Raw genomic sequence first — 55554 nt, forward strand, 5'->3', positions numbered from 1 at the left:
AGAGCACGAAGAGCTGCGGAGTCCGATTTGGCGAAGACGATCCATTCCATGATCAGGGTTCTCGACGAGGCGCGGTCCGTCGATTTCTACAACAAGGCCTTTGGCCTCGAGATCGCGCAGCGGCTCGATTTCGAGACCTTCACGCTGATCTATCTCAGCAATGCCAGTTCGCCTTTCGAGGTGGAGCTGACCGTGAACAAGGGGCGCACCGAACCCTATGCGCTCGGCGACGGCTACGGCCATCTCGCCGTCTCGGTCGCCGATCTCGACAGCGAGCACGACCGTATCGGCGCGCTCGGTCTCAACCCGAAGAAGATCGTCGAGTTCAACCGCGACGGGGCGCAGATCGCCCGCTTCTTCTTCATCGAGGATCCCGACGGCTACAAGATCGAGGTCCTGCAGCGGGGAGGGCGCTTCCAATAGGGGACATCTGCCGCGGAGAGGCGCGGCGCCAGCAACGGCACTCCCACGGGGGTGCGAACAGCAAGCAGGGAGGAAATCATGGTCACAGTCTACGAGAAGACACCGGATTACGAGCAGAAAGCCGGGCTTTCGCGGCGCGAGCTTCTCAAGCGCGGCGGCGCGGGCGCGCTGCTCATCATCTCCGGCAGCGCCATCAACAGCCCGGAACACGCCTGGGGTCTCGAAACCTCGGCGCTGAAGCCCGAGACGATGGCGACGCTGATCCAGGTGGCGCGCGACATCTATCCGCACGACCAGGTGCCGGACAAATATTACGCCATTGCCGTCAAGGGTCATGACGAGACGGCGGCCAAGGACCCGGCGCACAAGGAGCTGATCGAGAAGGGCATCGCCGAGCTCGACAAGAAGGCCGGCAAGGGCGGCTATCGCGGGCTTGGCTGGGAGGAGCAGCGGGTGGCGCTTCTCACCGGCATCGAGAAGACGCCCTTCTTCCAGGCGGTTCGCGGCGGGCTTGTCGTCAGCCTCTACAATCAGAAGGAGGTGTGGCCGATCTTCGGCTACGAGGGCGAGTCCTATTCCAAGGGCGGCTACATCGCGCGCGGCTTCAACGACATCGAGTGGCTGTAGGCCGCTCTGTCACGAACCGCTTTTCGACGGATTTCATGGGAGGAAACCATGGCAGCTTCATTTGATCTCAACAATGACGGCGTGGTCGTCATCATCGGCTCCGGCGCGGGCGGCGGCACGCTCGGCAACGAGCTCGCGCAGAAGGGGATAGACGTCGTCATCCTCGAGGCGGGCGCCCGCCACGAATATGAGGACTTCATCAACGACGAGTGGGACTCCTTCGCCCAGCTCGCCTGGAAGGACAAGCGCACCACCTCGGGCGACTGGCGCGTCGCCAGGGATTTCCCGAACCTGCCGGCCTGGATCGTCAAATCGGTCGGCGGCTCGACCACGCACTGGGCAGGCGCCTCGCTGCGCTTCCAGGAGCACGAGTTCAAGACGGCCACGACCTACGGCAAGGTCAAGGGCGCGAACCTTTTGGACTGGCCGGTGACGCTGGCCGAGATGGAGCCCTATTACGCCAAGGCCGAAGCCAAGATGGGCGTGACCGGCACCAACAACTGGCCGCGGCTGCCGGGCAACAACAACTTCAAGGTGCTCAAGGCCGGCGCCGACAAGCTCGGCTACAAGGAGTGCCACACCGGCAACATGGCCATCAATTCGGTGGAGCGCGACGACCGCAATTCCTGCCAGCAGACCGGCTTCTGCTTCCAGGGCTGCAAATGGGGCGCCAAATGGTCGACGCTCTACACCGAAATCCCGAAGGGCGAGGCGACCGGACATCTGGAGGTTCGGCCGAACTCGATGGCGATCAAGATCAACCATGACGCTTCAGGCAAGGTGACCGGCGTCGTCTACGCCGACAAGGACGGCAAGCTGCAGGAGCAGAAGGCCCGCATCGTCGCCGTCGCCGGCAATTCGATCGAGAGCCCGCGGCTGCTGCTCAATTCGGAGTCGAGCAAGTTCCCGCACGGGCTCGCCAACTCGTCGGGGCAGGTGGGCAAGAATTACATGCGCCACACCACCGGCTCGGTCTACGCCATCTTCGACAAGCCGGTGCATATGTATCGCGGCACCACCATGGCCGGCATCATCCGCGACGAGGCGCGCCACGATCCTTCGCGCGGCTTCGTCGGCGGTTATGAGATGGAGACCTTGTCGCTCGGCCTGCCGTTCATGGCGGCCTTCCTCAATCCGGGCGGCTGGGGCCGTTCCTTCACCACGGCTCTCGACCATTACGACCATATGGCGGGCCTGTGGATCGTCGGCGAGGACATGCCGCGCGAGGAGAACCGCATCACGCTGCACAAGGACGAAAAGGACGAGCACGGCATGCCGATCGCCGACGTCCATTTCGACGATCATCCCAACGACGAGGCCATGCGCAACCATGCCTATAAGCAGGGTCAGGCGCTCTATGCCGCAGTCGGCGCGACCAGGACCTTCCCGACGCCGCCTTATCCCTCGACCCACAATCTCGGCACCAACCGGATGAGCGAGAAGGCGGAGGACGGCGTCGTCAACAAGCACGGCCAGTCGCACGACATCAAGAACCTGTTCGTTTCCGACGGCAGCCAGTTCACCAGCGGCGCGGCGGAAAATCCGACGCTGACCATCGTGACGCTGGCGATCCGGCAGGCCGACTACATCGCAGCCCAGATGTCGGCCAAGACCATCTGACCTCCCGACTGCCTGCTGGCGCGGGACCCGCGAGGGTTCCGCGCCTTTTTTATGCGGGCTATCTTCTGGTGCAGGTCGAGGCCGTGAAGGCGCCGTCCTGCTGCTTCATGATGATGTCGAAAGAGGGGCCGCTTGGGTCGTCCAGCGTCGCCTGGGTCATTGAGATCGAATTGCCGCCGCTGGTGTAGCCGCCGAGCGGACCAAGCCAGGTGATCTCGCCATTGGGGTTCATCTGGTAATTGTAAGGCGGCGGCGCGGCGCCGAAGGTCACAGGGCCGCTGTAGAGGCTGCCCTTGATGGTGATCTCGCCGAGGTTGAGGAACAGGCCGAGCAGGTAGACCTCGCAGTGATAGACGCCGTCCGGCAGCTTGCCGTCGGCGAAATCGGCGCGGGCGCCGCCGGCGACGGATATGAGAAGCAGGAAAGTCAGGATCGTTCGCAGGGCCATGACGTCGCTCGTTTGCACGGCGACCTTGCCCCATTTCGCCATGCGCCTGCAACAGGGCCAACTGGACTGGTTTTGACTGCGTGATGAAAGCTTGAGCATTTTTATCATTTGGGCAAAATCTAGGCGGCATTGCGTAAACTTTTCTCAGCTCACCGCATTGCAGCGAAGGCGAAAAGTTTTCCGGCTACCCGATAACCGACTGTAATCTCTTCGTTATCCGGAAATTACGATGGGTGCATTCCTATCTGGCACGTCGCTTGCACCGCTAATATTGCGATGCAAACAACCATGCTTGGGAGTGTGTCATATGAGGGGTAACTTCGCGAAGATAACAAAAACCTTGTCGGCGGGGGTCGTCGCGGCTGGCCTGCTGGCGTCGGCTTCCGCCCGGGCGGCGGAAGACACGATCAAGGTCGGCATCCTCCATTCGCTGTCGGGGACCATGGCGATTTCGGAGACGACGCTGAAAGACGTCATGCTGATGCTGATCGACGAGCAGAACGCAAAGGGCGGACTGCTCGGCAAGAAACTGGAAGCCGTGGTCGTCGATCCGGCGTCCAACTGGCCGCTCTTTGCCGAAAAAGCGCGGGAGCTGATTTCCAAGGACAAGGTCGCGGCCGTGTTCGGCTGCTGGACCTCGGTGTCGCGCAAGTCGGTGCTGCCGGTGTTCTCGGAGCTCGACAACATCCTGTTTTATCCCGTCCAGTATGAGGGCGAGGAGAGCGAGCGCAACGTCTTCTACACCGGCGCTGCGCCGAACCAGCAGGCCATTCCGGCCGTCGATTACCTGATGGGCGCCGATGGGGGTTCGGTGAAGCGCTGGGTGCTCGAAGGCACCGACTATGTCTATCCGCGCACCACCAACAAGATCCTCGAAGCCTATCTCAAGTCGAAGGGCGTGCCGGCCGAGGACATCATGGTCAACTATACGCCGTTCGGCTTCTCCGACTGGCAGACCGAGGTCTCCGCAATTAAGAAATTCGGCTCGGCCGGCAAGAAGACGGCGGTGGTTTCGACCGTCAATGGCGACGCCAACGTGCCGTTCTACAAGGAACTCGGCAACCAGGGCATCAAGGCCGAGGACATCCCAGTCATGGCCTTCTCCGTTGGCGAGGAAGAGCTCGCCGGTCTCGACACCAAGCCGCTGGTCGGCCATCTCGCCGCCTGGAACTATTTCGAGAGCGTCAACACGCCCGAGAACAAGAAGTTCATCGCCGACTGGCACAAGTTCATCAAGAACAACAAGCGCACCACCAACGACCCGATGGAAGCTCACTATATCGGCTTCAACATGTGGGTGAAGGCGGTCGAGAAGGCCGGCACCACCGATCCGGACAAGGTCATCGACGCCATGGTCGGCGTTTCGGTGCCGAACCTGACCGGCGGCTATTCGACGATGATGCCGAACCACCACATCACGAAGCCGGTGCTGATCGGTGAAATCCAGGCCAATGGCCAGTTCCAGACGGTCTCGAAGACGCCCGGCTTGGTGATGGGCGACGAATGGTCCGATTACCTGCCCGATTCCAAGGACCTGATTTCCGATTGGCGCGCGCCGCTCAGCTGCGGCAACTTCAATGTCAAGACCGGCAAGTGCGGCGGCAAGGGCACCAACTGATCCTCCCCGGGCTGGACCATCAGGTCCATGCCCAAGACTGCGCGCGTCCGGACGGGTTCCTCCACCGTCCGGACGCCCATTAAACCCTCAAGGGCCACCAAAGACCGATGAAGATCTTCCGTGCGATTGGCCTCACGCTGTTGTTCCTGCTGACGACGCTGTCGTCCTCGGGCGCTGCGGAAGCCGATCTGCGTGCCATCATCGCCAAATTCGCGACAGCTGCGGACTTTTCCGAGACTGGAGTTATCGTTCGCGAGTTGACAGCCACAGGCGATCCGGCTGTCGAACGGCCGCTTGCTGCATTGGCGGAAGGCAGTCTTTACATTCGCGCCGCCGACTCGATGGTGTTTGTCGGCAAGGAAGGGAGCGACAGCATCCAGCTTTTCGATCCTCTGAGCGGCGAGGCAGCGGGCGAAGCTTCCGCAGATGACTTAACCCAGATCGGCGTCAACAACACTTTGCGCCGCACCATCCGCGATGCATTGGGCACGTTGACGCTCGGTTCCAAGGATCCGACTGTCCGCATCGCCGCCGCCAACACTATGTTCAAGACACCAGATGCCGCCAACATCGAGCCGCTCGACGCAGCGATCGCCGGTGAAACCGTGGCGAGCGTCAAGGCTTTGCTGGAGCAGGCGCGTGGGGCTTCCATACTGGTTTCGGACAAGCCCGATACGGACAAGCTCGCCGCAATTGCCTTGATCGGGTCCCGCAGCGACCGCGACGCGATCTCGCTCCTCACCTCCGTCGAGGCCAACGCCTCCGGAGCGGTCAAGGAAGCGGCGACGGCAGCAATCGCGAGTATCAATTCGACGCTAGCATTTTGGGATGCCGGCCAGAACATCTGGTACGGCATCTCGCTGGGATCGGTGCTGCTGCTCGCCGCGATCGGGCTCGCGATCACCTTCGGCGTCATGGGTGTCATCAACATGGCGCATGGCGAGATGGTGATGCTCGGCGCCTACACCACCTTCGTCGTCCAGCAGGTGATCCGCACCTCGTTCCCCGGCCTGTTCGACTGGTCGCTGGTCATCGCGCTGCCGCTCGCCTTTCTGGTCGCTGCACTTGTCGGCCTCGCAATCGAGCGCGGCATCATCCGCTTTCTCTATGGACGCCCACTGGAGACGCTCCTGGCCACCTGGGGCGTTTCGCTGATCCTGCAGCAAGCGGTGCGCACCATTTTCGGGCCGACCAACCAGGAGGTCGGCAATCCGTCCTGGATGTCCGGCTCGTTCGACGTCGGCCAACTGGCCATCACCTGGAACCGGCTCTGGATCCTGGTTTTCGCCCTGCTGGTCTTCGCGGTGCTGCTCTATGTCATGAAGCGGACGCCATGGGGCCTGCAGATGCGCGCCGTCACCGCCAATCGCCGCATGGCCGCGTCGATGGGCATCAAGACGCCGTGGGTCGACGCGCTGACCTTCGCGCTTGGATCCGGCATCGCCGGCATTGCCGGCGTGGCGCTCAGCCAGATCGACAATGTCTCGCCCAATCTCGGCCACGGCTATATCATCGACAGTTTCATGGTCGTGGTCTTCGGCGGCGTCGGCAATCTGTGGGGCACGCTGGTCGGCGCCTTCTCGCTCGGCATCGTCAACAAGTTCCTCGAGCCCTATGCCGGCGCGGTGCTGGGCAAGATCGTCGTGCTTGTGCTGATCATCCTGTTCATCCAGAAACGCCCGCGCGGCCTGTTCGCGCTGAAGGGCAGGGCGGTGGAAGCATGATCGCGCACCGCTTCTTTGCCGCCGACCGCCGGATTGGCGTTACGATCGTCGCGCTGCTCGCGGCAGCCATCGTCGTGCCGCTGCTCAACCTAGCGGTGTCGCCGCAAAGCGCCTTCTACATCCCGCCCTACATCGTGGCGCTGGTCGGCAAATATCTGTGCTACGCGCTGCTGGCGCTCGCGCTCGACCTGGTCTGGGGCTATTGCGGCATACTTTCGCTCGGCCATGGCGCCTTCTTCGCGCTCGGCGGCTATGCGATGGGCATGTATCTAATGCGCCAGATCGGTTCGCGCGGCGTCTACGGCAATCCGATCCTGCCCGATTTCATGGTGTTCCTGAACTACAAGGAACTGCCCTGGTTCTGGTACGGCTTCGACCATTTCTGGTTTGCGGCGCTGATGGTGCTGGCCGTGCCCGGCCTGCTCGCTTTCGTCTTCGGCTGGTTTGCCTTCCGCAGCCGCGTCACCGGCGTCTATCTGTCGATCATCACGCAGGCGATGACCTATGCGCTGCTGCTCGCCTTCTTCCGCAACGACATGGGCTTTGGCGGTAACAACGGCCTGACCGATTTCAAGGACATTCTCGGCTTCAGCGTGCAGGCAGACGCGACGCGCTCGGCGCTGTTTGCGGCGAGCGCCGTCACGTTGGCGCTTGCCGTGTTTGTCACGGCGGCGATCGTGCGCTCCAAATACGGCAAGCTGCTGATGGCGGTGCGCGATGCCGAGAGCCGCACCCGCTTCCTCGGCTGGCGGGCGGAGAACGTCAAGCTGTTCGCCTTCACCGTGTCGGCCATCATGGCCGGCATCGCCGGCGCGCTCTACGTGCCGCAGGTCGGCATCATCAATCCCGGCGAATTCGATCCGGCCAACTCGATCGAGGTGGTGATCTGGACCGCCGTCGGCGGGCGCGGCACCATCGTCGGGCCGATCATCGGCGCGCTGCTCGTCAACGCCGGCAAATCCTGGTTCACCGGCGTGCTGCCGGAATTCTGGCTCTTCGCGCTGGGCGGGCTGTTCGTCGCCGTCACGCTGCTTTTGCCCAAGGGCATCGTCGGCATGTGGGACAGCTGGCGCGGCAAGGCAAAAGCGCTGCGCGCGGCCTCGCTTGCTGCCGAAGCTGGCGCCGATCCAGAGATGCCGCAGCCGAAGATCGTTCGCTCTGCGGCGAGGACGCCGGGCGCCTGGTCGGCCACCGGCCCCGAACCGCAGCCGGCGGAGTGAGCGATCATGAACAAGTCGAACACCATCCTTTATCTCGACGGCGTCTCGGCTTCCTTCGACGGCTTTCGCGCCATCAACAACCTGTCACTGGTGCTCGACAAGGGCGAGATGCGGGCGATCATCGGACCGAACGGCGCCGGCAAGACGACGATGATGGACATCGTCACCGGCAAGACGCGGCCGGACGAAGGCGAGGTGTTCTTCGACGGCCAGGTCGACCTCACCCGGCATGACGAGGCCGAGATCGCCATGATGGGCATCGGCCGCAAATTCCAGAAGCCGACCGTCTTCGAGAGCCACAGCGTCGAGGATAACCTGATGCTGGCGCTGAAAGGCCCGCGCTCGATCTTCCCGGCGCTGTTCCATCGCCGCTCGCCGGCCGAGACGCGGCGCATCGACGATATCCTTGGCATCATCCGGCTCGGCGACAAGCGCGACGAGCTCGCCGCCAATCTCAGCCACGGCCAGAAGCAATGGCTGGAGATCGGCATGCTGCTCGCGCAGGACCCGAAGCTTTTGCTCGTCGACGAGCCGGTCGCCGGCATGACCGATGCCGAGACCGAGGAGACCGCGCGGCTGCTCAAGGACATCGCGCGCGATCATTCGGTCGTCGTCGTCGAGCATGACATGCATTTCGTGCGCGAGCTCGGCGTCAAGGTCACCTGCCTGCATGAAGGCTCGGTGCTGTCGGAGGGCACGCTCGATTTCGTTTCGGCCGACGAGCGCGTCGTCGAAGTCTATCTGGGGCGGTGAAGCATGGTCTGGCGCGTTCCGTTCTATCGTTTCGATTTCGCGTTCCAGAAGCGCTGGAGAAAGGGCTGACCATGCTCGAAGTCTCCAATGCCACGCTTCACTATGGCGCCGCCCAGGCGTTGCGCGGCGTTTCGCTGAAGGCAGGCGCCGGCAAGATCACCTGCGTGCTCGGCCGCAACGGCGTCGGCAAGACAAGTTTGATGAGATCGATCGTCGGCCACCACCGGCTGACGAGCGGAAGCGTTGCCTTCGAGGGGAAGGCGCTCGACCGGAGCGCGGCGTATGATCGCGCCCGGTCGGGCATCGCATTCGTGGCGCAGGGCAGGGAGGTTTTTCCGCTGCTCACGGTACGCGAGAACCTGGAATCCGGTTTTGCGCCGCTGCGGCGCGCAGACCGCACCATTCCGGCCCATGTCTTCGAGCTGTTTCCGGTGCTGAAGCAGATGCTGTCACGGCGCGGCGGAGACCTTTCCGGCGGCCAGCAGCAGCAGCTTGCCATCGGCCGTGCGCTGGTGATGCGGCCGAAGCTCCTGGTGCTCGACGAACCGACCGAAGGCATCCAGCCCTCGATCATCAAGGATATCGGCCGCGCCATCCGCTATCTGCGTGACCAGGCAGGGATTGCCGTGCTTCTGGTCGAGCAATATCTCGACTTCTGCCGGGAACTTGCCGACGAGGTCAACATCATGGATCGCGGCCAGATCGTGCATACCGGTCCCGCCGAGGACCTCGACCGGGCTGATGTGCGGAAGTTTTTGACAGTCTAGAATCGTTTGCTCGACTTCGGTTGACATCGCGAGGCGACAGCAGGCCCAATATTTCTCTCCGCCGGCCTTCCCCAACTCTGGCGCGTCGAATACCGCATGCTAGTCTTTTCTTGGCCTTGGTGAGTCGGCCGCTTTCCGTACCAGTCGCGAATAAGGGGGAAGGCGCGCGGCCACCGCCCGCAAGTTCCACGCAAGCGAGCCTGCCTAGCTTTCCCCGCAGTGATTGTCGGTCAACGCGTCCAAAAAGATTCGTGCCAGGGGACGGCGATGGAACGTTTTGTCGAGGACTATCAGAAGCGGCGGCTCACCGATCGCGTCGATATCATGACGGCGATCAACATCCTGATGTCGCAAGGCTATGACGAGGATGATCTGCTGGGTGAAATGACCAAGGTCTTCTATGTCGATCTCGACGCATTCAACGAAGTGATCGCCCACCACTGAGACTTCTTACGCGGTCCTCCGGAGCTCACCCGGCGCGTCGGAAATCCAGCACGCGGTTGCGGCCGCCGCGCTTGGCGGCATAGAGCGCCTTATCGGCGGCACTGAGCACCTTGTCGAAGCTCATGCCATCGCTGCTGCCGAAGGCGAAGCCAGCGCTGACCGTGCAGCGCAATGGTCCGGTCTCGGTCTCAATCGTGCGCGCAGCGAACGCGGCCCTGACACGTTCGGCCGTGGCTTCGGCCGTCTCGGGCAAGGTGCGCCTCAACACCATTGCGAATTCCTCGCCGCCCATGCGGGCGACGGAGTCGTTCGGGCGCAGGTCGGCGGACAGCACCTGGGCAAAAACCTTCAGCACCTCGTCGCCGGCGGCATGGCCGAACTGGTCATTGATCGCCTTGAAGCCGTCAAGGTCGAACACCACCACAGCCGTGAAGGCGCTGACCGGCGTCCTGCCGTGCAGGTCGAACAGAGCGCGGCGGTTGAGCAAGCCGGTCAAAGCATCTGTCTGCGCCTCGCGCTGGTGGTGGCGGGCGAGCCGCCCCTGGTTGAGCGCCAGCGACAACGCGCCGATGCCGGTCATGGAGGCGATGACGATGACGAGGCTCAGATCCTCCGCCCAGTTGCTCGGCGCATGGCCGAGGACGAGCTTGCCGTCCCACGCCAGCACAGCCGCGCACGCGACGAAAGACGCCGCGGTCAGCGAGTAGAGCAGCGCCACGCCGATGAGGTGGACGGGCGCCTCCGCACGGCTCCGCCAATATTGATACGCGGTGCCGAACAGGAGCAGCGCGGCCAGCGCGTTTTCGAGCATGAAGCCCAGGCCGTCATAGCCGAGCGCCATCGGCGGCAGCGCGATGGCATAGGAAATGCCGACGCCAAGCGCGATAAGCGGTAACGGCGAACGCCTGGTCCTGAATTGGTGGGCAGCACCCAGCATGACCGAGAAGCCGAGCAAGAGCAGCGCCAGCGTCAGCACGCCAAGGGCCGTTCCGGGCCTCTCGATGTAGGCGTCGTAGACAAAGACCTCGACCACCACGATAAGCACGCTGATTGCCCAGGTCAGCAGAAACGTGTCCGAGCGCGCAGCCAGCCAGGTGCCGAACAGCGTGAGGCTGAGGCAAGCGGCGGAGAAGCCGACGGCCAGAAGCAATGAGTTGTAGTCGAGCAGCATCCACGCGTCCTTGCCGGCGCCGGGCTTCTGCAACCTGACGTAGGTTCATTAGTGCCGCAAGGAAGTATCGATTGCGTTACGATCGCCGCGAAGATTGCTGGATTTGCCTTGTCAGTCTGCCACCCGCTTCATCAGCGCCATGGCGCCGAAAGGCGCGCGCACCTTGCCCTCGGTGATGAAGTAGGCGAACACGTCGCGCGGCTTGACCGGCGCATCGGTCTTGGGATCGGCGCGCGGCAGGTCGGCCGGCTGTTTGCCTTCGGCCCAAGTCTTCACCCGGGCCGCCCAATCGTCGAGCCCTTTCGGCGTGTAGCAGTCGGGATTATCGTCGCTGCCGGTCTGCAATCGCGCATAGACGAAATCGCCGGTGACGTCGGCGATCGCCGGATATTTGGCGTGGTCGGCATAGACGATTGCCGCCTTGTATTTTCGCGCCAGCGCCGGGAATTCCGGCACGATGAAGCTATCGTGGCGGACCTCCAGCGCGTGGCGCAAAGGCACGCCATCCTGCTTTTCAGGCAGGAGTTTCAGAAAAGCTTCGAAATCGTCGGCGTCGAATTTCTTGGTCGGCGCGAATTGCCACAGGATCGGGCCGAGCTTCTCGCCGAGCGCGGCGACGCCGGAGCCGAGGAAACGCATCATGGATTCGCCGGCTTCGCCGAGCACGCGGCGGTTGGTGACGAAGCGGTTGCCCTTCAGCGAGAAGACGAAGCCCTCCGGCGTGTCGTTGGCCCATTTGACGAAGGTCGGTTCCTTGAAGCTGGAATAATAGGTGCCGTTGACCTCGATGCTCGGCACCTGCCGGCTGGCGTAATGCAGCTGCTTGGCCTTGGCGAGCTTCTCCGGATAGAAGGAGGTGTCCCAGGGCTCGAAAGTCCAGCCGCCCATGCCGGAGCGGATTTTTCCTTGGGCAGTCATCGTCTTCCTCCTCCGTGTTTTTGAAATACGATCAGGCGGCCCTGCCGACCGGCTTCACCATGTCGACCAGCGTCCATCCTGGCCGGTACGGGTTGGCCCGGCGACCCGTTTCGCGATAGCCATAAGCCGAATAGAGCGCGATGTTCCGCTCCATGCGCGCATTGGTGTAGAGCCGCACCTCCGGCACGCCCCATGACCGCGCCTGCCCGTCGGCGAAGTCGAGCAATTTGATGCCGAGCTTCCTGCCTTGGAAAGCCGGCGCGACGGCGACACTGAAGATCATGGCGTGGCCTGAATGGCGCTCAAGCACGATCAATCCGGCGAGCTTTGAGTCTTCTTCCAACAGCCAGACCTCGCCGCGCTCGATGCGCGGCGCGTAATCCTCGGTGACCGGGATCGGCGGCGCGTCGAACACGGCGGTGTAAGGCGCGTAAGCTTCGGTGGTCAGCTCGACGACGGCGAGAAGGTCCTGGGGGGTGGCAATTCTAGGCTTCATGGCAGGCTCCCTGTTCGCGGAGCCGGAGCCAATTCGAAAATTGCGACCGTCTCCTGACGACGATCGTGTTAGGAACCGTCATGATCGGTGGGAAGGGCCACTTGCGGATCACCAGATCGCCAGCTTTGCCGTATTTGCCCAGCCAACTCCGGAAGGCCGTCGCGGCAGCGCTCTGATCCAGCACGATAACCATCAGCCATATGTTACTGGCGCCGACTTTCCGCCCCTCCCAGCGCAGGATGGCTTCGCTCCAATGCTTGCGCAGGTAGCGAAAACGAACTCTGGATCGTCGGCGTAAAATCGAAAGATCTCGTCGGTCATGATCCGTGGCTCTCACAACGTGGCCGGCGCAGCGCCCGCGGCCGCGGAGATGACCTTGTGCACGCCGAAGCCAATCGCCGCGACGGCTTCGCGGCTGGCGTTGCCGAGGCCATGGCGCTCGGCCAGCCAAAGCGCATCGTTGTAGGATAGCCAGACCTTGCCTTGCTCATCCTCCCAGGCCAGCGCCTTGATCGGCAGATCGATGCCGGCAAGCTGCCGGTCCTGCATCAAGGGTGTGCCGCCCTTCGGGTGGCCAAAGATCAGCAATTCGGTCGGGCGCAACGGCGCGCCGATCTCACGCGCGCCGGCGGCATGGTCGATGCGCGCGAAGACGCGCAATCCCGCGCTGGTGACCGTCTCGACCAGCCGGTCGATGGTTTCACCGACGCGGAAGCGGCTTTCGACGGAGATCAGGCCGTTGTCCGCCATCACTCCGCCGCTTCGCGTTTGCCTCCGGGGCGGCGTTCCAGAAGCTCCTTCAGGAACTGGCCGGTATAGCTGCGCTTCTCGCGCACAATGGCTTCCGGCGTGCCCGACGCCACCAGCTCGCCGCCGCCATCGCCGCCCTCGGGGCCGAGATCGAGGACCCAGTCGGCGGTCTTGATGACTTCGAGATTGTGCTCGATGACCACCACCGTGTTGCCCTGGTCGACCAGCTCGTGCAGCACTTCCAGAAGCTTGGCGACGTCGTGGAAATGCAGGCCGGTGGTCGGCTCGTCGAGGATGTAGAGCGTCTTGCCGGTCGCCTTGCGCGACAGTTCCTTGGCGAGCTTGATGCGCTGCGCCTCGCCGCCGGATAGCGTCGTCGCCTGCTGGCCGATATGGATGTAGCCGAGGCCGACCTGCTTCAGCGTCTCCAGCTTGTCGCGCACGCCGGGTACCGCGGAGAAGAAGTCGACGCCTTCCTCGACCGTCATGTCGAGCACGTCGGCGATCGACTTGCCCTTGAACAGCACATCGAGCGTCTCGCGGTTGTAGCGCTTGCCGTGGCAGACGTCGCAGGTGACGTAGACGTCGGGCAGGAAGTGCATCTCGATTTTTATCACGCCGTCGCCCTGGCAGGCCTCGCAGCGGCCGCCCTTGACGTTGAAGGAGAAGCGGCCCGGCTGGTAGCCGCGCGCCTTCGCTTCAGGGAGGCCCGCGAACCAGTCGCGGATCGGCGTGAACGCGCCGGTATAGGTGGCCGGGTTGGAGCGCGGCGTGCGGCCGATCGGCGATTGGTCGATGTCGATGACCTTGTCGAGGAACTCGAGCCCCTCGATGCGGTCGTGCTCGGCCGGATGCTCGCGCGAGCCCATGATGCGGCGCGAGGCCGCCTTGAACAGCGTTTCGATCAGGAAGGTCGACTTGCCGCCGCCGGACACGCCGGTGACCGCCGTGAAGGTGCCGAGCGGGATCTCCGCCGTCACGTTCTTCAGGTTGTTGCCGCGCGCGCCGACCACCTTGATGCGCCGGTTCTTCTTGGCTTCGCGGCGTACAGCGGGCGTCGTCACCTCGAGCTCACCCGACAGGTACTTGCCGGTGATCGAGGCAGGTGTCGCCATGATCTGCTGCGGTGTGCCTTGCGCGATGATGCGGCCGCCGTGGATGCCGGCGGCCGGACCGATGTCGACGACATAGTCGGCATGCAGGATGGCGTCCTCGTCGTGCTCGACGACGATCACGGTGTTGCCGATGTCGCGCAGGTGCTTCAGCGTATCGAGCAGCCGCGCATTGTCGCGCTGGTGCAGGCCGATCGACGGCTCGTCCAGCACATAGAGCACGCCGGTGAGGCCCGAGCCGATCTGCGAGGCAAGGCGGATGCGCTGGCTCTCGCCGCCCGACAGCGTGCCGGAGCTGCGCGACAGCGTCAGATAGTCGAGGCCGACATCGTTGAGGAAGCGCAGCCGCTCGCGGATTTCCTTGAGCACGCGGACCGCGATCTCGTTCTGCTTCTCGTTGAGCTTGGCCGGCAGGTCGGTGAACCACTGGTCGGCCTTGCGGATCGACAGCTCGGTGACCTCGCCGATATGCTTGCCGCCGATCTTCACGGCGAGTGCTTCCGGCTTCAGGCGGTAGCCGTTGCAGGCGGGGCAGGGCGTGGCCGACATGAAGCGCTCGATCTCCTCGCGCATCCAGGCCGATTCCGTTTCCTTCCAGCGCCGGTCGAGATTGGGGATGACGCCCTCGAAAGTCTTGGTGGTCTTGTAGGAGCGCAGGCCGTCATCATACTGGAAGGTGATCTCGCGCTCGCCGGTGCCGTGCAGCACCGCTTCTTTAGCCTCCGCGCTCAAATCCTTGAACTTGTCGCCGAGCTTGAAGCCATAGGCTTTGCCCAGCGCTTCAAGCGTCTGCGCGTAATAGGGCGAGGTCGATTTCGCCCACGGGCTTATGGCGCCGTCGCGCAGCGAGACGTTCTCGTCCGGCACGACAAGGTTGGGATCGATGGCGCGCTGGCTGCCGAGGCCATCGCAGGTCGGGCAGGCGCCGAACGGGTTGTTGAAGGAGAACAGCCTGGGCTCGATCTCGGGAATGGTGAAGCCGGACACCGGACAGGCGAATTTCTCCGAGAACAGGATGCGTTCATGCGTCTCGTTCTTCGACTTGTTGACCGAGTCCTCGCCGGTCAGGCTGGCGTCGAGCGGCCGGTCCGCGAACTCGGCCACGGCAAGGCCCTCGGCGAGCTTCAGCGCCGTCTCCATCGAGTCCGCCAGCCGGGTCGCCAGATCACTGCGCACGACGATGCGGTCGACGACCACGTCGATGTCGTGCTTGTACTTCTTGTCGAGCGCCGGCACGTCGGCGATCTCATAGAAGACGCCATCGACCTTGACGCGCTGGAAACCCTTCTTCTGCAGCTCCAGCAGTTCCTTGCGGTACTCACCCTTGCGGCCGCGCACGATCGGCGCAAGCAGGAACAGGCGCGTTCCTTCGTCCAGCGCGAGCACGCGGTCGACCATCTGGCTGACCGTCTGGCTCTCGATCGGCAGGCCGGTGGCCGGCGAATAGGGGATGCCGACACGCGCGAACAAGAGGCGCATGTAGTCGTAGATCTCGGTGACGGTGCCGACCGTCGAGCGCGGGTTGCGCGAGGTGGTCTTCTGCTCGATCGAGATGGCGGGCGACAGGCCGTCGATCTGGTCTACGTCCGGCTTCTGCATCATCTCCAGGAACTGCCGGGCATAGGCCGACAGGCTTTCGACATAGCGGCGCTGGCCCTCGGCATAGATGGTGTCGAAGGCGAGCGACGACTTGCCGGACCCTGACAGTCCGGTCATGACGATCAGGCTGTCGCGCGGCAGGTCGAGATCGACGTTCTTGAGATTGTGTTCGCGCGCCCCGCGAATGGAAAGGTATTTATGGTCGGCCATCGCCGGTCGCCGCCTCAGATCTGGAATTTGCTGGATTGGGCGGGATCGTCCCGGCCATCCCTTATGTAGGTTGTTTTGCCGCCGCGTCGAGAGACGCCACAAATCTCGACGGAGGTGGCCGATGATGGGTTTAACCGTCTTTCGCGCGAGCGGGCAAGCGGAAAGAACAAAGGTCGAACATGCTCCTGACAAAGCGCTGTGGAAACAGTCGCGTTAAGCGCTGTGGAAACAATCGCGCCAAGCGGTGTGGAGACAATCGCCGCATGCGCTGCGGAAACAGGTGCCACAGGTGCCCGCCGCCTTGATCCACAGAGACGCTGACTTACCTTCACGTAACCTCCTTGCGATCACATTTTTCGGTAACCGGCTATCGACGGTTGACGCCAGCGACCCACGGGAGCAGTCTCAAAAGCGTCAGCGAAGCCGGTCGTCTTTCGATGGCCTCGCCGCCCAACTGGCGGCCTGCGAGACGCCGCAGGTGATAGCGATTAGCGCTTCGAACGACATTGTCGCAACGGACCCAGGAGCGGAGCATGACGCCACCGGACAGTCCCTTGAGGCTCCACACGGAGATGGAGCCGCGGCGGGTATAAGTGCCAGGGCAGACTTGAAACGCCAGCCCGACAAACCGTGACTTGCCGATTCCTTACAATTAGAGACCATAGTCGGATCGTCGGCTGAACGCCGCGTTGCATCCGAAACAGAACGCTGGCAGTCCACTCCCGGCTAAAGTTGGATTTCAAATCCATGAAGCCCCATCCATCTGCAAAGCAGGGATGGGGCTTTCATTTGTGGGTGCTTCGGCTTGCGAACAAGCGATGCAAGCGTCCTCAGTGGTTCGGCAGCTTCATGCCGCCCGTCGCCATGTCGATGCTGATGCTGCCGCCGATCCTGACATCGGTGTTGCCGATCTTGAACGAGCCGTCGCTGCCCGCCGGCAGCGCGTCATCGGGCTCCGGCTGCGGCGCCGGTTTGGCTATGCGGTAGTCGCCGCTGACGCCGGGCAGCTTCTGCGCCGTGTTGTCGTCGGCGAGCGCGTTGCCGGCCATCAGCACACCGGCAAGCGCGGCCAAGGCGGCGCATAAATATCTGGACTGAACGGACCTGATCATGCGCGGACTATAGGGGCGCGGCCGGAGCGATGCCAGACGCGAGGCAATCAAATTGCCGCGCGCCGTCAGCTTGGCTCGCACCGCTTTCCCTCGGGCAGCTTTTGAAGATATTTTTCAACTTATTCTAATATAGTTGAGCAAACAACCGAGATATTACCGGCAATTTGTTTTATTACGGCGCAAGGTTATTCTGAATTAGACGATCGCCGACTCGCGCCGTGCGCCAAAGCATCGTTTTCCGCGGCAATTTCGGCAGCGTGAAAATTCGTTCAGCTCAGCACGCGGCGACAGGCACTTCTCGACGAGCCGGGACAATGTGTCAAAACCTTCCCGGTCACTGTGCATTTTGGCATGACCGTCATATCGGGGCGCCTGGAACCGGAATGGCGGTTCGCCGACCTGACGGAGGAGACATCGCGATGGGCCTGAACAATCTCCTTGCGAGCTTCGACTGGCGGTCCGAGGCCGCCTGATATGGACGGCGCGCCTGTAAGCCATGATGTCTTTGTACATGTGCGCATCATTCTCGGCATGGTGCTTGGCCTCAGCATGACGCCTCTCGTCACGGGTTTGACCCGCTTCGTGCAGCACCCGAAACGCGAGCAGATCTACCCGATCCATATCGCTTGGGCCGTATTCATGCTGCTGGCGATCACGCATTTCTGGTGGTTCGAATTCGGCCTGTCGTCGCTACAGGGTTGGACTTTCGAGGTTTATTTCTTCCTCATCCTTTACACGATCCTGTTCGCCGTCCTGTCGGCTCTGCTGTTTCCCGACCGGATGGACGAGTACAAGGGATTCGAAGACTACTTTCAGTCGCGACGCCAATGGTTCTATGGCTCGCTGACGCTGATCTTTCTTTTCGATTTCGTCGATACGCTGATCAAGGGTGTCGAGCATTTTCGCTCGTTGGGGATGGAATATCCTGTCAGGCAGGTGGTCTTCGCACTCTGCTCGGCCGTCGCCGTAATCATCCCGAGCAAGCGCTACCAGGGGGCTTTCGTGACCATAGGACTGATCTATCAGGTTTCCTGGATCCTCCGCCAATTCGAGGTGCTGAAATAACCCGTCGTGCCATGAGGAAACTGCACGGTCTCTGCCCTCTTGGATTCTCTCGTCATGACCCTGTCGTATCGCCAGGGATTGCCGGCAGACTTGTGCCTACGCCGCCTTCTTGCGCGTGTCGTAGACGTGGTCGACGAGGCCCCAGTCCTTGGCTTCCGCCGCGCTCATGAAATAGTCGCGGTCGAGCGTGCGCTCCACCTCCTCGTAGGTCCGGCCGCAATGCTTGGCGTAAAGCTCGGTCATGTGCTGCTTGGTGCGCACGATGTCCTCGGCATGGCGCTGGATGTCGGAAGCCTGGCCCTGGAAGCCGCCGAGCGGCTGATGCAGCACGATCCTCGTGTTGGGCAAGGCGATGCGGCGTCCTGGGGAGCCTGCCATCAACAGGAAGGAGCCCATCGAGGCGGCAAAGCCCATGCATACCGTCGACACCGGGCAGGAGATGTACTGCATCGTGTCGTAGATGGCGAAGCCGCTGGTCACCATGCCGCCCGGCGAGTTGATGTAGAGCGAGATCTCCTTGTCGGGATGGTCGGATTCAAGCGACAGAAGCTGGGCACAGACCAGCGCCGAAACATTGTCGTTGATCTCGCCATTGATGAAGACGATGCGCTCGCGCAGCAGCCGCGAAAAGATATCGAAGGAGCGCTCGCCGCGGCTCGACTGCTCGATGACCATCGGCACCAGATTGGCAATGCTCATGACGGGTTTCCTCTGTTTCTATCGATCAGGCCGCGCGCAGCATCATTGAGGGCGCGTTGGCGGCGGTCGGGATCTTGCGCGCGTCGAGCGAGAGCCCGCAGCCGGCGCCGGCAATGGCGACAACAGGCTCAGCCACCGGCACGAAGCCGTCATGGACGATGCGGAGATGCGTGCCGCCCGAGGCGGTGCCGGCGAGCGTGAAGGTGACGATGCTGTCGAAGGCGGGGAACTGGTCCGCGTCTTTCGCGCCGGGCCGCTCGCGCCAGGAATAGCGCAGCAGCCTGCCGGGCTCGGCCTCGAGCACCTCGCATTCGATCGGCGCATCCGGTCCGGCAAAGGCGAAGCGGCTGCCGGCTTCAGCCTTCATGTCGTTCGGCATCATCCAGGCGGCGAGCAGCTCCGGCTCGGTCAGTGCCCGCCAGACTTTTTCCGGCGGATCGGGAAGGTCGCATTCGAAGCTGAGCGGCGCTTCATTGACCGTCGGGGTTTCGGTTGCAGTCATTGGTCCATTCCCTTCAGAACCGTCTTCAACTTCTCGATGCGTTCCGGCCAGAAGGCGCGGTAGCGCTCGATCCAGCCGAGCAGGGGGTCGAGCCCTTGCGGATCGGCGCGGTAATAGGCGTTGCGGCCGGCGCGCCGCTCGACCACCAGGCCGGCGCTGCGCAGCACGGCAAGGTGCTGCGAGACCGCCGGCTGCGACACGCTCATCCCGGCGCGCAGCTCGGTCACGCTCATCTCGCTGGCGGTCAGGCGCTCGTAGACGGCGCGACGGGTAGGGTCGGCGAGCGCCCGGAAAATCTCTGCTTCGATCATGGATAAAGCATAAGTCTACACTTATTGATTTGGCAAGCGCTTATTTGATCGCCATATGGAGATGCATGTTCAAACCCTGCCTTTGCTGACATTCCTTGACAGAACAGGCCGCCGGGATTAGAACGAAAAGAGAACAAAAACCTTGTGGGAAAAGCCAGCCTTTGTGGGCATAGGCAGCCCGCAGGCTGTAAGGTGAGCGACTTAAAATTTGTTTCGGATGAGCGCGGAGAAGTAAGATGGCGGGTAGCGTCAACAAGGTCATTCTGGTCGGCAATCTCGGGGCGGACCCTGAAATCCGCCGCCTGAATTCCGGCGATCCGGTCGTCAACATCCGCGTCGCCACCTCGGAAAGCTGGCGCGACAAGAACTCGGGCGAGCGTAAGGAAAAGACCGAGTGGCATAATGTCGTGATCTTCAACGACCAGCTCGCAAAGGTGGCCGAGCAGTATCTGAAGAAGGGCATGAAGGTCTATGTCGAGGGCCAGCTACAGACCCGCAAATGGCAGGACCAGACCGGCAACGACCGCTACACGACCGAGATCGTGCTGCAGAAATTCCGCGGCGAATTGCAGATGCTCGACGCGCGCGGCGAGGGTGGCGGCGGCCAGGTCGGCAACTATTCCGGCGGCGGCAGCAGCCGCGGCTCGGATTTCGGCCAGTCCGGCCCGAACGAAGGTTTCAGCCGTGGTGGCGGCGGTGGTTCCAGAGGCGGCGGTGGCGGCGGCTCGTCGCGCGAGCTGGACGACGAGATCCCGTTCTAAGAGTTGTTTTTTGCGCAATTCCGGGCGGAAAACCGCTATGCTCTTTTCCTGGAATTGCTCAAAGCGTCCCGAAACGGGCATTTGAAGGGAGGCGCGATGTCGCTCGGACCGCTTCTGTCGGCGCCTCCTCCCATCCCATGGCATGCCTTCGCGGCCTTCGCCGCTTTAGCCATCGGTGGTGCCCAGTTGGCGTTGCCGAAAGGCACGATGCGTCATCGCGTGCTGGGCTATACCTGGGTGGCGCTGATGCTGATCATCGTCATATCCAGCTTCTGGATCCAGCAGATCCGCCTCATCGGGCCGTTCAGCCCGATCCATCTGTTGTCGATCCTGGTGCTGATCACGGTGCCGCTCGCGGTCTGGCACGCGCACAACCATCGGGTGGCAAAGCATCGCAAGGTGATGATCTCGCTCTATGTTTTTGCACTGATTGGGGCAGGCGTCTTCACGTTGCTACCTGGCCGGATCATGCACGCCGTGGTGTTCGGCCAATAGGGCGGCCAGTTCAGTAAGGAAGGCTACAGTGAAAGCACGCGTCAAATGGGTTGAGGAACGCACCTTTGTCGGCGAGTCCGGCAGCGGCCACAAGGTCGTGCTGGGCACCACGCACGGGCCGGATGGCAAGACGCCGGGACCAAGCCCGATGGAGCTGGTGCTGATCGGCACCGGCGGCTGCTCCGCCTTTGACGTCGTCCACATCCTCGAAAAGGGCCGTGAGGCGGTCGAGGACTGCGTGGTCGAGCTCGACGCCGACCGGGCAGAAACCGATCCCAAAGTGTTCACCCGCATCCACATGCATTTCATCGTCAAGGGCCGAGCCCTGTCGCACGACAAGGTGAAACGGGCGATCGACCTGTCGATCGAAAAATACTGCTCGGCCAGCGCCATGATGGCCAAGACAGCGACGATCACCCATGATTTCGAAGTGGTGGATACGGCGGCGAAGTAGGGCAGTAGGGCAGTAGGGCAGTAGGTCAGGCCGCCATCAGCGCCCTCACGCCGTCGGCCACGAACTGGACAGCCAACGCCGCCAGGATCACGCCGAGCAATCGCGTCAGGATCGAGCGGCCGGTCTGGCCGAGGATGCGGTCGATGCGTTCCGACAGCACGAACACCAGATAGGTGATGACGAGGCAGAGGAAGATGATGCCGACCAGCGCGGTCTGCGCGGCGAAGCCCTCGAAATGTCCTGACAAGAGCACCGTCGCCGAGATCGCGCCCGGGCCGGCGATCAGCGGGATCGCCAGCGGGAAGGCGGCGATGTTGTGGATCATGTCCTTGGTGATGGCGACGTCGCCAATCTTCTCCTTGCGGTCCTGGCGGCGCTCGAACACCATTTCGAAGGCGATGAAGAACAAGAGGAAACCGCCGGCAACGCGAAAGGCCGGCAGCGTGATGCCGAACACCGACAGGATCGAGGCGCCGGCAAGGGCGAACAGGGCCATGACCAGGAAGCCGATCACCGAGGCGCGCACAGAAACCTGCTGTCGCTCCTCGCGGTTCATGCCGCGTGTCACGGCGAGGAAGAGCGGCGCCAGCCCCGGCGGGTCGATGGTCACCAGTATGGTGACGAAGGCGTTGAACAGGCTGTCGAAACTCGGCATCGCTGGTCCCCTCCCGCCGGGCGAAGCCCAAGCTCCGCAATTGGTAGAGCAAAGCCCGAGCGCTGGAAACAGGAAGATGGTCTCGCGAGCCTCGTAAGGCCGGCGGGACAGCGCCCCTCTCTGTCCTGCCGGACATCTCCCCCACGAGGGGGGAGATCAGATGTCTCCCGGGCTTTCGCCAATCTCCAGCGTTGCAGGAAGAGCGCCGGCGCCAAAGCTGCCAATCTCCCCCCAAGTGGGGGAGATGCCCGGCAGGGCAGAGGGGGGCGCGAAGGATCGCGACGTTTCGATCGTCATCGAGGTTCATTCGCGCGGCGCGCCAAAAATTCGACCTCCATGCGCCAAGTCGCGCCGCCGTCATGCGAACGCTCGCCCAGCCAGTGGAACGAGTTTTCGGTGATGCGCGAAAAGCTCCAGCGCACCGAGGCGCCGGTGCCGTCGGCGCCGATCTGGACGATCGTGTCGTCCTCGGCGCGACCGAGCTGGCGGCTGTAATACTGGCTGCGCGGATCGCTCCAGAAGATGTGCCAGGCATCGGCGCCGGGATCGTAGACGCGCAATGTCGTGCCGTAGAAGGTCCATGGCCCGAGCGACGGGGAGGGACCTGCGTCGCGAGCGGGCAGGATCCAGACGTCCTGGACGGCCCTGCCTTCGAGAACCCAGCCGAAATGCACCTCGCCGCGCCCCGTGAGCCTGGTGCCATCCTCGAGAGTGCGGGTGGCGTCGAATGTCCAGGCGCCGATGAAGCGGCCATAGAGCTCCAGCTTTTCGGCGAGGTCCGGTTTGGGCCCGTCGCTGTGCAGGGCCTCGGCAAAGGAATCGGTCATTGTTGCTGCCTCGTTTGTCAGGAGAGGGCAAGCAATAGGGGCACGGCAGGGTTTGTCGCTTGGGAAAAATTGCTATCTTTCACGCATGACGACAGCGCAGAGAACTCTGGCTTCCGGATCAGGCTGGCACGTGTCCGACGTGGTATGCACGGCCGCCGCCGGCGACAGGCCATTCGAGGAAGAGCATCGCGGCTTCTGCGTTGCCGCGGTGACCAGAGGGGCGTTCCGCTATCGTACGCGCCAGGGCACGGCGATGCTGGCGCCGGGCGCCATCCTGCTCGGCAATCCCGGCGCCTGCTACGAATGCGGACACGAGCATGGCGCCGGCGACCGCTGCATCTCGTTCCATTTTTCGCCGGCCTATATGGAGCGCGTGATGGCCGACTTGCCCGGCGCGAAACGGCTCGGCTTTGCCGATCCGCGCCTGCCGCCCTCGCCGGCGCTGGCGCCTTTGCTCGCCGAGGCGGAGGCGGCGCGGGAAACGGGCGACGGCGGCGCGTTCGAGGAACTCGGCCTGCGCATGGCCGGCGCGGTGGTTGCAGCCGCGGCCGGTTCTTCCAGAACGACACGGACACCCAGCCCTCGCGACCAGAAACGCGTTGCCGAGGCGGTGCGACTTATCGAACTCAACGCCGATCGACCCTTGTCACTGACCGAAATCGCCGACACGACGGCGACCAGCCCGTTTCACTTCTTGCGCACGTTCCGGCGCGTCGCCGGCATGACGCCGTATCAGTTACTGTTGAGGACCAGGCTGCACCGCGCCGCTGTGCGCCTGCGCAGCTCGGACGCGACGATCTCGACGATCGCTTTCGACGCCGGCTTCAACGACCTGTCGACCTTCAACCGCCGGTTCCGGCGCGAGATGGGGGAGGCGCCTGGCGCATACCGAGCCAGGATATCCCAGATGCGATAGGGCCGGAGGTGTTTGATTTGGACCCGCAACTTCGCCAATAACCGGGCGTCTCTGGTGCCCGATCGTCATTGCTTGAAAACGTAGATCGCGCCTCCGGCATCGTCGGATACGAGGACGGAACCATCCGGCGCTTCCTTGACATCCACGGGGCGACCGACGCCTCTGACGAATGTCGCTACCGAAACAGGGCGTCCGCCCCGGAAGCGCACGCGCACGACCTCGCGGCCGACCGGGACCGTCCTGTTCCAACTTCCGTGCTCGGCGACCAAAGCGTCGCCGCCGAGACTGCGGAAGAAATGGATTCCTAGCGTTGCGACATGCGCCTGGAAGTCGAAGACGGGCGGAATCTGCTGCGCGGGTGGCTGCAGGCCCTCGAATCCCTTGAGCCGGATTCGGCCACCGAAATAGGGAAAGCCGTAGAAGCCGTCGGGCCGAAGCTCGTTCAGCTCGTCGGGTGGAATGTTGTCGCCCATCCGGTCAGCGCCGTTGTCGGTGAAGAACATAGTGCCGCCGTTCCAGTCGAAGCCGACCGAATTGCGCACGCCCCAGGCGACGCGCCGAAAATCGGACCCGTCCTGCTTCATGCTGACGATCGTGCCTTGCAGTCCGTGCGTCCGGCAAATGTTGCAAGGTGAACCCAACGAGACATAAAGCCGGGAATCAGGGCCGACGCCGATATAGCGATAACTGTGGACCCCCGAATTCGCTAACCCCTGGCGTATGTCGCGCCTGCCGCTCAGGGCGCCGCCAGCGCCGATATCGAAGGCGGTCACGCTGTTCCTCGAGGCTACAAACAGACGATTGCCAGAGCATGCGACACCGTTCGCAGCCGAGAATCCGGAGGCGGCCACTTGGGCGCGCCCGCCGGACACTGGCAAGGAATAGACCGAAGAGCCTTTGGTGCCGACGAACAGCATGTGGCCGCAGACCGCCATTTCACGCGCGGCTGGAACACGGGCAAGAAGCGCAGCCCGCGCCGCGCCGAGGTCCAAACCGGAGGTGACCGTCGCAACCGAAGCGAAAGCGAGAAATCGAATTCCAGCGGAAAGCAATCCGGTCTTGAGGGAAAGGACATCCATGGCCGCCTCCGCACGCAAGCAGGGTCTGCTGGAGGGAATTGGAGCGGCTCATTCTGGTTTCAAGTCGGAGCCGCCGGCTCGGCAGCGGCAGGCGGTACGCCGAATGATCTTCAGCAGCGCGTCTGGCCCTGCCGCCGTCAGTCCGACGTCGGCCCGCACCATCCGGGCAGATAGTCCGCGTCCTTGCTCTTGGCGAGCGCGAGCGCGTCCTTCATCGCCTTGTCGAAATTCTTCTCGATCGCGTTCCTTTCGATCCGCCGGCGCATGAAATCCGCCCAGATGAATTCGCTGAACGGCGTCGTGTCCTTGGCGAAGCCGCCCTGCCGGCGCAGTTCGCCCGCCATGCTCCGGTAAGGATCATCGACAAGAGCGCCGATGGTCTTTGGGATGGCCGAATAATCGCGGCGCCGGCCGTTCTCGTCGAAGGGGTGCATCCAGCCGCGATTGTCCAGCACGAAGAAAAAGGCGTCCTTGTCGAGCGCGGACAGGTCGCTGATTACTGTCACCAGCACATCCTTGACACCCTCCTCGAGCAGGGCGCGGGCAAGATGATGATGATCGGTGACGTAGTTGCGTTTTTTGGGACCGAGCACCACCGGCACCATATGTCTGCCGAGAAAGGCGCCGGTCTTCTTCTTGGCATCCTGCGCCCGGATCATCTGGCGCTTCAGCTCAACCTCCCTCATGCCGACCGTTATCTGCGTCGGCCTCAGGTCCTCGACGGGGACCGGGGTGACAATGGGTTCTCGGGGGTCAATCATGGCACTCCATCCTGTGTTTGCTGCTGCGGTTTCCCCGGACCAAGTGATTTGATCGCCGCGTCGACGCTGTGGAATATGCGCTCAGTGCCGACAATTTCGGCGATGCCGAACCGCTGCAGCGCCGCCTGGGCGCGCAGCGATTCCATGCGTGCGATAGCAAAGACCGCGCCTTTGTCGCGACAGTGGCGGATGGTGTCGATCAGCGCCTGGGCGGCGGTATAGTCGATCTCGACGATGTTGCTGGCCTCCAGCACCACCAGCTTCACGCCTTCGCTGGCGTCGATAAGGTCGCTCAGGCCACGCTTGAAACGGTCGGCGTTGACGAAGGAAAGCGGCGCCTGGAACGCCGCCACCAGCACGCCGGGCTGCTGCTCGCCAGCGCTGGAACTGCTCGGCGGCCACCAGACCGAGGTGCCCGGCACCTGCACCAACTCGATCGGCTCCGTGCGCGTCGAGCCCCAGATGCCGTGCAGCAGCGATAGGCCGATGCCAATCGCGACGCCTGTTTCGATCGGCAGCACGACGATGGCGATCATGGTGATCAGGATCAGCGCGAACTCGACCTTTGCCTGGCGCCAGACCTTGGTGAATACCTGCCAGCGCAGGATGTGCTGGGCGACGAACATCAGCACGCCGGCAAGGGCTGCCTGCGGCACATTGGCGAGCAGGCTTCCCCCGAAGACACTGAGCACCAGCACGATGGCCGCGGCGATCAGGCCCGAAAGCTGCGAGCGACCGCCGGTCTGGGCGACGATGGCCGTGCGCGGCGGGCTGGCGTTGACGGCGAAGGCGCCGAACAGGCCGGCCACGATGCTGCCGGCGCCGACACCGACGAAGTCGCGGTTGACGTCGGGGGCTTCGCCATCCCGCGGCGGGAAAGAACGGCTGGTGGCCGCCGTCTGCACCATGACGACGATGGCGATCAGCAGCGCGAGCGGGACAAGAGCCTGCGCGTCGTGGAAATCGGCGGTCGGCATGCCAGGAGCCGGCAACCTGTTCGGCAAGGCGCCCAGCACCTCGACGCCCCGGTTCTTCAAGTCGAAGGCGATAACGCCAAGCGTCGCGAGGATCATGCCGATCAAGGCCGCTGGGATCCGCGCGCTGACCTGTCCGGCGGCGAAGACGATGGCGAAGACGCCGAGACCGATTGCAAGGCACCACGGGTTGGTGAGGTAGAGATTGGCGGCGATCTCGCCGACGCGCCGCACCGTCTCGCCGCTTTCGGGCGGCAGGCCGAGCAAGGAAGGCAGTTGCGAGACGATGATATGGACGGAAATGCCGGCGAGGAAACCGGTCGTCACCGGCACGGACAGGAGATCGGCAATCCAGCCGAGACGAAAAATGCCGCTGAGCGCCACCAGCAGCCCCACCATCAGCGCCAGCATGGCCGCCAGCGCCAGGTAATGTGGCGAGCCCGAGGTGGCGATCAGCGCCAATCCGCCGGCGAACAACGGCGTGATCGTCGAATCCGCCCCCGCCGACAGTTGGCGGTTGGCGCCGAGCAGCGCGAAGGCGACCGAGCCGGCGATGAAGGTGAAAAAGCCGATCTCCGGCGCGAAACCGCCAAGGCGGGCCGTTGCCATCTGCTCGGGGATGGCGATGGCGGCCAGGGTGATGCCGGCCGCCAGATCGCCGTTGAGGTCCTTGACGCTCCAGCCGCTCAGCGCCCGCAAAGGCAGCCACGAGGCCAGGTTCACAGCACTTGCGGTTTTTGCCTGATCCATGACCGACCTTGCCGCGTGGCGGCGAAAACGACCGTGGCCATATCGTCGCAATCACCGGTATCCATTTGAAATTACCATCAAAATTGTCTCTGGAAAAGTCCGGCCGACATTGGAGTTTCGGCAACGCATCCTATATAAGCATGCAGTGATTCCCGACTGGATTGTGACCTGATTTGACCGACCAGAAGACACCGCGCGGGCCGGAAGACGGCCCCTCCGGCATCGAACCCATCTCCATCATCGAGGAGATGCAGCGCTCCTATCTGGATTACGCCATGAGCGTGATCGTCAGCCGCGCGCTGCCCGACGTGCGCGACGGCTTGAAGCCGGTGCATCGGCGCATTCTCTATGCCATGCAGGAAGGCGGTTACCACTGGAACCGCAAGCATGTGAAATCATCCCGCATCGTCGGCGACGTGATGGGTAAATACCATCCGCATGGCGACGCCTCGATCTATGACGCGCTGGTGCGCATGGCGCAGGATTGGTCGTTGCGCGTGCCGCTGATCGACGGTCAGGGCAATTTCGGCTCGATCGACGCCGATCCGCCCGCGGCCATGCGCTACACCGAGTCGAGGCTCACCAAGGTCGCGCATGAGCTCTTGGAGGATATCGACAAGGAGACGGTCGATTTCCAGGACAATTACGATGGTGCCGAACAAGAGCCGAAGGTGCTGCCGGCACGCTTTCCCAACCTGCTCGTCAACGGTTCAGGCGGTATTGCCGTCGGCATGGCCACCAACATTCCGCCGCACAACCTGGCCGAAGTGTGCAACGGAGCGATGGCGATCATCGACAATCCGGCCATCGACCTGCCGGCGCTGATGGAGATCGTGCCTGGCCCGGATTTCCCGACCGGTGGCATCGTGCTTGGCCGCTCCGGCATCTACAGCGCCTATTCGACTGGGCGCGGTTCGATCGTCATGCGCGGTCGCGTCAATATCGAATCCCGCGGCAACGACCGTGAATCGATCGTCATCACCGAGATCCCCTATCAGGTGAACAAGGCGGCGATGATCGAAAAGATGGCCGAACTGGTGCGCGAGAAGCGCATCGACGGCATCTCCGACATCCGTGACGAGAGCGATCGCCAGGGTTACCGCGTCGTCGTTGAATTGAAGCGCGAGGCCGTCGCCGACGTCATCCTCAACCAGCTTTACCGCTTCACGCCGCTGCAGACCTCGTTCGGCGCCAACATGGTGGCGCTCAACGGCGGCAAGCCGGAAGTGATGACGCTGATCGACATGCTGAAAGCCTTTGTCGGTTTTCGCGAGGAGGTGATCAGCCGTCGCACGAAATACCTGCTGCGCAAAGCGCGTGAGCGGGCCCATGTCCTTGTCGGCCTTGCGATCGCGGTCGCCAACATTGACGAGGTGATCAAGCTCATCCGCACCGCGCCCGATCCGCAGACGGCGCGCGAGCAGTTGATGGAGCGGCGCTGGCCGTCCCATGACGTCGCGCCGTTGATCAAGCTGATCGACGATCCGCGTCATCGCATCAACGAGGACGGCACCTATAACCTTTCCGAGGAACAGGCTCGCGCCATCCTCGACCTGCGCCTGCAGCGCCTGACCGCGCTCGGCCGCGACGAGATCGCCGACGAATTGAACAAGATCGGCGCCGAAATCGTTGATTTCCTTGATATTTTGTCGTCGCGTGCGCGTATCCAGCAGATCGTTAAGGACGAGCTGATCGCGGTCCGCGACGAGTTCGGCACGCCGCGTCGCACCGAGCTCTCCGAGGGCGGGGCGGACATGGAAGACGAGGACCTGATCCAGCGCGAGGACATGGTCGTCACCGTCAGCCATTCCGGCTACATCAAGCGCGTGCCGCTCTCGCTCTACCGGGCGCAGCGCCGCGGCGGCAAGGGCCGCTCCGGCATGTCGACCAAGGAAGAGGATTTCGTCACCCGGCTGTTCGTCGCCAACACGCATACGCCGGTGCTGTTCTTCTCCTCGCGCGGCATCGTCTACAAGGAAAAGGTCTGGCGGCTGCCGATCGGCAACCCGCAATCGCGCGGCAAGGCGCTGATCAACATGCTGCCGCTCGAGCAGGGCGAGCGCATCACCACGATCATGCCGCTGCCGGAGGACGAGACCAGCTGGGGCGAGCTCGACGTGATGTTCGCCACCACGCGCGGCACCGTGCGCCGCAACAAGCTGTCCGACTTCGTCCAGGTCAACCGCAACGGCAAGATCGCCATGAAGCTGGAGGAAGAGGGCGACGAGATCCTCGGCGTCGAGACCTGCACCGACAATGACGACGTGCTTCTGACGGCGAATTCCGGCCAGTGCATCCGCTTCCCGGTCTCCGACGTGCGCGTCTTCCAGAGTCGCAATTCCGTCGGCGTGCGCGGCATAAGCATGGCCGAGACCGACCGCATCATCTCGATGTCGATCATCGAGAACGTCGATGCATCACCCGCCGAGCGCGCCGCCTATCTCAAGCGCGCCGCGGCCGAGCGCCGGCTTGCCGCAGGCGGCGCCGGCGAGGAAGAGGAGATCGCGCTCACCAATGAAGAGATTGGCGAGGAGGCCGAGCTCTCCGACGAGCGTTACGAGTTCCTCAAGGCGCATGAAAAGCTTGTGCTGACGGTGACCGAATATGGCTATGGCAAGCGCTCGTCGTCCTACGATTTCCGCCTGACGGGTCGCGGTGGCAAGGGTATCCGCGCCACCGACGTGTCGAAGACGGCCGAGATCGGCCGACTGGTCGCGACCTTCCCGGTCGGCAATGACGATCAGATCATGCTGGTTTCCGACGGCGGCACGGTCATCCGGGTGCCGGTCAACGGCATACGCTTCGCCAGCCGCGCCACCAAGGGTGTGACGATCTTCAACACGGCCGAAGGTGAGAAGGTTGTGTCGGTGGAGCGGATTTCGGAGCCGCAGTCTGACGAGGAGGCGGATGAAGCGCCGTCTGGCGAGGCAGGCACCGACAATACGGGCGAGGGTGAATAAGTCTCGGCTTAGACACCGGCCCTCTGGGCCGGTGCGGTAATGGTGGGTCAGTGGCGACGGTAGACGTTGCGGTGAGCGAAACCATCGAGCCGCTTGGTGTTGGCCTTGACGCGCACCCGCGCTGCTTCCTGATGCAACCCGAATGCAGTCGCGATCAGCATCACGATGGTCATTGCTGTGGCAAGCATGTAGATCAGCATTTGCGTGTTCTCCTGGGCTTACAACGATGACATGGGGATTTGGTTTCATCCCTTGAAGCGGCAACCTAGTGAACGCTGCGTGAAACGTTCGTGATTGCCGCGTTCATCTGTCGTTCATCGGCGCGAAAAGGTTCACGGCCGGCCAATCGATGGGATTTGCCATCGTTCGAGAGGCTCGCTAAAGCGTTTCGTCGGAAACGGCGGACCGCTCTATCTTTTTGTTTTGCGCAATTCCGGACGGAAACCGCTCACACTTTTCCTGGAATTGCTCTAGAAGCCTGCCATGACCGAACGCACCGCCCTTTACGCCGGCTCCTTCGACCCGCTGACCAACGGCCATCTCGACGTGCTGAAAGCCTCGCTGGCGGTGGCCGACACCGTCTATGCGGCGATCGGCATCCATCCGGGCAAGAATCCGTTGTTTTCCTTCGAGGAACGGGTGCAACTGATCGAAGCCGCGACCAAGGCCGAGTTCGGACGCGACGGCGCTCGCATCAAGGTCGTTTCCTTTGACGGGCTTGTCATCGACGCGGCCCGCAAGCACGGCGCGTCAATCATGATCCGCGGCCTGCGCGACGGCACCGACCTCGACTACGAGATGCAGATGGCCGGCATGAATGAGACGATGGCGCCGGAATTGCAGACGGTTTTTCTGCCAGCGAGCCCATCTGTGCGCACCATTACCGCCACACTCGTGCGCCAGATTGCTTCTATGGGCGGCGACATCCGCCCATTCGTACCAGCGGCCGTCGCCGGCGCGCTCAACGCCAAGTTCACCAGATAGGCTTTTCCGGAGATCCCCATGCAGCTGAAGAAGCTCGCTTCGTTCCTTGTCGTGCTTGCCGGCCTTTTCGCGGCATCCCTTTTCTCGGTATCCGGGCCGGCCGTCGCCGCCGACAAGGAAAACACCATGATCATCACGCTCAAGGATGGCGACGTGACCATCGCGCTGCGCCCCGATCTGGCGCCCAAGCATGTCGCGCAGATCAAGAAGCTGGTGCGTGACGGCGCCTATGACAATGTCGCCTTCCACCGCGTCATCGACGGCTTCATGGCGCAGACCGGCGACGTCAAGTTCGGCAACATGAAGAAGGGTTTCAACCCGCAAGCCGTCGGCACCGGCGGTTCCGATCTTCCCGACTTGCCGGCCGAATTCTCGCAGAGCGAGCAGTTCACCCGCGGCGTCGTCGGCATGGCGCGTTCGCAGGACCCGAATTCGGCGAATTCGCAATTCTTCATCATGTTCGCGCCGGCGCCGAACCTCGACGGCCAATACACCATCGTCGGCAAGGTCGTCGGCGGCATGGACCTCGTCGACAAGATCAAGAAGGGCGACGAGGCCGACAACGGCACGGTCACCGACCCCGACCGCATGATCAAGGTTCGCATCGCCGCCGACGGCAAATAACTCCCTCAATTTTAAAGGATTTTCTGACATGGCTGAGATCAAGGATCGCGAGAACGCGCTCATCATGGAAACGACCAAGGGCAAGGTCGTCATAGAGATGTATCCTGAATTGGCGCCCGGCCACGTCGCCCGCATCAAGGAGCTGGCGCGTGAAGGCGCCTATGACGGCGTGGTGTTCCACCGCGTCATCGACGGCTTCATGGCGCAGACCGGCGACGTCAAGTTCGGCAATTCCTCAAAGCCCACCTACGCGCCGTCTCGCGCGGGCATGGGCGGCTCCGACAAGCCGGACCTGAAGGCCGAGTTCTCCAACGCCAATCACGGCCGCGGCGCGTGCTCGATGGCTAGGGCCCAGAACCCGAACTCGGCGAACTCGCAGTTCTTCATCTGCTTCGACGACGCCGCCTTTCTCAACCGCCAGTACACGGTGTGGGGCCAGGTCATCGAAGGCATGGAGAATGTCGACAAGATCAAGCGCGGCGAGCCGGTGCAGGATCCCGACAAGATCGTGTCGCTGAAGGTCGCGGCCGACGTCAAGTAAGGACAAGCGACGATGGGCGCAGTCTGGTCCCTGCTCGGCATCCTGTCCGGCGCCTTCATCGCCGTCCAGGCGCCGATCAATTCACAATTGGCAAAGGGCCTCGGCCTTCCGGTCGCGGCCGCTGCCTTTTCCTTCCTGTCCGGCGCCATCGTGCTCGGCATCATCGCGGTCTCGGTGGTGAAGCTGCAGGGCATCTCGCTCGACTGGAAGGCGCCGGCGCCCTGGCTGTTCGTCGCCGGCGGCATGCTCGGCGGCTTCTATGTGACACTGTCGACGATCCTGACGCCACGTATCGGCGCGGCGGCGCTCATGGCCTTCCTGGTCGCCGGCCAGCTGATCGCCGGCATGCTGATCGACCGCGCCGGTTTCCTTGGCGTGGCGGTGCGCGAAATCTCGCTTGGCCGCGTCGCCGGCGCGGTGCTCTTGCTTGCCGGGGCGCTGCTCATCCGGCTCTACTGATGCGCGTCGACCTGTTCGACTTCGAGCTGCCGGAGGAGCGCATCGCGCTTCGTCCGGCGGAGCCGCGCGACAGCGCCAGGCTGCTGGTCGTCAAACCGGGTGAAACGTTAGAAGACCGCATCGTATCCGATCTGCCGTCGCTGCTTCGCGAAGGCGACGTGCTGGTGTTCAACGACACCAAGGTCATCCCGGCGCAGTTGAAGGGCATGCGCAAGCGCGGCGAGGCGATAGCGCAAGTCGAGGCGACGCTGCATATGCGGGTGACGCCGGACCGCTGGCAGGCCTTCATGCGGCCGGGCAAGCGCATCGCCGCCGGCGACCGCATTCATTTCGGCCATGACCAGAATTCATGCTTCCTCGGCCAGCTCGACGCGACGGTGATCGAAAAGGGGGAGGCGGGCGAGGCGCTGCTCGGCTTCGACCTTTCCGGCCCGTTCCTCGACGAGGCGCTGCACGCCGTCGGCCATATTCCGCTGCCGCCCTATATCGCCTCGAAGCGCGATGACGACGAGCGCGATCGCGCCGATTACCAGACGATCTATGCCAGGGAAGAGGGCGCCGTCGCTGCACCGACCGCCGGCCTGCATTTCACGCCGGAGCTGTTTGCCGCGCTTGATGCCAAGGGTGTCGAGCGCCGCTTTGTCACGCTGCATGTCGGCGCCGGCACCTTCCTGCCGGTGAAGGCCGACGACACCGCCGATCACAAGATGCATGCCGAGACCGGCTCGGTGAGCCACGAGACCGCGGCGGTGCTCAACGCGGCGAAGGCGCGGGGACGGCGGATCATCTGCGTCGGCACGACGTCGCTGCGCCTGCTCGAGAGCGCCGCGCGCGATGACGGCAGGATCGAGCCCTGGTCCGGACCCACCGACATCTTCATCACGCCCGGCTACCGGTTCCGCACGGCCGATATGCTGATGACCAATTTCCACCTGCCGCGCTCGACGCTGTTCATGCTGGTCTCGGCTTTCAGCGGGCTGGACACGATGCGCGCGGCCTATGCGCACGCGATCGAGAACCGCTACAGGTTCTATTCCTATGGGGACGCCAGTCTGCTCCATCGCGCGGAAACGGGCGAAAAGGAACGCAATGGCTGAGACTTTTTCCTTCAAGCTGCTTGCCACCGACGGCAAGGCGCGGCGCGGTCTTGTCTCGATGCCGCGCGGCGAGATCCGCACGCCGGCCTTCATGCCGGTCGGCACCGGCGGCACCGTCAAGGCCATGTATATGGACCAGGTGCGCGGCGTCGGCGCCGACATCATCCTCGGCAACACCTATCATCTGATGCTGCGGCCCGGCGCCGAACGCGTGGCGAGGCTTGGCGGGCTGCACGAGTTCGCGCGCTGGCCATATCCGATCCTGACCGACAGCGGTGGCTTTCAGGTCATGTCGCTGTCGAAGCTCAGGAAGCTGACCGAGCACGGCGTCACGTTCCGCTCGCATATCGACGGCGCGCCCTACGAGATGTCGCCCGAGCGGTCGATCGAGATCCAGGGACTGCTCGATTCCGACATCCAGATGCAGCTCGACGAATGCACGGCGCTTCCGGCCAAACCCAAGGAGATCGAGCGCGCCATGGAATTGTCGCTGCGCTGGGCCGAGCGCTGCAAGGCGGCCTTCGGCGACCAGCCGGGCAAGGCGATGTTCGGTATCGTTCAGGGCGGCGACAGCGCGCCGATGCGTATCCGCTCGGCGCAGGCGCTGAAGGCCATGGATCTCAAAGGCTATGCCGTCGGTGGGCTGGCGGTCGGCGAGCCGCAATCGGTGATGCTGGAGATGCTCGACGTCACCTGTCCGGAACTGCCGGCCGACAGGCCGCGCTACCTGATGGGCGTTGGGACGCCGGACGATATATTGAAATCGGTGGCGCGCGGCATCGACATGTTCGACTGCGTGATGCCGACGCGCGCCGGCCGCCATGGCCTGGCCTACACGCGACGCGGCAAGGTCAATCTCCGGAACGCCCGCCATGCCGACGATCCGCGGCCGCTCGACGAGGAAAGCGACTGCCCGGCCGCGCGTGATTATTCTCGCGCCTATCTGCATCACCTCGTGCGCTCGCAGGAAGCGCTCGGCGCCATGCTGCTCACCTGGAACAATCTGTCCTACTATCAAAAGCTGATGCAGGACATCCGGGCGGCCATCGAGGCGCAGGCTTTTGAAGCGCGCGCCGCCGAGATCACCGAAGGCTGGGCGAGAGGCGATATCCCGGCTTTGTGATATTGCTCAGGCACTGACCGAAGTCGAAGCGCGCAGGCTGCAGCCGGTGATCTTGAAGCTGCCGTCCGCCTGCTGCTGCAGCGTGTAGACCGCCTCATAGTCCTTGCCGTCGGGCCCGACGATCAGCACCTGCTGGACGATCGAGCCCGGTCCGGTCTCCTCGACCTTGCCGAAGGAATAGGATTGGGGTTTTCGCACCGGCGCATAGCCGTTCGTCACCATGTTCATGAAGGTATCGACGGTCGGAAAGATCTGCTTCACGTTCGGCGCGGCGAAACTGTAGGCGGTGGCCCCGTCATCGGCGATGAAGGCCTTCAACTGGCTGTCGATGACGGTCTGCGCGGCCTTGATGTCGGCATCGCCGGCGAAGGCAAGCGAGGCCAGAAGCGGAACAAGAGCTAGTGCGAACAATGCGCGGCGCATGGCCTACCTCTCCGGAATTTGCTTGGCGGGTACAATCTAAAGCGCGTCGCGATCTTTCAGATTCGCTCCATGCGCTTTAGGATCTTACGCATGTCTTTATCCCGAAACCGGTTCCCACTTTCGGGAGACATGCTTTAACATACGTGCTTCGATGCCCGACGGTTTCATCCGTCGCAAGATTTCGCCCTTTTCGACGCCGGAGCGCCAATTCGGCCAGCCAGCGGGCATGCCGGCGGGCGAGTTGCGGCAAGCCGTCGCCGCGGCGCATGCCGGCTGATGCTTGAAAGCCGGGCGGCAGTCTGCCACAAGGGCCGCTTATTCGTTGGAACGGATATGCTCCTGGAATCGCCGATCCGTTCCAACGGTTTGTTTTGACGCAATTCCGGACGGAAAACCGCCAGGCATTTTCCTGGAATTGCTCCGAGGCTGGCAGGACCGGGCAATGAAGGCATTTTTCGTGCAGATAAAGTGCGATCTGGGCAAGGCCTATGAGGTCGCCAGCGCGCTGGCCGATGCCGAGATCGCCTCGGAAATCTACTCGACCGCCGGCAATTACGACCTGCTCGCCAAATTCTATGTCGACGACGAGGAAGACATCGGCCATTTCGTCAATGAGCGCGTGCAGATTCTGCCCGGCATCAAGGACACCTTCACCATTGTGACCTTCCGGGCGTTTTGACGGGACCTTGCTGATGCCCTGCCGAGAAGCAGGAACTGACCCGGCCTTGCCACCCATGCCTTAAATTTAGGCATTTTGCATAGAGTGGCCGCCGCCGCTCCCTAAATCACCGATTGCGCTTGATTTTCTCCGGCGGGGCCAGTGAAATGGCCTCAGAGGGGAGTACGCGATTGGCAGCCTTCGACGAAATGCTTCCGGAAGTCTCCGGATTGAGAAGACCTTATGAGGCTTACGATCGCTGGCTGAAGGAGCAGGACCCGGCCAGGCTTACCCAGAAAATGCAGGACGCCGAGCGCGTCTTCCGCAAGACCGGCATCACCTTTGCCGTCTATGGCGAGCAGGAAGCTTCCGAGCGGCTGATCCCTTTCGACATCGTCCCGCGCATCCTTTCCGGCCAGGAATGGCGGCGGCTGACGCAGGGCATCGAGCAGCGCGTGCAGGCGCTGAACGCCTTTCTCGACGACATCTATCACCGCCAGGAGATCCTGCGCGCCGGGCGCGTGCCGAAGGATCTGATCGCCAGGAACGAGGCCTTCCTGCCAGAAATGATCGGGGTGAGGCCGCCAGCCGGCGTCTACACCCACATCATCGGCGTCGACATCGTCCGGATCTCGGAGAACGAGTTCTACGTGCTGGAGGACAACGCACGCACGCCGTCCGGCGTCTCCTACATGCTGGAGAACCGCGAGACGATGATGCAGCTCTTTCCGGAGCTGTTCCAGAAGATCAAGGTGCGGCCAGTCGAGAACTACCCGCAGCTTTTGCGCCAGTCGCTCGCCGCGGTGAGGCCGCAAAGCAGCAAGGGCACGCCGACCATCGCGGTGCTGACGCCGGGCTCCTACAACTCGGCCTATTTCGAGCATGCCTTCCTCGCCGACCAGATGGGCGTGCAGCTCGTCGAGGGGCAGGATCTGCGCGTCGTCGACGGCCATGTCGCGATGCGCACGACCGAAGGCTACAAGCAGATAGACGTGCTCTACCGGCGCGTCGACGACAACTTCCTCGATCCGCTGACGTTCCGGCCGGACTCGGCGCTCGGCGTGCCGGGCATCATGGATGTCTACCGCGCCGGCAACATCACCATCGCCAATGCGCCGGGCACCGGCATCGCCGACGACAAGGCGATCTATTCCTACATGCCCGAGATCGTCGAGTTCTACACCGGCCGCAAGGCGATCCTCGGCAACATCCCGACCTGGCGATGCTCGGAGCCGGACAGCCTGAAATATGTGCTCGAGCACATCGGTGAGCTGGTGATCAAGGAAGTGCACGGTTCCGGCGGCTACGGCATGCTGGTCGGCCCGGCCGCGACCAAGAAGGAATGCCAGGAGTTCGCCAAGAAGCTGCAGGCGAAGCCCTCCAACTACATCGCCCAGCCGACGTTGGCGCTCTCGACCTGCCCGATCCTGACCGAAAAGGGCCTGTCGCCGCGCCATGTCGATCTGAGACCCTACGTGTTGGTCTCGGATCGCATCCAGATCGTTCCAGGTGGCTTGACCCGCGTTGCGCTGAAGCAAGGCTCGTTGGTCGTCAATTCCTCGCAAGGCGGCGGAACGAAGGATACGTGGGTGTTGGATGATTGATGTGAGTGAGTAGGGAATAGTGAGTAGCCAGTAGTCAGTAGTCAGTAGGGGACAGAGCAATGCCGTATTCAATCGAAATTCGAATTTTTACTACTCACTACTGGCTATTCCCTACTCACTAGCCCGAAGGGCCTTCCCATGCTTCTCGGCCGCACCGCTAACGGTCTTTACTGGATGAACCGCTATATCGAGCGGGCGGAAAACATGGCGCGCCTGGTCGATGCTGGATTGCGGATGGCGCTGACCCGCACACAGGATGCGTCCGAAGAGTGGAACTCGGTGCTGCTCAGCGCCGGCTCGGACATCGCCTTCAGCCAGAAATACCAGGACTATACCGCCGCCAACGTCTCCGATTTCCTTTTGCGCGATACCTCGAACCCATCGAGCACGATGTCGTCGATCGAGACGGCGCGCAACAATGCCCGCATGGTGCGCACGGCACTGACGCGCGAGACGTGGGAAAGCATCAACGAAGCCTGGATGTCGCTGAAGCGCATGCTGGCAAGGCCGATCGACGAGCGCGACTTGCCGACGGTGCTCGATGCCATCAAGCGCGAGACGGCGCTGATCCGCGGTTCGTTCTACGGCACGATGCTACGCAACGAGATTTTCGATTTCTCGCAGCTCGGCACCTATGTCGAGCGCGCCGACAATACGGCGCGCATCCTCGACGTGAAATATTATGTGCTTCTGCCTTCGCTGTCCTGGGTCGGCTCGACGCTGGACAACTACCAGTGGGAGTCGATCCTGCGCTCGGTGTCGGCGCACCGCTCCTATCGCTGGGTCTATGAAGCCGACTACAAGCCGACGAATATCGCCGACTATCTGATCCTCAACGTGCGCATGCCGCGCTCGCTGACCTTCTGCTACCGCTTCCTCGGCGAGCATTTGAGATTCCTTGCCGACGATTACGGCGAGCGCCACGCCTGCCATGCAACGGCCGAGAAGATCCAGGCGATGCTCAGGAAGGGGTCGATCAAGGATATATTCGATCACGGCCTGCACGAGTTCCTGCACGAGTTCATTCGCGACAACACCAGGCTGGGCGACGAGATCGCCCAGGACTACCGGTTCTATTGAGCACAGCCGAGGGCGAGCGCTATGCGGCTCAAGATCACTCATCGCACGGAGTACCGCTACGAGCAGCCGGTGCAGTATCTGCTGCAGCGGCTGCGCCTGCTCCCTTCCAGCGGGCGCACGCAGACTGTCGGCTCCTGGGCGATCAAGGTGGAAGGCGCGCGCGAAGAGGTGCGCTTCACCGACCATTTCGGCAATGACACGCGGCTGGTGAGCGCCGAGAGCGGCCAGAACGCGATCACCGTCGAGGCGTCTGGAGACGTGACCACGCATGACACGGCGGGTGTAACGGGTCCGCATCAGGGCTTTGCGCCGCTCTGGCTGTTCGCACAACGGACGCCGCTCACCACCGCCGGCGAGGGCATACGCGAATTGGCCGGCGCGGCCGGGCAGGGCACCGAGATCGAGCGGTTGCACCGGCTGATGGGCATGATCCGCGAACGCGTCGCCTACAGACCGGGCACGACCAGCGTCGTGACGCCGGCGGAGGAGGCGCTCGCGCTGAAATCCGGCGTCTGCCAGGACCACAGCCACATCTTCATCGCTGCGGCCGGCGCGCTTGGCTTTCCGGCCCGCTATGTCAGCGGCTACCTGATGATGGATGCAGCCGTGGAGCAGGCCGCGAGCCATGCCTGGGCCGAGGCCTATGTCGTCGGGCTCGGATGGGTTGCCTTCGACCCGGCGAACGGTATCTCTCCCGACGAACGCTATGTGCGGGTGGCGACGGGGCGCGACTATCGCGACGCCTCGCCGGTGTCGGGGATACTTTTGGGGCAGGCGCAGGAGAAGCTTGCCGTCAGCGTCACGGTAGAGCAGTAATCTGCGCTGCAATCGCCGGAGCGGTTCAGCGTTTGATAGAATCGCAAAGCCGCTCTATCTCTTTGTTTTCACGCAATTCTGGACGAAAAACCGCTACACGCTTTCCTGGAATTGCCTTAGCAGAAGAGCAACCATGACCTATTGCGTCGGCCTCAAGATCGATCGCGGGCTCGTGTTCATGTCGGACACGCGCACCAATGCCGGCATGGATTCGATCTCGACCTTCAAGAAGATGCATGTGTGGGAAGAGCCCGGCGAGCGCGTCATCGTGCTGATGTCGGCGGGCAATCTCGCCACGACGCAGGCGGTGGTCAGCCTTCTCGACGAACGCAACAAGGCGGTTGGCGACCGTCATCCGAAGCTGCTCGAAACCCCGTCCATGTACCAGACGGTGCGGCTGGTCGGCGATACGGTCAAGGAAGTCATCGAACATGCCTCGCCGAACGGCGACAAGGCGGATTCCTATTTCAATGCCTCTTTCATCCTTGGCGGCCAGGTCAAGGGCAGCCCGCCCAGGCTGTTCATGATCTATCCGGAAGGCAATTTCATCGAGTCGACCGATGACACGCCTTTCTTCCAGATCGGCGAGACGAAATACGGCAAGCCGATCATCATCCGCGCCTACGACCGGACAATGAGCCTGGCGGAGACGGTGAAGTTGCTTCTGGTGTCCTTCGACTCGACGCTGAAATCCAACCTTTCGGTCGGGCTGCCGCTCGACCTGCTGTTCCTGGAACAGGATGCGCTCAGGGTGGGGCTGAACCGGCGGATCGGCCAGGATGATCCTTATTACCGCACCATTTCGGACGGCTGGTCCAGCGCACTGAAAATCGCTTTTTCGAACCTGCCGGATTTTCCGGGGTAGGGCTTTCCGGGAGCGGTTCGACCGGCCGGTATCCTTGACGGCCGCAGGGAGGAAAACATGGATAATGAGGAATTCCGCGATTGGTCAAGGCGGGCGGCCGATTGGGGCGTCGACTACCGCGCCGGCCTGCGCGACCGTCCGGTGCGGCCGGCGATCGCGCCGGGCGAGATCTTCAGGAGCATCGAGGCCTCGCCACCCGAATTGCCGGAGTCGATGGAGACGATCTTCGCCGACTTCGAGGAAAAGATCGTGCCGGGCATGACGCACTGGCAGCACCCGCGTTTCTTCGCTTATTTCCCGGCCAATGCAGCGCCGGTTTCGGTGGTGGCGGAATATCTGGTCTCGGCGATGGCCGCGCAATGCATGCTATGGCAGACCTCGCCGGCGGCGACGGAGCTTGAGACGCGCATCGTCGACTGGATGCGCCAGGCGCTTGGCCTGCCCGAGGGCTTTTCCGGCGTCATCCAGGATTCGGCCTCGTCGGCGACGCTTGCGGCGGTGCTCACCATGCGCGAGCGGGCGCTTGACTGGCAGGGCAACAAAAAAGGGCTGGCCGGGCAAAGCAAGCTGCGCGTCTATTCCTCCGACCAGGTCCATACCTCGATCGACCGCGCCATCTGGGTCTCAGGCATCGGCGAGGACAATCTTGTCCGCATCCCGGTCTCCGGACGTTTTCGCGCCATGGATACTGCCGCGCTCGAGGCCGCGATCCTTGCCGATCGCGAGGCCGGCCTGCTCCCGGCCGGCATCATCGCCTGTGTCGGCGGCACCAGCATCGGCGGCACCGACGACATCGCGGCGGTGGCCGCTGTGGCGAAGCGGCACGGGCTTTATCTGCATGTAGACGCAGCGTGGGCCGGGTCGGCGATGATCTGCCCGGAGTACCGGCATTTCTGGGCCGGCGTCGAAGGCGCCGATTCCATCGTCTTCAATCCGCACAAGTGGCTCGGCGCGCAGTTCGACTGCTCGATCCAGTTCGTGGGCCAACCGGAAGACCTGGTGCGCACGCTGGCCATCAAGCCGGAGTTTCTGAAGACGCTGGGTCATGACGGCATCATCAACTATTCGGAATGGTCGGTGCCGCTCGGGCGCCGCTTCCGCGCGCTCAAACTCTGGTTCCTGCTGCGTGCCCATGGCCTCGAGGGCCTGCGCACCATGATCCGCAATCATGTCGCCTGGAGCGAAGGACTGGCCAAGCGGCTCGCCGGGGAAGAGGATTTCGAGCTCGTCAGCGAGCCGATGCTTTCGCTGTTCTCGTTCCGGCACCAAGCGCCTTCGGGTACCGATCCGGACGAGCACAATCTGCGCCTGGTCGACGCCATCAACACCGATGGCCGCATTTACCTGACGCAAACGCGGGTCGATGGGCACGTGGCGATCCGCTTTCAGGCGGGGCAGTTCGAATCGACGGCGGCCGATGTCGATGCGGCGTTCGACGTCATAACCGAGATTGCGCGGCGCCCAGCCTGAGGCAGCGCTGGTTTGCCTTTGCAATCAGGTGATTTTCGTTAGCCGGCTTATGCCTTTTCTTGGCTTTCGTTTTCCGATATAGACGGGAAAAACGAAAATGGAGGATGCCGGATGTTTCTTTCGCCACGCCATGCCGAAATCATCCAGATGGCGAAAGACCATGGCCGAGTGCTGGTCGATGATCTGGCGACGCATTTCAATGTGACGCCGCAGACCATCCGCAAGGACCTCAACGATCTCTGCGATCAGCGCCTGCTGACGCGCATCCACGGTGGCGCGCTCTTCCCGTCCGGCATCGAGAACATGGAATACGAGGCGCGCCGCAAGATAGCCGCCGCCGAAAAGGAGGCGATCGGCAGCGCAGCGGCGCGGCTGATCCCGGACAATGCCTCGCTGTTCATCAATATCGGCACCACCACGGAGGCCGTCAGCACGGCGTTGCTCGACCATAACGGGCTCATGGTCATCACCAATAACATCAATGTTGCCAACAGGATGCGTATCTATCCCACAATCGAGGTCGTGATCGCCGGCGGTGTGGTGCGCGGTTCAGACGGCGGCATTGTCGGCGAAGCGGCCGTCGATTTCATCCGCCAGTTCAAGGTCGATTACGCCGTCATCGGCGCCTCGGCGATCGACCATGACGGCGCGCTGCTCGACTTCGATTTCCGCGAGGTGAAGGTCGCGCAGGCCATCATCGCCAATGCGCGCCATGTCATCCTGGTCTCCGACCGGACCAAGTTCGAGCGCACGGCACCGGTTCGGATCGGCCATCTTTCGCAGGTGAACACCTTCATCACCGACCGCTGCGACATCCCGTCGGTCCGCCGGATTTGCGAGGAAAGCGAGGTCCGGCTGATCGAGACGGAGCTCGAATAGGCCCGTATCATGGCTGCCTCGCGCAGCTGCGATATTTCGTTTGACATTCGGTTTGAGTTCGAAATAATTCCGTCACGGTTTCGTAAAAACGCAAAAATGGTGCAATGCGAAATCGTTGGAGAACCCCTTGGACGCATCCCCGATCCATGACATTTTCGTCATCGGCGGCGGCATCAATGGCTGCGGCATCGCCCGCGACGCCGTTGGCCGCGGATTTTCAGTTTACCTCGCCGAAATGAACGATCTGGCGAGCGGGACTTCCTCCGGCTCGACCAAGCTCATCCATGGCGGCCTTCGCTATCTCGAATTCTACGAGTTCCGGCTGGTGCGCGAAGCGCTGATGGAGCGCGAGGTTCTGTGGAAGAATGCGCCGCACATCATCTGGCCGATGCGCTTCGTGCTGCCCTACGCCAAGGGCCTGAGGCCCGCCTGGCTGATCCGGCTCGGGCTGTTCCTTTACGATCATATCGGCGGGCGCAAGCTGCTGCCGGCGACGAAGACGCTCGACATGGCCAGAGATCCGGCGGGCAAGCCGCTCAAGCCGTTGTTCCACAAGGCTTTCGAGTATTCGGACGGTTGGGTCAACGACGCGCGCCTTGTGGCGCTGAATGCCCGTGACGCCGCCGACCGGGGCGCCATTATCCGCACCCGCACCAAGGTCGTCAGCGCGCGGCGCGACGGTTCGACCTGGACCATCAAGGTGCAGAACGTGCTTACCGGTGAGACCGAGGAGGTGCGCGCGCGGCTTCTGGTCAACGCCGCCGGACCCTGGGTCGATCACGTGCTCTCGGCCGCCGTCGGCCAGAACGAGGTCCACAATGTCCGCCTCGTGCAGGGCAGCCACATCGTCGTCGCCAAGAAGTTCGACGATCCGCGCGCCTATTTCTTCCAGAACAAGGATGGCCGCATCATTTTCGCCATTCCCTACGAGGAAGAATTCACGCTGATCGGCACCACCGATCGCGACTATCCCGGCGACCCGCATGACGTGAAGATCTCCGACGCCGAGATAGACTATCTGTGCGCCGCGGCGAGCGAATATTTCGCGCAACCCGTGAAGCGCGCCGACATGGTCTGGACCTATTCGGCGGTGCGCCCGCTCTATGACGACGGCGCCTCCAAGGCGCAGGAGGCGACGCGCGACTATGTGCTGAAGGCCGATGGCGGGGAGGGCGTTGCTCCGCTTGTCAACGCCTTCGGTGGCAAGATCACGACCTTCCGCCGGCTGGCGGAATCGATGCTGGAGAAGATCGAAGGCTTCCTCGGCAAACGCGGCAAGCCGTGGACGCATGACGCGCCGCTGCCGGGCGGCGATTTTCCGGCGACCGGTTTCGATGCGCAGGTCGCCAGGCTGAAAAACACCTATCCGTTCCTGGATCAGCGGCTGGCGCGCCGCCTCACCCGGCTCTACGGCACGCGGGCGGAAAAGCTGCTCGGGCTTGCAAAGTCGAATGCCGATCTCGGCCGCAATTTCGGCGCCGACCTTTTCGAGGCGGAAGTTCGCTATCTGGTCGAGAACGAATGGGCCGTCACCGCCGAGGACGTGCTGTGGCGCCGCACCAAGCGCGGCCTGCATTTCAGTCGCGAGCAGGCGGCGGCGCTGGAGGAATTCATGCGCGGACTGAGCAACCGTCACGTCGCGGCGGCGGAATGAGGATCGACCGCTGATGCGCAATGCCCGGGAGGAGGCGCGATGCTGGAAGATCGACAACGAGAGGGAAAAGCCAATCACCATCAACTACGACGAGTTGGTGAAGAGCTGGCAGCAGCAATAACTGCATGACGCAGGGCTGCGAGCGTGTGTAGGAAATGCAGGGGAGGCGGCTTGGCCGTCTCCCCTGTTGCATGAGAAGTGGAGGGACGGAATGAGCGGTTTTGTGCTGGCGATCGACCAGGGGACGACCTCGACCCGCGCGATCCTGTTCGACGACAAGATGAAAATCGCCGGCGCTGGTCAGCAGGAATTCGTGCAGCATTATCCGGCCTCCGGCTGGGTCGAGCATGACCCTGAAGACATCTGGGCAAGCGTTCTCGCCACGGTGAAGGCGGCGCTGAAGTCCGCCGGCCGCGCAGCGTCCGACGTGGCGGCGATCGGCATCACCAACCAGCGCGAGACGGTCGTGATCTGGGACAAGGCGACGGGCAAGCCGATCCACAACGCGATCGTGTGGCAGGATCGCCGCACCGCGCCGCTTTGCCAGAAGCTCAAGAAGCAGGGGCTGGAGAAAAAATTCACGAAGAAGACCGGCCTGCTGCTCGATCCTTATTTCTCCGGCACCAAGATCGCCTGGGTGCTGGACAAGGTGAAAGGCGCGCGAAAACGCGCCGAGAAAGGCGAACTGCTCGCCGGCACCATCGACAGTTTCCTAATCTGGCGGCTGACCGCTGGCCAAGTGCACGCCACCGACGCGACCAACGCTTCGCGCACGCTCGTCTACAACATCGAGAAGAATGTTTGGGACGACGAGCTGCTCTCGATCCTGAAGATACCGGCCGGGATCCTGCCTGAAGTGAAAGATTGTGCCGACGATTTCGGCGTCACCGACAAGAGTCTTTTCGGGGCCGAGATGCGGATCCTCGGCGTCGCCGGCGACCAGCATGCGGCGACCATCGGCCAGGCCTGTTTCGAGCCGGGCATGATGAAATCCACCTACGGCACCGGCTGTTTCGCGCTGCTCAACACCGGCGCCGACCTCGTGCGGTCGAGGAACCGGCTGTTGACCACGATCGCCTACCGGCTGAACGGCAAGACCACCTATGCGCTGGAAGGTTCGATCTTCATCGCCGGCGCCGCCGTGCAGTGGCTGCGCGACGGCATCAAAGTGATCGGCAAGGCCGAGCAAAGCGGCGCGCTCGCGGCGACCGCCGATCCGGCGCAAGCCGTCTATCTGGTGCCGGCGTTCGTCGGCCTCGGCGCGCCGCATTGGGACGCGGATGCGCGCGGCGCGATCTTCGGCCTGACGCGCAATTCGGGCCCGGCCGAGTTTGCGCGCGCCGCGCTCGAATCCGTCGCCTTCCAGACGCGCGACCTGCTCGACGCCATGCGCAAGGACTGGAAGGGCGCCTCGGCCAAGACGGTGCTTCGCGTCGACGGCGGCATGGTGGCGTCCGACTGGACCATGCAGCGGCTGGCCGACATTCTCGACGCGCCGGTCGATCGTCCGACGATCCTGGAGACGACCGCGCTGGGCGCGGCCTGGCTTGCCGGGTCGAAGGCCGGCGTGTGGCCGAAAGCCAAGGAATTCGCCAAGAGCTGGGCGCTGGAGCGGCGCTTCAAGCCGCAGATGGACGCCGCAACGCGCTCGGCCAAGCTCGCCGGATGGCGCGATGCGGTGCGCAGGACTTTGAGTGGGCAATAAGGATTTGCGAGCGAGATGCAGCCGGATTGGTATCCTGCCTGGCGCGACGAGGCCTTTGAACAGCTCACCGCCAAGAATGCGCGCCTGGCGAAGGATTTCGGCCTCGGTAGCTGGTCGCGCTACAACTACGACTTGACGGCCGGCAAGCTGCTGTTTTCCGACCAGAGCGGCGTCAAGGTCGTTTCGGAAATCCAGATTGCTGGCTCCATCAGCACCAAGGCAGGCAATTGGCTCTGGGCTTGGGCAAATTCGAACCTGCCTGGCGACCTTCTCGGCGACGCGAAACTGGTGCGGTCCTTCGGCGAGGAAAAGGGCGTAGACGAACTGGCCCAGGCCTATGTGGACGATACCACCGGCGACCTGGAAGCACTCGGCTGGGAGCTGACGGCGGCGATGGTTCGGGTTTGCAACGCGCTCGGCGCTTACCGCTCTCCGCGCGGTGAAGGCGGCGCTCTATATTTGGTTTTCAAGAATATACGATGGACGAACTGATCAAGTTCTTCGTCAAAGCAAATCAAACGAGAGAGCCCGCGCCTGCGGCGCGGGCTCAGCTAACGACTCTGGATACTAACGGGAGGCCGTCAGTAGGGCGACTCGCACTGCCGACGCGGACCGCTGTTAGGCTGGAAGGTGTTGTCCGAGGCGCGATAAGAGCGGTAGCGGTCGTAGCACCACTGCACATGCGAGTTGCCGCGATAGACGCGGTTGTTCTCGCTGTTGACGATGGCGCCGGTGATCAGCGCGCCGGTGGCGAAGGCTGCCAGCGGGAACCAATAGTCGCCATGCCGGCGATAGCCGCGGCGATATTCACGATAACCGCGATGGCCGTTCCAGTAGGCGCCGCCATCACGACGCGAGAAATCGCGGTTGAAGCCGCGGTGCCTTCTCCAATCCCGATACTGCACGGTCTGGACATCCGACGACAGGCCCTGGGGTTGCGGCACATAGGCTTGCTGAGCGTTGACCGGCACGATCTCCGCCGCGACGAACGACGCCGATAGAACGGCTGCCAGCAGTCCCGATGCGATCTTGTTCATTCATCTTCTCCTCAAGGTTGATCGACGTTCCTGGTGCGAAACGGGCCCGGGTTGCAAATTGTTCCCGTTCAATATCAACCCATTGTTGTAGAGCTTTCTGAAGCAGCGCCGAGCCGGGCAATTGGCGCGGGCATCGAAAGCCGTTCGCAAACACCCTCGGCGCCGCTTCGAATCCGTTCAAGAAATCCGCCTTGGAAGCCCATCTTTTTCCGGTTGACCGGTCGCGGCACTCTCCCTATGTTCCGCGCAATTTCGAGGGCGGCGTTTCGAGCCCGCGGGAGCGCGTAGCTCAGCCGGTAGAGCAACTGACTTTTAATCAGTAGGTCATGGGTTCGAATCCCATCGCGCTCACCAAAAACGACCGCCCAACAGCCACCCCATATTTGCCCGGACTGCCGCGATGCCCGTCGCCACTGCGACATGCGTTGCTGCCCGTCCGTTCTTTACATTTTTGTAAATTGCCTGGGCATGCGGTTCGCGATAGGGCGGGCCTGCGGCTTGGTTCGAGCATCCGACTTGTTGAGCAACAGAACTGGTTCTGATGAACGGACCTAGCCGTCCTTGAAGTCTTGCCGTCGGCGATCACCAGAGAAGTATTATCCTTGGCGTCGCGCCGAATAGAATTATGGGGCAGCGGTGTCGTCACGTCGAGACAGGCGAGCGCCTTCCGCTTTCCGTCGCAGGCTTAACGAGGGGGTTCATACGGTCAAGTGGGCCGCCCTTCGGTGGTTCTATCGTCGGGATATCGCCGATGTCGGGCTGAAGCTCGGCGCCGAGCCCTTCGCTCCAATCCTCGATCGTTATCCGGAGATCCCACTCAAGGTTGTCCGCCCCTATCTGACAGTGGGATTGAAGCGCGGCAATCGCGCCGCGGCTGTGGTCGGCCACTACACCGCAGCGGCCCGTTTGCTGAGCGATGCCGCGCTGGTTGAGAGCCACACCAACGGTCTGGAATTGTTCGCCGTCGACACCTCAGCAGGGAAAGTTACGGTGGAACTGGGCGGCCAGGACGGCCTCTACAGGGAGGCGGAATGGCGTCTCATCCTTTGTCTGGATCACCGGCCGATTACCGAAATGGGATTGGCGATCGTCGACAGGTCGCTGCTGTGTATCGAGGGAACAGGCGAGGCCCTTTGGATCGGTGTGCTCAAGAGTGTTGCGGCCGGAGCACAAGGCCTTGAGGACGCCCGTATCCTGACGAGCGCCATGGAGGGCATGCGGCCGAAAACACTGCTCCTTCTCGTGGCGCAGGTGCTTGCCCGGTCTCTGAACCTTTCCGGTCTCTTTGCCGTGTCGAATGCGGGTCATGTTTTTGCAACCGACTACAGTTTGCGTCGGCGCATCTCCGCCGACTATGACGGTTTCTGGACGGAGTCCGGCGGGCTTCGGACAAAACCCTCGATGTTCGCCATGCCCACCGCAAAAGCGCAGCGCGAGATTGCCGAGTACAAGCCCAACAAACGGGCACGGGTTCGCAGGCGATGGCGTCTGGAGGATCAACTTACCGATCAGGTAAGGGAGGCAATCCAGCCCCTGCTCCGGAAATAACCGCGCTTCGCGTCATTGCTGGCCTGCTTGACGCCCTTGGCAATCGGAACAAAAACCACTCGCGCCCGTTCAATTGCGGAAGGGACCGCAATTTGGGATGCGGATACAGTGGACGTACTGAATTTGGAACTGGCCAGGGCCAGGCAGAGCGTAAAGCGCGCAGAGACTTCTCTCAATCATGCAAAGGAAATGCTGGACGGGGACTGTGGCGTAGGGATCAACCTTGCGCTGTGCAGTCGCATAAGGTCGGAACAGAGGCGCGTGGCAGAAGCCAGAAAGCGGCTGATGAAGATCGCGCCCGCCACCTCGACCTGACCCGTTTGGCACCCGAACCGGCGTACCTAGTCCATGGGCCAACCTTGTCCATGGGAAGAGGTCATGGTTAAACTCGGGCCTCCGAAGGAGGAGGCTCCAGGATGGCACTTGACCTTTCGGTAGAGACCACGGCCCGTAAAGCGGCGACGCCGCCTGGCAAATATCTGTTCAGCCCGGTCGCCGATTTCCTGATGCTCGGCGGCAGCGCGTTTCTGATCCTGCCGGTGCTCTTCTTCGTGCCGCGTGAGTACGAAGGTCCATTAGCCGCGACGATGGTTGTCGTGGCCTATCTGGTGAATTATCCGCACTTCGCCCATTCCTATCAGATCTTCTATCGCAATTTCGGCCGCAAGGCGCGTGGCGACGGCTACGACCGAAGCCTGCAGCTTCGCTACATTTTCGCCGGCGTCATCGTTCCGGCGATCATGGCCCTGTTCTTCGCCTATGGCGCGGCAACGTCGAACACGCGGCTGCTCGGCTTCGCGGCCAACGCGATGTTCTTCTTCGTCGGCTGGCACTACGTCAAGCAGGGCTACGGCATGCTGATGGTCGACGCGGTCTTGAAACGCAAATTCTTCGATGGGCGCGATAAGAAGGTGCTGCTCATCAACAGCTACGCTGTGTGGATCCTGGCCTGGCTGCAGACGAACACGGCCGTGACGCAAGGACAATATTACGGCCTTCAGTATTACACCTTCGCCGCGCCTTCATGGATCACCGACATTGCCTTGGCGGCAGCTGTCGCATCGACAGCGGCCACGCTCCTGATGCTGGCCAGCCGTTGGCGAAAGAATGGCGGCGGCCTGCCGTATAACGGCATCGTTGCTTATGTCGCGTCCCTCTATCTCTGGATCCTGATTGCCAGGATAAACCCGCTCTGGCTGCTGGTGGTGCCGGCGCTGCACTCGCTGCAATATCTGGCCGTGGTGTGGCGCTATCAGACCAATGTCGAGCGTGACGTCTCGGATGCGGCGCGGGATCCGGAGCCAAAAATACTATCCGTCCTCGGCCCTCGCTACAGGTTGCGGGTGCTGGGATTCATCATCGGCGGTGGGGCGCTTGGCTATCTCGGCTTCTGGCTGATTCCGTTCCTGCTGACCGCGCTGGTGCCCTACGACAGCCAGGTGCTTGGTTCCTCGCTGTTCTTCTTCATCGTGCTGATCTTCATCAACGTGCACCACTATTTCCTCGACAATGTGATGTGGCGTCGCGGCAATCCGGAAGTGTCCAAATATCTGTTCCGGTAGGACCTCAAACCCGAACTGAGGGCTGCAGGTCACGCGATCAGCGACACATTCCCGCCGGCGTGACGCTCGATCCGTCCCGCCAGGTCGAGTTCCAGCAGAACCATCGCAATCTGCGCGGCGCTGAGGCCGGTGTGGCGGATGATGTCGTCCACCGCGGTCGGCGTAGGCCCAAGCGCTTCGAGCACATCGGCGCGGTCGTTCTCGCCGGGCGGCGGCATGGCCGACATGTCGGGCGCCTCGGCAAGCGGGAGGGTTCTTGGAAGCCGGATGCCGGCAAGCGGCGCCAGCGCGCCGAGCACATCGGCGGCTTCGGTGACGAGCGTGACGCCGTCCTTGAGCAGCGCGTTGCAGCCGGCCGCACGCGGATCGAGCGGCGAGCCCGGCACGGCAAAAACCAGCCGGCCCATTTCATTGGCGAGGCGGGCGCTGATCAGCGAACCGGAGCGCTGCGCCGCCTCGACCACCACGAGGCCGAGCGCCATGCCGGCGACCAGGCGGTTGCGGCGCGGAAAATCCTGAGCGCGCGGCTGCCAGGCGAAGGGCATTTCCGAAACGATGGCGCCGCCGCGATCGGCGATCTCGTCGCACAGGCCGGCATTTTCAGGCGGGTAGGGGACATCGATGCCGCCGGCCAGCACGCCGATGGTGCCGGTCGAAACGCTGCCTTTATGCGCGGCCGTGTCGATGCCGCGCGCCAAGCCGGAAACGATGGCGTAGCCTTCGCGGCCGAGATCGGCCGCCAGCATGCGCGCCATCTTGATGCCGGCCAGCGAGGCGTTGCGGGCGCCGACAATCGCCACCGCCGGCAAGCGGAAGACCGCGCCTTCGCCTTTCACCGCCAGCAGCGGCGGCGGATTGTCCAAGGTCTTCAGCAAGGGCGGATAATCGGCCTCGCCGATGCCGACGAAGCGGGCGCCGGCGCGCCGGGCGGCTTCCAGCTCGGCTTCGGCCTCGGCGGCGGAGGGGACGCGGACGATGCGATTGGCGCCGCCGGAGATCATCAGCTCGGGCAGCATCTCGAGCGCCGCTTCGGCCGAACCGAAGCGGTTGATCAGTTCGCGAAACGAGGCAGGGCCGACATTGGGCGTGCGGATCAGACGAAGCCAGGCAAGCCGCTGCCGGTCGCTGAGGCGCGGGCCGGCGGCCGGAGCGCTCATCCCTTCGCCCCGATCTTGCCTTCGGCGCCTGCCAGCAGCCGCGAGATGTTGGCGCGGTGCTTGATGAAGACGATCAGGCTCATCAGCGCGAACAGGCCGGCAATCTGCGGCGTGCTCATGAAATAGAGCGCGATCGGCACAACCACCGCGGCCGCCAATGCGGCCAGCGAGGAGTAACGGAACAAGAAGGCCATAGCGAGCCAGACGACGGCGAAGACGAGCATGCCTTGCCAGGCAAGGCCGAGCAGCACGCCCAGATAGGTTGCGACGCCCTTGCCGCCCTTGAAGCCGAGCCAGATCGGGAAGAGATGGCCGAGGAAAGCGCCGAAGCCGGCCAACAGCCCGAAGTCGGGCGAAAAATGTCCGGCGATCAGTGCGGCAGCGGTGCCTTTCAGCGCATCGAGCAGCAGCGTGGCGGCAGCTAGCCCTTTATTGCCCGTCCTCAGCACATTGGTCGCCCCGATATTGCCGGAGCCGATCTTGCGGACGTCGCCGAGCCCGGCCGCACGGGTGATCAGGAGCCCGAACGGGATCGAGCCGAGCAGATAACCGAAGATGAGCGCAATCGCGTAACCCATTGTTTCCCCCTTATTTCCTGTCGCTCCAACTGCCCTCTATGGTTGAGATATAGTGCATTGCGCAACTTTAGTTTGCAAGGGCGGGCGCTGCTCAGGCATCGGTTGGCCATAATGGTAGAGTCGGGAGGGTTCGCCAAGCAACTCCGTGCGGGCAGGCTCGGCAGAGTTCAAAGCGACGGGTGGTCTAGATCAGGATGACGTTTCGTTGAACCGCCATCCTGATCTAACTCTTTGTTGGAGCATGATCTTCTCCGAAAAACCGGTTCCCACTTTTCGGGATCAAGCTCTAAGCAGAAAACACCGTGCGGCCCGCGACCATCGTTTGCAAGACCTTGCCCTGCAGGCGCGCGCCTTCGAAGCAGGTGTTCTTCGAGCGCGAGTGAAGGCCGCTTTCGCTGACGATCCACGGCTCGTCGAGATCGACGACCGCGAGATCGGCCGGCGCGCCCGGCTGCAGCGTGCCGCCCGGCAGGCCGAACAGTTTTGCCGGCGCGGTGGACAGCGTCTCGATCAGCCTCAACAGCGGCACATCGCCATTGTGGTAGAGCCGAAGTGCGGCGCCAAGCAGTGTCTCCAGCCCGATCGCGCCGGCGGCGGCATCGGCGAAGGGCAGGCGCTTGGTGTCGACGTCCTGCGGGTCGTGCGAGGAGACGATGATGTCGATCGTGCCGTCCTTGATCGCCTCGATCATCGCCAGCCGGTCGTCATCGGCGCGCAAGGGCGGGGTCAGCCGGAAGAAGGTGCGGTATTCGCCGACATCGTTCTCGTTGAGCGACAGATTGTGGATGGCAACGCCGGCCGTGACGTTGGCGCCGTCGGTCTTTGCCCGGTTCACTGCGCCGGCCGCCATCGCGGACGAGATCTTTGCCGCGTGGTAGGCGCCGCCGGTCAGCCGGGCCAATGCAAGGTCGCGCTCGAGCGGGATAAGCTCGGCCTCGCGCGGAATGCCTGACAGGCCAAGCCAGCTCGCGTAAAGGCCCTCGTTCATCACGCCGGACGAGGCGAGGTCGGCATCCTGGGTCTCATGCGCGATCACGCCGCCGAAATCGCGGGCATAGGTCAGCGCGCGGCGCATGACCAGCGCATTGGCGATCGTGTGGCGGCCGTCGGTATAGGCGACGGCGCCGGCCTCGCGCAGCAGGCCGAACTCGGTCATCTCGCGGCCTTCGAGACCCTTGGTGATCGCGGCAGCCGGAAAGATGTTGACGCTTGCGGTGTCACGCGCGGTGCGCAGCACGAACTCGACCAGCGCCACATTGTCGATCACTGGGTCGGTGTCGGGCATCATGACGATCGAGGTGACGCCCCCCGCTGCCGCCGCCACGCTTGCCGAAGCGATGGTCTCACGATGCTCGCCGCCGGGCTCGCCAATGAAGACGCGCGCGTCGACAAGGCCTGGAATGATCGTCTTGCCGGCGCAGTCGACGACGGTGGCGCCTTCCGGCACGCCCTGGTTCAACGCGGCTTTTCCGGCCGCGACGATCTTGCGGCTGTCGACGATGACGCTGCCGATCTCGTCCACGCCGCGCGAGGGGTCGACAATGTGCGCCTTGCTGAAGACGGTCATGCTCATGCGCCGCGCCCCTCATGGTTGCGGCCGTCATTGTTGCGACGAGGGTCAAGCAGCGCTTCCATCACCGCCATGCGTACGGCGACCCCCATCTCGACCTGTTCCTGGATGACGCTTTGCGGTCCGTCGGCGATCTCGGAGGCAATCTCGACGCCACGGTTCATCGGGCCGGGATGCATGACCAGCGCATCGTCCTTGGCCGCTTTCAGCTTTTCCGCATCAAGGCCGAAATAGCGGAAATACTCGCGGATCGACGGCACGAAGGCGCCTTCCATGCGCTCACGCTGCAGGCGCAGCATCATGACCACATCGGCGTCTTTCAGCCCTTCGGCCATCGAGCGCGCGACGATCACGCCCATCCTGTCGATGCCGGACGGGAGCAGTGTCGAGGGTGCGACGACGCGCACCTGCGCGCCAAGCGCGTTCAAGAGCATGATGTTGGAGCGGGCAACGCGCGAATGCAGGATGTCACCACAGATCGCCACGATCAGCTTCGACAGCGGCCCCTTGGCGCGGCGGATGGTCAGTGCGTCGAGCAATGCCTGCGTCGGGTGCTCATGCGCGCCGTCGCCGGCATTGACCACCGAGCAGCCGACCTTCTGGGCGAGCAGCGCTGCCGCCCCGGCCGACTGGTGGCGGATGATGAGGATGTCGGGACGCATGGCGTTGAGCGTCATGGCCGTATCGATCAGCGTCTCGCCCTTCTTCACCGAGGAGCTTGCCACCGACATGTTCATGACGTCGGCGCCGAGACGCTTGCCGGCTAGCTCGAAGGACGACTGCGTGCGGGTCGATGCCTCATAGAAAAGGTTGATCTGGGTGCGGCCGCGCAGCGTCGAGGTCTTCTTTTCCGACTGCCGTGAGATCGCCACGGCTTGGTCGGCCCGGTCGAGCAACAGCTCGATGTCGGCCGGGGAAAGATCGCGGATGCCCAGAAGATGGCGGTGGGGAAAGAGCGGCAGGGACGAAGCGTCGGTCATCTCAAGGCGCTGCTATAGGGTGCGGTCCGGCCTGCCGCAAGCGCCAGCTTTGGATTGCGGGCGTTCTCCCCGGTATTTTCGTCGCGCGCCTTGTGTGGCTTGGGCTATAAGGCCCAATGGCTTCGGATTCGCGACCGCGGCCCTGGAAATGGTAAGGACCTCTCGGCCAACTTGTAGGATTGGGCAACTGAAGGATTGGGCGTGACCGACGAGGTGATCAACCAGCCGCCGCCTTTGGCGGGCGGCAACGCATGGCGGGGCGATCCGCTGCTCATTCAGCTTGCCGAGCGTTTTTCCGATCCCGTGCGCAAGGATCTCGACGGGCTTGGCCGGTTCGTGATGACGCAGGAGGCGCAGGAGCTTGCCCGCCTCGCCAACACCGACACGCCGAAATTGCGGACGCATGACCGCCAGGGCCGGCGCCTCGATCTGGTCGAATACCATCCGGCCTATCATGCCCTGATGCGCCGCTCGATTGCCGGCGGCCTGCATTCTTCCGTGTGGGAAAACGGCGATGCCGAGATCGGCCGCCGCCATCAGGTGAGGGCTGCACGCTTTTATCTGACCGCGGAACTCGAGACAGGGCATCTCTGCCCCATCACCATGACCAGCGCCTCGCTGGCGGCGTTGATGGCGAGCCCGAAGCTTTTTCGCGAATGGGCGCCGCGCGTGACGACGCGCAAATACGACCAGACGCAGAAGCCGCCGGTGCAGAAGACCGGGCTGACGCTCGGCATGGGGATGACCGAGAAGCAGGGCGGCACCGATGTGCGCGCCAACACCACCAGGGCGGAGCGCACGGGCAGCGGCTTCTACCGGTTGACCGGGCACAAATGGTTCATGTCGGCGCCGATGTCGGATGCCTTCCTGGTGCTTGCCCAAGCATCGGAGGGACTGTCCTGCTTCCTCGTTCCGCGCA

The 55554-nt window shown here is 63.0% G+C and carries 57 protein-coding genes and 1 tRNA gene (1 of these 58 running past the window's edge); 36 read left to right on the forward strand and 22 right to left on the reverse strand.

Annotation, left to right across the window (positions count from 1 at the left end; all coding sequences use genetic code 11):
• Nucleotides 1–27: 27 nt before the first annotated feature.
• From RFM41_RS18765 to RFM41_RS18775, 3 genes are all read left to right on the forward strand, one after another.
• On the forward strand, nucleotides 28–423 hold the full coding sequence (locus tag RFM41_RS18765) for a VOC family protein (RefSeq protein ID WP_320245016.1): 396 nt from the start codon (nucleotides 28–30) through the stop codon (nucleotides 421–423).
• Nucleotides 424–501: 78 nt separating this feature from the next.
• On the forward strand, nucleotides 502–1050 hold the full coding sequence (locus tag RFM41_RS18770) for a gluconate 2-dehydrogenase subunit 3 family protein (RefSeq protein WP_320245017.1): 549 nt from the start codon (nucleotides 502–504) through the stop codon (nucleotides 1048–1050).
• A 48-nt stretch (nucleotides 1051–1098) separates the two neighbouring features.
• Nucleotides 1099–2670 (forward strand): GMC family oxidoreductase, encoded by a 1572-nt coding sequence (locus tag RFM41_RS18775; RefSeq protein ID WP_320245018.1) that lies wholly within the window; start codon nucleotides 1099–1101, stop codon nucleotides 2668–2670.
• Between the two features lie 58 nt (nucleotides 2671–2728).
• On the opposite strand, the gene RFM41_RS18780 is transcribed toward RFM41_RS18775, so the two are convergent.
• Nucleotides 2729–3118, reverse strand: a complete 390-nt coding sequence (locus RFM41_RS18780; protein ID WP_320245019.1) for a hypothetical protein — start codon at nucleotides 3116–3118, stop codon at nucleotides 2729–2731.
• A gap of 307 nt (nucleotides 3119–3425) precedes the next feature.
• Here RFM41_RS18780 and urtA point away from each other — a divergent pair, with 307 nt between their 5' ends.
• The 6 genes from urtA to RFM41_RS18810 all read left to right on the forward strand — a co-directional run bounded on the left by urtA (nucleotide 3426) and on the right by RFM41_RS18810 (nucleotide 9644).
• Entirely contained in the window at nucleotides 3426–4736 is a 1311-nt protein-coding gene (gene urtA / locus RFM41_RS18785) for an urea ABC transporter substrate-binding protein (RefSeq protein ID WP_320245020.1), read from the forward strand.
• A gap of 107 nt (nucleotides 4737–4843) precedes the next feature.
• The gene (gene urtB / locus RFM41_RS18790; RefSeq protein WP_320245021.1) at nucleotides 4844–6460 is read left to right on the forward strand and encodes an urea ABC transporter permease subunit UrtB; all 1617 of its coding nucleotides are present in this window, start codon (nucleotides 4844–4846) and stop codon (nucleotides 6458–6460) included.
• Nucleotides 6457–7680, forward strand: coding sequence for an urea ABC transporter permease subunit UrtC (gene urtC, locus RFM41_RS18795; protein ID WP_320245022.1), 1224 nt, complete (start codon nucleotides 6457–6459; stop codon nucleotides 7678–7680). Before urtB ends, urtC begins: the two co-directional genes overlap by 4 nt.
• A gap of 6 nt (nucleotides 7681–7686) precedes the next feature.
• Nucleotides 7687–8433, forward strand: coding sequence for an urea ABC transporter ATP-binding protein UrtD (gene urtD / locus RFM41_RS18800; protein ID WP_320245023.1), 747 nt, complete (start codon nucleotides 7687–7689; stop codon nucleotides 8431–8433).
• A gap of 71 nt (nucleotides 8434–8504) precedes the next feature.
• Nucleotides 8505–9200, forward strand: a complete 696-nt coding sequence (gene urtE / locus RFM41_RS18805) for an urea ABC transporter ATP-binding subunit UrtE (RefSeq protein WP_320245024.1) — start codon at nucleotides 8505–8507, stop codon at nucleotides 9198–9200.
• Nucleotides 9201–9467: 267 nt separating this feature from the next.
• Nucleotides 9468–9644: a hypothetical protein gene (locus tag RFM41_RS18810; protein WP_224582295.1), complete on the forward strand. Its 177-nt coding sequence runs from the start codon at nucleotides 9468–9470 to the stop codon at nucleotides 9642–9644.
• A 25-nt stretch (nucleotides 9645–9669) separates the two neighbouring features.
• Here RFM41_RS18810 and RFM41_RS18815 read toward each other — a convergent pair whose 3' ends face one another.
• The 6 genes from RFM41_RS18815 to RFM41_RS18840 all read right to left on the reverse strand — a co-directional run bounded on the left by RFM41_RS18815 (nucleotide 9670) and on the right by RFM41_RS18840 (nucleotide 17012).
• Nucleotides 9670–10815 (reverse strand): GGDEF domain-containing protein, encoded by a 1146-nt coding sequence (locus RFM41_RS18815; RefSeq protein ID WP_320245025.1) that lies wholly within the window; start codon nucleotides 10813–10815, stop codon nucleotides 9670–9672.
• Between the two features lie 111 nt (nucleotides 10816–10926).
• Nucleotides 10927–11733 carry a DUF72 domain-containing protein gene (locus RFM41_RS18820; protein WP_320245026.1) on the reverse strand — a complete coding sequence of 269 codons (807 nt, stop codon included), beginning with the start codon at nucleotides 11731–11733 and terminating at the stop codon, nucleotides 10927–10929.
• Nucleotides 11734–11764: 31 nt separating this feature from the next.
• Nucleotides 11765–12229 (reverse strand): GNAT family N-acetyltransferase, encoded by a 465-nt coding sequence (locus RFM41_RS18825; protein ID WP_320245027.1) that lies wholly within the window; start codon nucleotides 12227–12229, stop codon nucleotides 11765–11767.
• Between the two features lie 333 nt (nucleotides 12230–12562).
• Nucleotides 12563–12979 (reverse strand): DUF302 domain-containing protein, encoded by a 417-nt coding sequence (locus RFM41_RS18830; RefSeq protein WP_320245028.1) that lies wholly within the window; start codon nucleotides 12977–12979, stop codon nucleotides 12563–12565.
• Entirely contained in the window at nucleotides 12979–15900 is a 2922-nt protein-coding gene (gene uvrA, locus RFM41_RS18835; protein WP_320245029.1) for an excinuclease ABC subunit UvrA, read from the reverse strand. The genes RFM41_RS18830 and uvrA overlap by 1 nt, the downstream gene beginning before the upstream one ends.
• A gap of 830 nt (nucleotides 15901–16730) precedes the next feature.
• Entirely contained in the window at nucleotides 16731–17012 is a 282-nt protein-coding gene (locus RFM41_RS18840) for a hypothetical protein (protein WP_320245030.1), read from the reverse strand.
• A gap of 474 nt (nucleotides 17013–17486) precedes the next feature.
• Between RFM41_RS18840 and RFM41_RS18845 the strand changes: the two genes are divergently transcribed.
• A complete protein-coding gene (locus RFM41_RS18845; RefSeq protein ID WP_320245031.1) occupies nucleotides 17487–18077 on the forward strand; it encodes a hypothetical protein in 591 nt (196 codons plus the stop codon).
• 96 nt (nucleotides 18078–18173) lie between these two features.
• On the opposite strand, the gene RFM41_RS18850 is transcribed toward RFM41_RS18845, so the two are convergent.
• The 3 genes from RFM41_RS18850 to RFM41_RS18860 are packed head-to-tail and all read right to left on the reverse strand — an operon-like array spanning nucleotide 18174 to nucleotide 19589.
• Nucleotides 18174–18776 (reverse strand): ATP-dependent Clp protease proteolytic subunit, encoded by a 603-nt coding sequence (locus RFM41_RS18850; protein ID WP_320245032.1) that lies wholly within the window; start codon nucleotides 18774–18776, stop codon nucleotides 18174–18176.
• 25 nt (nucleotides 18777–18801) lie between these two features.
• Nucleotides 18802–19278, reverse strand: coding sequence for an SRPBCC family protein (locus RFM41_RS18855; protein ID WP_320245033.1), 477 nt, complete (start codon nucleotides 19276–19278; stop codon nucleotides 18802–18804).
• On the reverse strand, nucleotides 19275–19589 hold the full coding sequence (locus RFM41_RS18860; RefSeq protein ID WP_320245034.1) for an ArsR/SmtB family transcription factor: 315 nt from the start codon (nucleotides 19587–19589) through the stop codon (nucleotides 19275–19277). Before RFM41_RS18860 ends, RFM41_RS18855 begins: the two co-directional genes overlap by 4 nt.
• Before the next feature lie 236 nt (nucleotides 19590–19825).
• Between RFM41_RS18860 and RFM41_RS18865 the strand changes: the two genes are divergently transcribed.
• The 3 genes from RFM41_RS18865 to RFM41_RS18875 all read left to right on the forward strand — a co-directional run bounded on the left by RFM41_RS18865 (nucleotide 19826) and on the right by RFM41_RS18875 (nucleotide 21299).
• On the forward strand, nucleotides 19826–20350 hold the full coding sequence (locus RFM41_RS18865; RefSeq protein WP_127863849.1) for a single-stranded DNA-binding protein: 525 nt from the start codon (nucleotides 19826–19828) through the stop codon (nucleotides 20348–20350).
• 96 nt (nucleotides 20351–20446) lie between these two features.
• A complete protein-coding gene (locus tag RFM41_RS18870) occupies nucleotides 20447–20845 on the forward strand; it encodes a DUF2306 domain-containing protein (RefSeq protein WP_320245035.1) in 399 nt (132 codons plus the stop codon).
• 28 nt (nucleotides 20846–20873) lie between these two features.
• Nucleotides 20874–21299: an OsmC family protein gene (locus RFM41_RS18875; RefSeq protein WP_320245036.1), complete on the forward strand. Its 426-nt coding sequence runs from the start codon at nucleotides 20874–20876 to the stop codon at nucleotides 21297–21299.
• A 25-nt stretch (nucleotides 21300–21324) separates the two neighbouring features.
• On the opposite strand, the gene RFM41_RS18880 is transcribed toward RFM41_RS18875, so the two are convergent.
• Together RFM41_RS18880 and RFM41_RS18885 are read right to left on the reverse strand one after the other, a co-directional pair.
• Nucleotides 21325–21954, reverse strand: coding sequence for a MarC family protein (locus RFM41_RS18880; RefSeq protein ID WP_320245037.1), 630 nt, complete (start codon nucleotides 21952–21954; stop codon nucleotides 21325–21327).
• Between the two features lie 293 nt (nucleotides 21955–22247).
• Nucleotides 22248–22781 carry a hypothetical protein gene (locus RFM41_RS18885; protein ID WP_320245038.1) on the reverse strand — a complete coding sequence of 178 codons (534 nt, stop codon included), beginning with the start codon at nucleotides 22779–22781 and terminating at the stop codon, nucleotides 22248–22250.
• An 85-nt stretch (nucleotides 22782–22866) separates the two neighbouring features.
• On the opposite strand from RFM41_RS18885, the gene RFM41_RS18890 reads away from it, so the two are divergent.
• The gene (locus RFM41_RS18890; protein ID WP_320245039.1) at nucleotides 22867–23697 is read left to right on the forward strand and encodes an AraC family transcriptional regulator; all 831 of its coding nucleotides are present in this window, start codon (nucleotides 22867–22869) and stop codon (nucleotides 23695–23697) included.
• A 65-nt stretch (nucleotides 23698–23762) separates the two neighbouring features.
• Here RFM41_RS18890 and RFM41_RS18895 read toward each other — a convergent pair whose 3' ends face one another.
• The 3 genes from RFM41_RS18895 to RFM41_RS18905 all read right to left on the reverse strand — a co-directional run bounded on the left by RFM41_RS18895 (nucleotide 23763) and on the right by RFM41_RS18905 (nucleotide 27261).
• The gene (locus tag RFM41_RS18895; RefSeq protein ID WP_320245480.1) at nucleotides 23763–24776 is read right to left on the reverse strand and encodes a PQQ-dependent sugar dehydrogenase; all 1014 of its coding nucleotides are present in this window, start codon (nucleotides 24774–24776) and stop codon (nucleotides 23763–23765) included.
• Between the two features lie 137 nt (nucleotides 24777–24913).
• Nucleotides 24914–25537, reverse strand: coding sequence for a ParB-like protein (locus RFM41_RS18900; RefSeq protein ID WP_320245040.1), 624 nt, complete (start codon nucleotides 25535–25537; stop codon nucleotides 24914–24916).
• Nucleotides 25534–27261 (reverse strand): SulP family inorganic anion transporter, encoded by a 1728-nt coding sequence (locus RFM41_RS18905; protein ID WP_320245041.1) that lies wholly within the window; start codon nucleotides 27259–27261, stop codon nucleotides 25534–25536. Before RFM41_RS18905 ends, RFM41_RS18900 begins: the two co-directional genes overlap by 4 nt.
• 173 nt (nucleotides 27262–27434) lie before the next feature.
• On the opposite strand from RFM41_RS18905, the gene gyrA reads away from it, so the two are divergent.
• A complete protein-coding gene (gene gyrA, locus RFM41_RS18910; protein WP_320245042.1) occupies nucleotides 27435–30221 on the forward strand; it encodes a DNA gyrase subunit A in 2787 nt (928 codons plus the stop codon).
• 47 nt (nucleotides 30222–30268) lie between these two features.
• Here the strand turns inward: gyrA and RFM41_RS18915 are convergent, their stop codons facing one another.
• Entirely contained in the window at nucleotides 30269–30421 is a 153-nt protein-coding gene (locus RFM41_RS18915; protein ID WP_095765297.1) for a hypothetical protein, read from the reverse strand.
• 283 nt (nucleotides 30422–30704) lie between these two features.
• Here RFM41_RS18915 and coaD point away from each other — a divergent pair, with 283 nt between their 5' ends.
• The 6 genes from coaD (at nucleotide 30705) to tgt (ending at nucleotide 35049) form a co-directional block, all read left to right on the forward strand.
• On the forward strand, nucleotides 30705–31205 hold the full coding sequence (gene coaD / locus RFM41_RS18920; protein ID WP_320245043.1) for a pantetheine-phosphate adenylyltransferase: 501 nt from the start codon (nucleotides 30705–30707) through the stop codon (nucleotides 31203–31205).
• Nucleotides 31206–31331: 126 nt separating this feature from the next.
• The gene (locus RFM41_RS18925) at nucleotides 31332–31829 is read left to right on the forward strand and encodes a peptidylprolyl isomerase (RefSeq protein ID WP_320245481.1); all 498 of its coding nucleotides are present in this window, start codon (nucleotides 31332–31334) and stop codon (nucleotides 31827–31829) included.
• A gap of 28 nt (nucleotides 31830–31857) precedes the next feature.
• Entirely contained in the window at nucleotides 31858–32370 is a 513-nt protein-coding gene (locus RFM41_RS18930) for a peptidylprolyl isomerase (protein ID WP_042642653.1), read from the forward strand.
• Nucleotides 32371–32382: 12 nt separating this feature from the next.
• Nucleotides 32383–32829: a DMT family transporter gene (locus RFM41_RS18935; RefSeq protein ID WP_320245044.1), complete on the forward strand. Its 447-nt coding sequence runs from the start codon at nucleotides 32383–32385 to the stop codon at nucleotides 32827–32829.
• Nucleotides 32829–33926, forward strand: a complete 1098-nt coding sequence (gene queA / locus RFM41_RS18940; RefSeq protein ID WP_320245045.1) for a tRNA preQ1(34) S-adenosylmethionine ribosyltransferase-isomerase QueA — start codon at nucleotides 32829–32831, stop codon at nucleotides 33924–33926. The genes RFM41_RS18935 and queA overlap by 1 nt, the downstream gene beginning before the upstream one ends.
• The gene (gene tgt / locus RFM41_RS18945) at nucleotides 33919–35049 is read left to right on the forward strand and encodes a tRNA guanosine(34) transglycosylase Tgt (protein ID WP_320245046.1); all 1131 of its coding nucleotides are present in this window, start codon (nucleotides 33919–33921) and stop codon (nucleotides 35047–35049) included. The genes queA and tgt overlap by 8 nt, the downstream gene beginning before the upstream one ends.
• 6 nt (nucleotides 35050–35055) lie before the next feature.
• Here tgt and RFM41_RS18950 read toward each other — a convergent pair whose 3' ends face one another.
• On the reverse strand, nucleotides 35056–35472 hold the full coding sequence (locus tag RFM41_RS18950) for a DUF4864 domain-containing protein (RefSeq protein ID WP_320245047.1): 417 nt from the start codon (nucleotides 35470–35472) through the stop codon (nucleotides 35056–35058).
• A gap of 151 nt (nucleotides 35473–35623) precedes the next feature.
• On the opposite strand from RFM41_RS18950, the gene RFM41_RS18955 reads away from it, so the two are divergent.
• The 11 genes from RFM41_RS18955 (at nucleotide 35624) to RFM41_RS19005 (ending at nucleotide 46695) form a co-directional block, all read left to right on the forward strand.
• Nucleotides 35624–35749 (forward strand): hypothetical protein, encoded by a 126-nt coding sequence (locus RFM41_RS18955; RefSeq protein WP_320245048.1) that lies wholly within the window; start codon nucleotides 35624–35626, stop codon nucleotides 35747–35749.
• 165 nt (nucleotides 35750–35914) lie between these two features.
• Complete coding sequence (locus tag RFM41_RS18960) at nucleotides 35915–36151, forward strand: Lrp/AsnC ligand binding domain-containing protein (RefSeq protein WP_059185676.1); 237 nt, start codon at nucleotides 35915–35917, stop codon at nucleotides 36149–36151.
• 170 nt (nucleotides 36152–36321) lie between these two features.
• Nucleotides 36322–37734: a circularly permuted type 2 ATP-grasp protein gene (locus tag RFM41_RS18965; protein ID WP_320245049.1), complete on the forward strand. Its 1413-nt coding sequence runs from the start codon at nucleotides 36322–36324 to the stop codon at nucleotides 37732–37734.
• A 138-nt stretch (nucleotides 37735–37872) separates the two neighbouring features.
• Nucleotides 37873–38814, forward strand: coding sequence for an alpha-E domain-containing protein (locus RFM41_RS18970; RefSeq protein WP_320245050.1), 942 nt, complete (start codon nucleotides 37873–37875; stop codon nucleotides 38812–38814).
• Nucleotides 38815–38835: 21 nt separating this feature from the next.
• Nucleotides 38836–39630, forward strand: a complete 795-nt coding sequence (locus tag RFM41_RS18975) for a transglutaminase family protein (RefSeq protein ID WP_320245051.1) — start codon at nucleotides 38836–38838, stop codon at nucleotides 39628–39630.
• 133 nt (nucleotides 39631–39763) lie between these two features.
• Nucleotides 39764–40495 carry a proteasome-type protease gene (locus tag RFM41_RS18980; protein WP_320245052.1) on the forward strand — a complete coding sequence of 244 codons (732 nt, stop codon included), beginning with the start codon at nucleotides 39764–39766 and terminating at the stop codon, nucleotides 40493–40495.
• A gap of 57 nt (nucleotides 40496–40552) precedes the next feature.
• Nucleotides 40553–41965, forward strand: a complete 1413-nt coding sequence (locus tag RFM41_RS18985) for a pyridoxal phosphate-dependent decarboxylase family protein (RefSeq protein ID WP_320245053.1) — start codon at nucleotides 40553–40555, stop codon at nucleotides 41963–41965.
• Between the two features lie 111 nt (nucleotides 41966–42076).
• Nucleotides 42077–42844 (forward strand): DeoR/GlpR family DNA-binding transcription regulator, encoded by a 768-nt coding sequence (locus RFM41_RS18990; RefSeq protein ID WP_320245054.1) that lies wholly within the window; start codon nucleotides 42077–42079, stop codon nucleotides 42842–42844.
• 127 nt (nucleotides 42845–42971) lie between these two features.
• On the forward strand, nucleotides 42972–44498 hold the full coding sequence (glpD, locus tag RFM41_RS18995; protein ID WP_320245055.1) for a glycerol-3-phosphate dehydrogenase: 1527 nt from the start codon (nucleotides 42972–42974) through the stop codon (nucleotides 44496–44498).
• Nucleotides 44499–44709: 211 nt separating this feature from the next.
• A complete protein-coding gene (gene glpK, locus RFM41_RS19000) occupies nucleotides 44710–46203 on the forward strand; it encodes a glycerol kinase GlpK (protein ID WP_320245056.1) in 1494 nt (497 codons plus the stop codon).
• A gap of 15 nt (nucleotides 46204–46218) precedes the next feature.
• Complete coding sequence (locus RFM41_RS19005) at nucleotides 46219–46695, forward strand: DUF6882 domain-containing protein (RefSeq protein ID WP_320245057.1); 477 nt, start codon at nucleotides 46219–46221, stop codon at nucleotides 46693–46695.
• 89 nt (nucleotides 46696–46784) lie between these two features.
• On the opposite strand, the gene RFM41_RS19010 is transcribed toward RFM41_RS19005, so the two are convergent.
• Nucleotides 46785–47240, reverse strand: a complete 456-nt coding sequence (locus RFM41_RS19010) for a BA14K family protein (protein ID WP_320245058.1) — start codon at nucleotides 47238–47240, stop codon at nucleotides 46785–46787.
• 278 nt (nucleotides 47241–47518) lie between these two features.
• Here RFM41_RS19010 and RFM41_RS19015 point away from each other — a divergent pair.
• From RFM41_RS19015 to RFM41_RS19025, 3 genes are all read left to right on the forward strand, one after another.
• Nucleotides 47519–47594: transfer RNA gene (locus RFM41_RS19015), tRNA-Lys, on the forward strand.
• 282 nt (nucleotides 47595–47876) lie between these two features.
• Nucleotides 47877–48788 (forward strand): DUF535 family protein, encoded by a 912-nt coding sequence (locus tag RFM41_RS19020; protein ID WP_320245059.1) that lies wholly within the window; start codon nucleotides 47877–47879, stop codon nucleotides 48786–48788.
• 416 nt (nucleotides 48789–49204) lie between these two features.
• Nucleotides 49205–50350, forward strand: a complete 1146-nt coding sequence (locus RFM41_RS19025; RefSeq protein ID WP_320245060.1) for a hypothetical protein — start codon at nucleotides 49205–49207, stop codon at nucleotides 50348–50350.
• A 29-nt stretch (nucleotides 50351–50379) separates the two neighbouring features.
• On the opposite strand, the gene dprA is transcribed toward RFM41_RS19025, so the two are convergent.
• From dprA to RFM41_RS19045, 4 genes are all read right to left on the reverse strand, one after another.
• The gene (gene dprA / locus RFM41_RS19030; RefSeq protein WP_320245061.1) at nucleotides 50380–51507 is read right to left on the reverse strand and encodes a DNA-processing protein DprA; all 1128 of its coding nucleotides are present in this window, start codon (nucleotides 51505–51507) and stop codon (nucleotides 50380–50382) included.
• Nucleotides 51504–52085: a glycerol-3-phosphate 1-O-acyltransferase PlsY gene (gene plsY / locus RFM41_RS19035; protein WP_320245062.1), complete on the reverse strand. Its 582-nt coding sequence runs from the start codon at nucleotides 52083–52085 to the stop codon at nucleotides 51504–51506. The genes dprA and plsY overlap by 4 nt, the downstream gene beginning before the upstream one ends.
• A 286-nt stretch (nucleotides 52086–52371) precedes the next feature.
• On the reverse strand, nucleotides 52372–53658 hold the full coding sequence (locus tag RFM41_RS19040; RefSeq protein WP_320245063.1) for a dihydroorotase: 1287 nt from the start codon (nucleotides 53656–53658) through the stop codon (nucleotides 52372–52374).
• Nucleotides 53655–54635: an aspartate carbamoyltransferase catalytic subunit gene (locus RFM41_RS19045; RefSeq protein WP_040987214.1), complete on the reverse strand. Its 981-nt coding sequence runs from the start codon at nucleotides 54633–54635 to the stop codon at nucleotides 53655–53657. The genes RFM41_RS19040 and RFM41_RS19045 overlap by 4 nt, the downstream gene beginning before the upstream one ends.
• Before the next feature lie 201 nt (nucleotides 54636–54836).
• Here RFM41_RS19045 and RFM41_RS19050 point away from each other — a divergent pair, with 201 nt between their 5' ends.
• Nucleotides 54837–55554, forward strand: partial view of a DNA alkylation response protein gene (locus RFM41_RS19050; RefSeq protein ID WP_320245064.1) — the 5' portion only. 911 nt of this gene lie beyond the right edge of the window; the window shows 718 of its 1629 coding nt (coding positions 1–718); its start codon is at nucleotides 54837–54839; its stop codon lies beyond the right edge, outside the window.

The sequence above is a fragment of the Mesorhizobium vachelliae genome (assembly GCF_033977325.1).
GTDB lineage: Bacteria > Pseudomonadota > Alphaproteobacteria > Rhizobiales > Rhizobiaceae > Mesorhizobium > Mesorhizobium vachelliae.

Coding starts and splice junctions, on each gene's coding strand:
- RFM41_RS18770 (WP_320245017.1), top strand. CDS start 502: ATGGTCACAGTCTACGAGAAGACACCGGATTACGAGCAGAAAGCCGGG.
- RFM41_RS18775 (WP_320245018.1), top strand. CDS start 1,099: ATGGCAGCTTCATTTGATCTCAACAATGACGGCGTGGTCGTCATCATC.
- RFM41_RS18780 (WP_320245019.1), bottom strand. CDS start 3,118: ATGGCCCTGCGAACGATCCTGACTTTCCTGCTTCTCATATCCGTCGCC.
- urtA (WP_320245020.1), top strand. CDS start 3,426: ATGAGGGGTAACTTCGCGAAGATAACAAAAACCTTGTCGGCGGGGGTC.
- urtB (WP_320245021.1), top strand. CDS start 4,844: ATGAAGATCTTCCGTGCGATTGGCCTCACGCTGTTGTTCCTGCTGACG.
- urtC (WP_320245022.1), top strand. CDS start 6,457: ATGATCGCGCACCGCTTCTTTGCCGCCGACCGCCGGATTGGCGTTACG.
- urtD (WP_320245023.1), top strand. CDS start 7,687: ATGAACAAGTCGAACACCATCCTTTATCTCGACGGCGTCTCGGCTTCC.
- urtE (WP_320245024.1), top strand. CDS start 8,505: ATGCTCGAAGTCTCCAATGCCACGCTTCACTATGGCGCCGCCCAGGCG.
- RFM41_RS18810 (WP_224582295.1), top strand. CDS start 9,468: ATGGAACGTTTTGTCGAGGACTATCAGAAGCGGCGGCTCACCGATCGC.
- RFM41_RS18815 (WP_320245025.1), bottom strand. CDS start 10,815: ATGCTGCTCGACTACAACTCATTGCTTCTGGCCGTCGGCTTCTCCGCC.
- RFM41_RS18820 (WP_320245026.1), bottom strand. CDS start 11,733: ATGACTGCCCAAGGAAAAATCCGCTCCGGCATGGGCGGCTGGACTTTC.
- RFM41_RS18825 (WP_320245027.1), bottom strand. CDS start 12,229: ATGAAGCCTAGAATTGCCACCCCCCAGGACCTTCTCGCCGTCGTCGAG.
- RFM41_RS18830 (WP_320245028.1), bottom strand. CDS start 12,979: ATGGCGGACAACGGCCTGATCTCCGTCGAAAGCCGCTTCCGCGTCGGT.
- uvrA (WP_320245029.1), bottom strand. CDS start 15,900: ATGGCCGACCATAAATACCTTTCCATTCGCGGGGCGCGCGAACACAAT.
- RFM41_RS18840 (WP_320245030.1), bottom strand. CDS start 17,012: ATGATCAGGTCCGTTCAGTCCAGATATTTATGCGCCGCCTTGGCCGCG.
- RFM41_RS18845 (WP_320245031.1), top strand. CDS start 17,487: ATGGACGGCGCGCCTGTAAGCCATGATGTCTTTGTACATGTGCGCATC.
- RFM41_RS18850 (WP_320245032.1), bottom strand. CDS start 18,776: ATGAGCATTGCCAATCTGGTGCCGATGGTCATCGAGCAGTCGAGCCGC.
- RFM41_RS18855 (WP_320245033.1), bottom strand. CDS start 19,278: ATGACTGCAACCGAAACCCCGACGGTCAATGAAGCGCCGCTCAGCTTC.
- RFM41_RS18860 (WP_320245034.1), bottom strand. CDS start 19,589: ATGATCGAAGCAGAGATTTTCCGGGCGCTCGCCGACCCTACCCGTCGC.
- RFM41_RS18865 (WP_127863849.1), top strand. CDS start 19,826: ATGGCGGGTAGCGTCAACAAGGTCATTCTGGTCGGCAATCTCGGGGCG.
- RFM41_RS18870 (WP_320245035.1), top strand. CDS start 20,447: ATGTCGCTCGGACCGCTTCTGTCGGCGCCTCCTCCCATCCCATGGCAT.
- RFM41_RS18880 (WP_320245037.1), bottom strand. CDS start 21,954: ATGCCGAGTTTCGACAGCCTGTTCAACGCCTTCGTCACCATACTGGTG.
- RFM41_RS18885 (WP_320245038.1), bottom strand. CDS start 22,781: ATGACCGATTCCTTTGCCGAGGCCCTGCACAGCGACGGGCCCAAACCG.
- RFM41_RS18890 (WP_320245039.1), top strand. CDS start 22,867: ATGACGACAGCGCAGAGAACTCTGGCTTCCGGATCAGGCTGGCACGTG.
- RFM41_RS18895 (WP_320245480.1), bottom strand. CDS start 24,776: ATGGATGTCCTTTCCCTCAAGACCGGATTGCTTTCCGCTGGAATTCGA.
- RFM41_RS18900 (WP_320245040.1), bottom strand. CDS start 25,537: ATGATTGACCCCCGAGAACCCATTGTCACCCCGGTCCCCGTCGAGGAC.
- RFM41_RS18905 (WP_320245041.1), bottom strand. CDS start 27,261: ATGGATCAGGCAAAAACCGCAAGTGCTGTGAACCTGGCCTCGTGGCTG.
- RFM41_RS18915 (WP_095765297.1), bottom strand. CDS start 30,421: ATGCTGATCTACATGCTTGCCACAGCAATGACCATCGTGATGCTGATC.
- coaD (WP_320245043.1), top strand. CDS start 30,705: ATGACCGAACGCACCGCCCTTTACGCCGGCTCCTTCGACCCGCTGACC.
- RFM41_RS18925 (WP_320245481.1), top strand. CDS start 31,332: ATGATCATCACGCTCAAGGATGGCGACGTGACCATCGCGCTGCGCCCC.
- RFM41_RS18930 (WP_042642653.1), top strand. CDS start 31,858: ATGGCTGAGATCAAGGATCGCGAGAACGCGCTCATCATGGAAACGACC.
- RFM41_RS18935 (WP_320245044.1), top strand. CDS start 32,383: ATGGGCGCAGTCTGGTCCCTGCTCGGCATCCTGTCCGGCGCCTTCATC.
- queA (WP_320245045.1), top strand. CDS start 32,829: ATGCGCGTCGACCTGTTCGACTTCGAGCTGCCGGAGGAGCGCATCGCG.
- tgt (WP_320245046.1), top strand. CDS start 33,919: ATGGCTGAGACTTTTTCCTTCAAGCTGCTTGCCACCGACGGCAAGGCG.
- RFM41_RS18950 (WP_320245047.1), bottom strand. CDS start 35,472: ATGCGCCGCGCATTGTTCGCACTAGCTCTTGTTCCGCTTCTGGCCTCG.
- RFM41_RS18955 (WP_320245048.1), top strand. CDS start 35,624: ATGCCCGACGGTTTCATCCGTCGCAAGATTTCGCCCTTTTCGACGCCG.
- RFM41_RS18960 (WP_059185676.1), top strand. CDS start 35,915: ATGAAGGCATTTTTCGTGCAGATAAAGTGCGATCTGGGCAAGGCCTAT.
- RFM41_RS18970 (WP_320245050.1), top strand. CDS start 37,873: ATGCTTCTCGGCCGCACCGCTAACGGTCTTTACTGGATGAACCGCTAT.
- RFM41_RS18975 (WP_320245051.1), top strand. CDS start 38,836: ATGCGGCTCAAGATCACTCATCGCACGGAGTACCGCTACGAGCAGCCG.
- RFM41_RS18980 (WP_320245052.1), top strand. CDS start 39,764: ATGACCTATTGCGTCGGCCTCAAGATCGATCGCGGGCTCGTGTTCATG.
- RFM41_RS18985 (WP_320245053.1), top strand. CDS start 40,553: ATGGATAATGAGGAATTCCGCGATTGGTCAAGGCGGGCGGCCGATTGG.
- RFM41_RS18990 (WP_320245054.1), top strand. CDS start 42,077: ATGTTTCTTTCGCCACGCCATGCCGAAATCATCCAGATGGCGAAAGAC.
- glpK (WP_320245056.1), top strand. CDS start 44,710: ATGAGCGGTTTTGTGCTGGCGATCGACCAGGGGACGACCTCGACCCGC.
- RFM41_RS19005 (WP_320245057.1), top strand. CDS start 46,219: ATGCAGCCGGATTGGTATCCTGCCTGGCGCGACGAGGCCTTTGAACAG.
- RFM41_RS19010 (WP_320245058.1), bottom strand. CDS start 47,240: ATGAACAAGATCGCATCGGGACTGCTGGCAGCCGTTCTATCGGCGTCG.
- RFM41_RS19025 (WP_320245060.1), top strand. CDS start 49,205: ATGGCACTTGACCTTTCGGTAGAGACCACGGCCCGTAAAGCGGCGACG.
- dprA (WP_320245061.1), bottom strand. CDS start 51,507: ATGAGCGCTCCGGCCGCCGGCCCGCGCCTCAGCGACCGGCAGCGGCTT.
- plsY (WP_320245062.1), bottom strand. CDS start 52,085: ATGGGTTACGCGATTGCGCTCATCTTCGGTTATCTGCTCGGCTCGATC.
- RFM41_RS19040 (WP_320245063.1), bottom strand. CDS start 53,658: ATGAGCATGACCGTCTTCAGCAAGGCGCACATTGTCGACCCCTCGCGC.
- RFM41_RS19045 (WP_040987214.1), bottom strand. CDS start 54,635: ATGACCGACGCTTCGTCCCTGCCGCTCTTTCCCCACCGCCATCTTCTG.